General features: G+C 74.2%; 51 protein-coding genes and 3 tRNA genes (1 of these 54 only partly in view). 36 read left to right on the top strand and 18 right to left on the bottom strand.

Annotation, left to right across the window (positions count from 1 at the left end):
- The 7 genes from dnaA (at position 1) to ABDB74_RS00035 (ending at position 9446) form a co-directional block, all read left to right on the top strand.
- A complete protein-coding gene (gene dnaA / locus ABDB74_RS00005) occupies positions 1-1773 on the top strand; it encodes a chromosomal replication initiator protein DnaA (protein WP_346620816.1) in 1773 nt (590 codons plus the stop codon).
- A 1011-nt stretch (positions 1774-2784) separates the two neighbouring features.
- Positions 2785-3945 carry a DNA polymerase III subunit beta gene (dnaN, locus tag ABDB74_RS00010; protein WP_346620817.1) on the top strand — a complete coding sequence of 387 codons (1161 nt, stop codon included), beginning with the start codon at positions 2785-2787 and terminating at the stop codon, positions 3943-3945.
- Between the two features lie 76 nt (positions 3946-4021).
- Entirely contained in the window at positions 4022-4954 is a 933-nt protein-coding gene (gene gnd / locus ABDB74_RS00015) for a phosphogluconate dehydrogenase (NAD(+)-dependent, decarboxylating) (protein WP_346620819.1), read from the top strand.
- Positions 4955-4975: 21 nt separating this feature from the next.
- A complete protein-coding gene (recF, locus tag ABDB74_RS00020; protein WP_346620821.1) occupies positions 4976-6154 on the top strand; it encodes a DNA replication/repair protein RecF in 1179 nt (392 codons plus the stop codon).
- Positions 6151-6651 carry a DciA family protein gene (locus tag ABDB74_RS00025; protein ID WP_346620823.1) on the top strand — a complete coding sequence of 167 codons (501 nt, stop codon included), beginning with the start codon at positions 6151-6153 and terminating at the stop codon, positions 6649-6651. Before recF ends, ABDB74_RS00025 begins: the two co-directional genes overlap by 4 nt.
- A 43-nt stretch (positions 6652-6694) precedes the next feature.
- Positions 6695-7651, top strand: coding sequence for a hypothetical protein (locus ABDB74_RS00030; RefSeq protein WP_346620825.1), 957 nt, complete (start codon positions 6695-6697; stop codon positions 7649-7651).
- A 16-nt stretch (positions 7652-7667) separates the two neighbouring features.
- Positions 7668-9446 carry an ABC transporter ATP-binding protein gene (locus ABDB74_RS00035; protein WP_346620826.1) on the top strand — a complete coding sequence of 593 codons (1779 nt, stop codon included), beginning with the start codon at positions 7668-7670 and terminating at the stop codon, positions 9444-9446.
- Between the two features lie 114 nt (positions 9447-9560).
- Here the strand turns inward: ABDB74_RS00035 and ABDB74_RS00040 are convergent, their stop codons facing one another.
- Positions 9561-11102 carry an SDR family oxidoreductase gene (locus tag ABDB74_RS00040; protein WP_346620828.1) on the bottom strand — a complete coding sequence of 514 codons (1542 nt, stop codon included), beginning with the start codon at positions 11100-11102 and terminating at the stop codon, positions 9561-9563.
- Between the two features lie 281 nt (positions 11103-11383).
- On the opposite strand from ABDB74_RS00040, the gene gyrB reads away from it, so the two are divergent.
- From gyrB to ABDB74_RS00080, 8 genes are all read left to right on the top strand, one after another.
- The gene (gene gyrB, locus ABDB74_RS00045) at positions 11384-13417 is read left to right on the top strand and encodes a DNA topoisomerase (ATP-hydrolyzing) subunit B (protein WP_346620830.1); all 2034 of its coding nucleotides are present in this window, start codon (positions 11384-11386) and stop codon (positions 13415-13417) included.
- Between the two features lie 109 nt (positions 13418-13526).
- The gene (gene gyrA / locus ABDB74_RS00050) at positions 13527-15995 is read left to right on the top strand and encodes a DNA gyrase subunit A (RefSeq protein WP_346620831.1); all 2469 of its coding nucleotides are present in this window, start codon (positions 13527-13529) and stop codon (positions 15993-15995) included.
- Positions 15996-16102: 107 nt separating this feature from the next.
- On the top strand, positions 16103-16873 hold the full coding sequence (locus ABDB74_RS00055) for a DUF3566 domain-containing protein (RefSeq protein ID WP_346620832.1): 771 nt from the start codon (positions 16103-16105) through the stop codon (positions 16871-16873).
- A 322-nt stretch (positions 16874-17195) separates the two neighbouring features.
- Positions 17196-17269, top strand: a tRNA-Ile gene (locus ABDB74_RS00060).
- An 80-nt stretch (positions 17270-17349) separates the two neighbouring features.
- A complete protein-coding gene (locus ABDB74_RS00065; protein WP_346620833.1) occupies positions 17350-17490 on the top strand; it encodes a DLW-39 family protein in 141 nt (46 codons plus the stop codon).
- 25 nt (positions 17491-17515) lie between these two features.
- Positions 17516-17588 (top strand) — tRNA-Ala (locus ABDB74_RS00070).
- Positions 17589-17641: 53 nt separating this feature from the next.
- Positions 17642-18175 (top strand): peptidylprolyl isomerase, encoded by a 534-nt coding sequence (locus ABDB74_RS00075; protein WP_346620834.1) that lies wholly within the window; start codon positions 17642-17644, stop codon positions 18173-18175.
- Between the two features lie 251 nt (positions 18176-18426).
- Entirely contained in the window at positions 18427-19068 is a 642-nt protein-coding gene (locus ABDB74_RS00080; RefSeq protein ID WP_346620835.1) for a rhomboid family intramembrane serine protease, read from the top strand.
- On the opposite strand, the gene ABDB74_RS00085 is transcribed toward ABDB74_RS00080, so the two are convergent.
- Entirely contained in the window at positions 19065-19478 is a 414-nt protein-coding gene (locus ABDB74_RS00085) for a PH domain-containing protein (protein WP_346620837.1), read from the bottom strand. The two genes, ABDB74_RS00080 and ABDB74_RS00085, sit on opposite strands and share 4 nt — an antisense overlap.
- 92 nt (positions 19479-19570) lie before the next feature.
- Between ABDB74_RS00085 and ABDB74_RS00090 the strand changes: the two genes are divergently transcribed.
- Positions 19571-20731, top strand: coding sequence for a thiolase family protein (locus ABDB74_RS00090; protein WP_346620838.1), 1161 nt, complete (start codon positions 19571-19573; stop codon positions 20729-20731).
- A 616-nt stretch (positions 20732-21347) separates the two neighbouring features.
- Here ABDB74_RS00090 and ABDB74_RS00095 read toward each other — a convergent pair.
- Positions 21348-21620 carry a cell division protein CrgA gene (locus ABDB74_RS00095; RefSeq protein ID WP_346620840.1) on the bottom strand — a complete coding sequence of 91 codons (273 nt, stop codon included), beginning with the start codon at positions 21618-21620 and terminating at the stop codon, positions 21348-21350.
- 132 nt (positions 21621-21752) lie between these two features.
- Between ABDB74_RS00095 and ABDB74_RS00100 the strand changes: the two genes are divergently transcribed.
- Complete coding sequence (locus ABDB74_RS00100) at positions 21753-22502, top strand: DUF881 domain-containing protein (protein WP_346620841.1); 750 nt, start codon at positions 21753-21755, stop codon at positions 22500-22502.
- Between the two features lie 71 nt (positions 22503-22573).
- Entirely contained in the window at positions 22574-23233 is a 660-nt protein-coding gene (locus ABDB74_RS00105) for an aminodeoxychorismate/anthranilate synthase component II (RefSeq protein WP_346620842.1), read from the top strand.
- 64 nt (positions 23234-23297) lie between these two features.
- Here the strand turns inward: ABDB74_RS00105 and pknB are convergent, their stop codons facing one another.
- The 7 genes from pknB to ABDB74_RS00140 all read right to left on the bottom strand — a co-directional run bounded on the left by pknB (position 23298) and on the right by ABDB74_RS00140 (position 32793).
- Positions 23298-25223 carry a Stk1 family PASTA domain-containing Ser/Thr kinase gene (gene pknB, locus ABDB74_RS00110; RefSeq protein WP_346620843.1) on the bottom strand — a complete coding sequence of 642 codons (1926 nt, stop codon included), beginning with the start codon at positions 25221-25223 and terminating at the stop codon, positions 23298-23300.
- A 142-nt stretch (positions 25224-25365) separates the two neighbouring features.
- Positions 25366-27153, bottom strand: coding sequence for a protein kinase domain-containing protein (locus ABDB74_RS00115; protein WP_346620845.1), 1788 nt, complete (start codon positions 27151-27153; stop codon positions 25366-25368).
- Complete coding sequence (locus ABDB74_RS00120) at positions 27153-28598, bottom strand: penicillin-binding protein 2 (protein ID WP_346620846.1); 1446 nt, start codon at positions 28596-28598, stop codon at positions 27153-27155. Before ABDB74_RS00120 ends, ABDB74_RS00115 begins: the two co-directional genes overlap by 1 nt.
- A complete protein-coding gene (locus tag ABDB74_RS00125; RefSeq protein WP_346620847.1) occupies positions 28595-30001 on the bottom strand; it encodes an FtsW/RodA/SpoVE family cell cycle protein in 1407 nt (468 codons plus the stop codon). Before ABDB74_RS00125 ends, ABDB74_RS00120 begins: the two co-directional genes overlap by 4 nt.
- Positions 30001-31419, bottom strand: coding sequence for a protein phosphatase 2C domain-containing protein (locus ABDB74_RS00130; RefSeq protein WP_346620848.1), 1419 nt, complete (start codon positions 31417-31419; stop codon positions 30001-30003). The genes ABDB74_RS00125 and ABDB74_RS00130 overlap by 1 nt, the downstream gene beginning before the upstream one ends.
- Positions 31416-31874, bottom strand: coding sequence for an FHA domain-containing protein (locus ABDB74_RS00135; protein WP_346620850.1), 459 nt, complete (start codon positions 31872-31874; stop codon positions 31416-31418). Before ABDB74_RS00135 ends, ABDB74_RS00130 begins: the two co-directional genes overlap by 4 nt.
- Before the next feature lie 88 nt (positions 31875-31962).
- Complete coding sequence (locus ABDB74_RS00140; RefSeq protein ID WP_346620851.1) at positions 31963-32793, bottom strand: DUF3662 and FHA domain-containing protein; 831 nt, start codon at positions 32791-32793, stop codon at positions 31963-31965.
- A 180-nt stretch (positions 32794-32973) separates the two neighbouring features.
- Here ABDB74_RS00140 and ABDB74_RS00145 point away from each other — a divergent pair.
- Positions 32974-33059: transfer RNA gene (locus ABDB74_RS00145), tRNA-Leu, on the top strand.
- Positions 33060-33117: 58 nt separating this feature from the next.
- Here ABDB74_RS00145 and ABDB74_RS00150 read toward each other — a convergent pair.
- On the bottom strand, positions 33118-33603 hold the full coding sequence (locus tag ABDB74_RS00150; protein WP_346620852.1) for a DUF1707 domain-containing protein: 486 nt from the start codon (positions 33601-33603) through the stop codon (positions 33118-33120).
- Positions 33604-33730: 127 nt separating this feature from the next.
- Positions 33731-34894 (bottom strand): acyl-CoA dehydrogenase family protein, encoded by a 1164-nt coding sequence (locus tag ABDB74_RS00155; protein ID WP_346620853.1) that lies wholly within the window; start codon positions 34892-34894, stop codon positions 33731-33733.
- 113 nt (positions 34895-35007) lie between these two features.
- Between ABDB74_RS00155 and ABDB74_RS00160 the strand changes: the two genes are divergently transcribed.
- The 9 genes from ABDB74_RS00160 (at position 35008) to ABDB74_RS00200 (ending at position 41850) form a co-directional block, all read left to right on the top strand.
- Positions 35008-35586 carry a TetR/AcrR family transcriptional regulator gene (locus ABDB74_RS00160; protein WP_346620854.1) on the top strand — a complete coding sequence of 193 codons (579 nt, stop codon included), beginning with the start codon at positions 35008-35010 and terminating at the stop codon, positions 35584-35586.
- Positions 35583-36059 carry a GNAT family N-acetyltransferase gene (locus ABDB74_RS00165; RefSeq protein WP_346620855.1) on the top strand — a complete coding sequence of 159 codons (477 nt, stop codon included), beginning with the start codon at positions 35583-35585 and terminating at the stop codon, positions 36057-36059. Before ABDB74_RS00160 ends, ABDB74_RS00165 begins: the two co-directional genes overlap by 4 nt.
- 95 nt (positions 36060-36154) lie before the next feature.
- On the top strand, positions 36155-36805 hold the full coding sequence (locus tag ABDB74_RS00170; protein ID WP_346620856.1) for an RNA polymerase sigma factor: 651 nt from the start codon (positions 36155-36157) through the stop codon (positions 36803-36805).
- Positions 36802-37848 carry a hypothetical protein gene (locus ABDB74_RS00175; RefSeq protein ID WP_346620857.1) on the top strand — a complete coding sequence of 349 codons (1047 nt, stop codon included), beginning with the start codon at positions 36802-36804 and terminating at the stop codon, positions 37846-37848. Before ABDB74_RS00170 ends, ABDB74_RS00175 begins: the two co-directional genes overlap by 4 nt.
- A gap of 102 nt (positions 37849-37950) precedes the next feature.
- Entirely contained in the window at positions 37951-38868 is a 918-nt protein-coding gene (locus ABDB74_RS00180; RefSeq protein ID WP_346620859.1) for an aldose 1-epimerase family protein, read from the top strand.
- A gap of 1 nt (position 38869) precedes the next feature.
- Positions 38870-39601: an MOSC N-terminal beta barrel domain-containing protein gene (locus ABDB74_RS00185; RefSeq protein ID WP_346620860.1), complete on the top strand. Its 732-nt coding sequence runs from the start codon at positions 38870-38872 to the stop codon at positions 39599-39601.
- Between the two features lie 3 nt (positions 39602-39604).
- Positions 39605-39820 carry an RNA-binding S4 domain-containing protein gene (locus ABDB74_RS00190; protein WP_346620861.1) on the top strand — a complete coding sequence of 72 codons (216 nt, stop codon included), beginning with the start codon at positions 39605-39607 and terminating at the stop codon, positions 39818-39820.
- A gap of 66 nt (positions 39821-39886) precedes the next feature.
- Entirely contained in the window at positions 39887-41068 is a 1182-nt protein-coding gene (locus ABDB74_RS00195; protein ID WP_346620862.1) for a pyridoxal phosphate-dependent aminotransferase, read from the top strand.
- Complete coding sequence (locus ABDB74_RS00200) at positions 41065-41850, top strand: nitrilase-related carbon-nitrogen hydrolase (RefSeq protein WP_346620863.1); 786 nt, start codon at positions 41065-41067, stop codon at positions 41848-41850. Before ABDB74_RS00195 ends, ABDB74_RS00200 begins: the two co-directional genes overlap by 4 nt.
- A 65-nt stretch (positions 41851-41915) precedes the next feature.
- On the opposite strand, the gene ABDB74_RS00205 is transcribed toward ABDB74_RS00200, so the two are convergent.
- Positions 41916-42695 (bottom strand): PRC and DUF2382 domain-containing protein, encoded by a 780-nt coding sequence (locus ABDB74_RS00205; protein ID WP_346620864.1) that lies wholly within the window; start codon positions 42693-42695, stop codon positions 41916-41918.
- A gap of 89 nt (positions 42696-42784) precedes the next feature.
- On the bottom strand, positions 42785-43753 hold the full coding sequence (locus ABDB74_RS00210) for an endonuclease/exonuclease/phosphatase family protein (protein WP_346620866.1): 969 nt from the start codon (positions 43751-43753) through the stop codon (positions 42785-42787).
- A gap of 52 nt (positions 43754-43805) precedes the next feature.
- Here ABDB74_RS00210 and ABDB74_RS00215 point away from each other — a divergent pair, with 52 nt between their 5' ends.
- Entirely contained in the window at positions 43806-44438 is a 633-nt protein-coding gene (locus tag ABDB74_RS00215) for a CYTH domain-containing protein (RefSeq protein WP_346620868.1), read from the top strand.
- Positions 44439-44552: 114 nt separating this feature from the next.
- Positions 44553-45869: a metallophosphoesterase gene (locus tag ABDB74_RS00220; protein ID WP_346620870.1), complete on the top strand. Its 1317-nt coding sequence runs from the start codon at positions 44553-44555 to the stop codon at positions 45867-45869.
- Between the two features lie 9 nt (positions 45870-45878).
- Here the strand turns inward: ABDB74_RS00220 and ABDB74_RS00225 are convergent, their stop codons facing one another.
- The gene (locus ABDB74_RS00225) at positions 45879-46454 is read right to left on the bottom strand and encodes a helix-turn-helix domain-containing protein (RefSeq protein WP_346620871.1); all 576 of its coding nucleotides are present in this window, start codon (positions 46452-46454) and stop codon (positions 45879-45881) included.
- A 153-nt stretch (positions 46455-46607) separates the two neighbouring features.
- Between ABDB74_RS00225 and ABDB74_RS00230 the strand changes: the two genes are divergently transcribed.
- The 3 genes from ABDB74_RS00230 to ABDB74_RS00240 all read left to right on the top strand — a co-directional run bounded on the left by ABDB74_RS00230 (position 46608) and on the right by ABDB74_RS00240 (position 48230).
- Positions 46608-47348, top strand: coding sequence for a GntR family transcriptional regulator (locus tag ABDB74_RS00230; RefSeq protein ID WP_346620873.1), 741 nt, complete (start codon positions 46608-46610; stop codon positions 47346-47348).
- Positions 47338-47820, top strand: coding sequence for an SRPBCC family protein (locus ABDB74_RS00235; RefSeq protein ID WP_346620874.1), 483 nt, complete (start codon positions 47338-47340; stop codon positions 47818-47820). The genes ABDB74_RS00230 and ABDB74_RS00235 overlap by 11 nt, the downstream gene beginning before the upstream one ends.
- A 137-nt stretch (positions 47821-47957) precedes the next feature.
- Positions 47958-48230: a GlsB/YeaQ/YmgE family stress response membrane protein gene (locus ABDB74_RS00240; RefSeq protein ID WP_346620876.1), complete on the top strand. Its 273-nt coding sequence runs from the start codon at positions 47958-47960 to the stop codon at positions 48228-48230.
- Positions 48231-48255: 25 nt separating this feature from the next.
- On the opposite strand, the gene ABDB74_RS00245 is transcribed toward ABDB74_RS00240, so the two are convergent.
- On the bottom strand, positions 48256-48945 hold the full coding sequence (locus tag ABDB74_RS00245; RefSeq protein ID WP_346620878.1) for an MBL fold metallo-hydrolase: 690 nt from the start codon (positions 48943-48945) through the stop codon (positions 48256-48258).
- A 32-nt stretch (positions 48946-48977) separates the two neighbouring features.
- Between ABDB74_RS00245 and ABDB74_RS00250 the strand changes: the two genes are divergently transcribed.
- On the top strand, positions 48978-49238 hold the full coding sequence (locus ABDB74_RS00250; protein WP_346620879.1) for a hypothetical protein: 261 nt from the start codon (positions 48978-48980) through the stop codon (positions 49236-49238).
- Positions 49239-49317: 79 nt separating this feature from the next.
- Here ABDB74_RS00250 and ABDB74_RS00255 read toward each other — a convergent pair whose 3' ends face one another.
- Positions 49318-51933, bottom strand: a complete 2616-nt coding sequence (locus ABDB74_RS00255; protein WP_346620880.1) for a LuxR C-terminal-related transcriptional regulator — start codon at positions 51931-51933, stop codon at positions 49318-49320.
- Positions 51930-54032, bottom strand: coding sequence for an Hsp70 family protein (locus ABDB74_RS00260; RefSeq protein ID WP_346620881.1), 2103 nt, complete (start codon positions 54030-54032; stop codon positions 51930-51932). Before ABDB74_RS00260 ends, ABDB74_RS00255 begins: the two co-directional genes overlap by 4 nt.
- 235 nt (positions 54033-54267) lie before the next feature.
- Between ABDB74_RS00260 and ABDB74_RS00265 the strand changes: the two genes are divergently transcribed.
- The gene (locus tag ABDB74_RS00265) at positions 54268-55752 is read left to right on the top strand and encodes an IniB N-terminal domain-containing protein (RefSeq protein WP_346620883.1); all 1485 of its coding nucleotides are present in this window, start codon (positions 54268-54270) and stop codon (positions 55750-55752) included.
- Positions 55753-55929: 177 nt separating this feature from the next.
- On the top strand, positions 55930-57537 hold the 5' portion of the coding sequence (locus ABDB74_RS00270) for a dynamin family protein (protein ID WP_346620885.1). Its footprint extends 231 nt past the window's final position; only the first 1608 of its 1839 coding nucleotides appear in the window; the start codon lies at positions 55930-55932; its stop codon lies beyond the right edge, outside the window.

Raw genomic sequence — 57537 nt, forward strand, 5'->3', positions numbered from 1 at the left:
ATGGCCGATGCCACGCTGGACCTGGCGACGGTCTGGGACCAGATCCGCGAGCGACTGGCCACCAGCCTCTCCCCGCAGCAGAACGCGATGCTGAACCTCACCCGCCCGCTGGGGCTGGTCGAGGACACCGCCGTGCTCGCGGCGCCGAACGAGTTCACGCAGACGGTGCTCGAGTCACGCATGCGCCGGGTGCTCGCCGAGGCGCTGTCGGAGCAGTTCGGCCGCGACATCCGCGTCGCCGTCCAGCTCGAGGACGCGCCGCCCGCCCCGCCGGCCGACGCCCGCGACGAAGGGCCCACCCGGCGCCCGTGGTCGGCAGCCGAGGCGCACCGCGCCGAGGAGGACCGCGCCACCCGGGACCGCGCCGACGACGGGCGCAGCGCGTTCGGCGTCCGGACCGACGTCGTCGGCACCGCCGCCCCGTGGGACCGCGACGCGACGGCTGAACGGTCGGCACCGGCCGACTTCCCGGCGGTCCGGGAGCTGCACCCCGCCGACGGGCCGCAGCGCCCGCCGGTCGACCGCGGTGCACCGGAGGACTGGAGCACCACCACGTGGGGCGCCGGTTCGGCCGACCCCGCGTCCGGTGCCACGAAGCGGGACTGGGGCGGCAGCGACGACTCGCGCACCGCCGACGTCCTGCCCTTCGACGTCGACGCCGCGGACGGAGAGCCCCGCCGTGCCGGGGGCACAGGCGCCCGCACCCGCCGTCCGGAGACCGGCCGGCCCGCGGGCCTGGACCCGGGCCTGAACTCCAAGTACGTCTTCGACAGTTTCGTCATCGGCAACAGCAACCGGTTCGCCCACGCCGCCGCGGTCGCCGTCGCCGAGGCTCCGGCGCGGGCCTACAACCCGTTGTTCATCTACGGCGAGTCCGGCCTGGGCAAGACGCACCTGCTGCACGCCATCGGCCACTACGCCGCGCGGATGTTCCCCAACGTCCGGGTGCGGTACGTGAGCACCGAGGAGTTCACCAACGAGTTCATCAACCTCGTGCACTCCGGGCGGGCGGAGGACTTCCGCCGTCGCTACCGGGACATCGACTTCCTGCTCATCGACGACATCCAGTTCCTGGAGCGCGCCGAGCGGACGCAGGAGGAGTTCTTCCACACGTTCAACACGCTGCACAACGCCAGCAAGCAGATCGTGATCACCTCCGACCGTCCGCCGAAGAAGCTGACCACGCTGGAAGACCGGCTCCGCACCCGCTTCGAGTGGGGCCTGATCACCGACGTCCAGGCGCCGGACCTCGAGACCCGCATCGCCATCCTGCGGAAGAAGGCGTGGGGCGAGCGGCTGCAGGTGCCCGACGCCGTGCTGGAGTTCATCGCCAGCAAGGTGCAGACCAACATCCGGGAGCTCGAGGGGGCGCTGATCCGGGTGACCGCGTTCGCCAGCCTCAACAAGCAGCAGGTCGACCTGCCGCTGGCCGAGCTCGTGCTCAAGGACCTGATCAGCGACGAGCAGGGCCCGCAGATCACCGCCGCGATCATCATGGCCGCGACCGCCGAGTACTTCTCCGTGACGATGGAGGAGCTGCAGGGCACCAACCGCAGCCGGACCCTGGTCAACGCGCGGCAGATCGCGATGTACCTGTGCCGCGAGCTCACCGAGCTGTCCCTGCCGCGGATCGGTGCCTCCTTCGGCGGCAAGGACCACACCACGGTCATGCACGCGGTCAAGAAGATCACCAACCTGATGAGCGAGCGCCGGGCCACCTACACCCAGGTCACCGAGCTCACCGCACGGATCAAGAGCCGCGCCCGGCAATGACATCGCGGTCCTCCGGACCGCACCGCGGCCAGGTGCCGTCCTCGGCCTGAGCTGAGCGCGTTCGTCGCCCCTGCGCGGAACCCTCCGGGCTCCACTCGGCGCGACCCCTGCCTGGGCCGTCCCCGACTCGGCGTCCCCCGGTTCAGCCTGCCCGTGTGCACCGTGTTCCCGCGGCCGTCGGAGGTGCCGGCGGTACGGCTTCCGGTCACCGTCCGGACGGGTGTCGTCCACCGTTCCGCACCGGTCGACATGTCGTTGTCCACACCTGTGCGGATCCCTGGGGACGACGGAATCGCCGATTCTCCGCGCGATGACCCGCACGGCGACGGCGACCGGCGTCGACAGATCGAGAAGTTGTCCCCAGGGATGTGCACAGCTGGGGGAAACGTGACGCCCGGCGGGACGGCCCCTGTCGAGGTGCGCCGCCCGGTTCCGCTTCCACGCCGAGCGCCCAGGACCCCCGGCACGCTCCTGACCTGCACGGATCCCCGAGCACGCCGCGACGGGCCCCGGCCACGCGCCGCCGGCCTCCGCGACCCTCCGTCGGACCTGGGGACGGCACGGGGAGAGGCAGGGGACAGCAGGTGGACCGGCGGCGGTCACGGTGCACAACCGTCGATCTGTCCACGTGTCGACAACAGGAAGCCGCTGACCACCCACAGCGGGCCAACAGCCCCTTTCGGCCACTGACCAGCCGAAAGGGGTCCGATCCCCAGCTTCCACACCAGTGATGACGAGGATGAGGGAGTTATCTCGAGAAATTCTTGAACCACACTCTGGGTGGGGACGCTGCGCTGGAGGGGCCCCGAGCGCCTCGTCGAAGACGTACGCACAGGGAGCGGAGCCACCCGACGAGGGACCGGGGTTTCCCCACCGGGCACTGCAACAGGCACGATGAGCAGCGCACCGGAGTCCTCGCACTCCGCCGCACGACGAACGACGAGCTCCGTGCCCGCGCCGGTCGCCCCTCCCGGCGGCCGTGGGCCGGACCGAACATGGGTGGGTCGAGAGATGAAGTTCCGGGTGGCACGTGAGGTGCTCGCCGACGCCGTCGCCTGGACGGCGCGCAGCCTGCCGCCGCGGCCGTCCGTGCCGGTCCTGGCGGGGATCCTGCTCGAGGCCGACGGCAACCAGCTGTCGGTCTCCGGTTTCGACTACGAGGTGTCGGCGCGCGCCGAGGTCGACGTGCAGACCAGCGAGAACGGCCGGGTGCTGGTCCCCGGCCGGCTGCTCGCCGAGATCACCCGTGCGCTGCCGCCGCACCCGGTGGAGATCACCGCCGAGGGCCCGCGCCTGGCGATCACCTGCAGCAACGCGCGGTTCAGCCTCCCGACGCTGCCGGTCGAGGACTACCCCTCGCTGCCATCGATGCCGTCGGCGGCGGGGATCGTCGAGAGCGACGTCTTCGCCGAGGCGGTCGCGCAGGTCGCCGTGGCCGCCGGACGCGACGACACGCTGCCGATGCTCACCGGCGTCCGGCTGGAGATCGAGGACGACCTGATCACCCTGGCCGCCACCGACCGCTACCGCCTGGCGGTGCGCGAGTTCGCCTGGCGGCCGGAGACCTCCGGGCTGTCGGCCGCCGTGCTCGTGCCGGCCCGCACGCTCGCCGAGGCGGCGAAGACGCTGACCAGCGGACCGGAGATCACGCTGTCGCTGTCCTCGGGCAGTTCGGGCGAGGGCATCCTCGGCCTCTCCGGCAAGGACCGGCGGACGACGACGCGGCTCCTCGACGCCGAGTTCGTGAAGTACCGCGCGATCATGCCCAACGACTCGCTGGCCAACGCCACGCTCCCGGTCGGGCTGTTCACCGACGCCGCCAAGCGCGTGGCGCTGGTCGCCGAGCGCGGCACGCCGTTGCGCTGCGAGTTCACCCCCGGCCAGGTCACCCTGCGGGCCGGCGGCAGCGACGACGAGGGCCAGGCGGAGGAGCGCTGCGACGTCGACTTCGACGGCGAGCCGCTGACCATCGGCTTCAACCCGACGTTCCTGCTGGACGGGCTCGCCGCGGTGCACACGGACCGGGCGCGCATGGACTTCACCAGCCCGCTCAAGCCGGCCGTGCTCTCCGGCGTCGACGAGCCGTCCACCGACGGCGACGCCCCGGCCGCGCCGGCCGCCCCGCAGGGCAGCTACCGATACCTGATCATGCCGGTGCGACTGCCCGGCTGAGATCGAGGCCGGGGGGCGGGAGTCGCCCCGGTCGACAACGATGGGCACGACCACGACGGCGAGGAAGGGCGGGACCGTGCAACTGGGTCTGATCGGGCTGGGGAAGATGGGCGGCAACATGGCCGAGCGGCTGCGCCGCGCCGGTCACGAGGTCGTCGGCTACGACCGGGCTCCGGGCAAACGGGACGTCGACAGCCTCCCCGCGCTCGTGGAGGCGCTCGCCGCCCCCCGCGTCGTCTGGGTGATGGTGCCGGCGGGAGACCCGACGAAGGCGACCGTCAAGGAGCTGGCCGAGCTGCTCAGCCCGGGCGACGTCGTGATCGACGGCGGCAACTCGAAGTACACCGACGACCAGGTGCACGACGTCATGATGCGCGAGAAGGGCATCGGGTACATCGACGCCGGCGTCTCCGGTGGCGTCTGGGGCCTGGAGAACGGCTACGCGCTGATGGTCGGTGGCACCAAGGAGGACGTCGCCAAGGCGCAGCCGATCTTCGACGCGCTCAAGCCGCCGGCACCGCACGACGAGTCCGGGCAGGAGATGCCCGGCGCCGGGTTCGTGCACGCCGGCCCGGTGGGTGCCGGCCACTTCAGCAAGATGGTCCACAACGGCATCGAGTACGCGCTGATGCAGGCCTACGGCGAGGGCTACGAGCTGCTGGCCGCCGTCGACCTCGTCGAGGACGTCCCGGGGGTCATCGCCTCCTGGACCCAGGGCACCGTCATCCGCTCCTGGCTGCTGGACCTGCTGGTCCGCGCGCTGGACGAGGACCCGGAGCTGGATGCGATCAGTGGCTACGCCGAGGACTCCGGCGAAGGTCGCTGGACCGTCGAGCAGGCGATCGAGAACGCCGTCCCGGTGCCGACGATCGCGGCCTCGCTGTTCGCCCGCTTCTCCTCCCGGCAGGACGACTCGCCGACCATGAAGGCGGTCGCCGCGCTGCGCAACCAGTTCGGCGGGCACTCGGTGCGCGCCGTCCAGGCGCAGGAGGCCGAGCGGCCCGCGTGACCGAGTCGGGAACGGCCTGAGGTGTACCTGAGGCATCTGCAGGTCGGCGACTTCCGCAGCTGGGACCGGGTCGACCTGGCCCTGCCGCCGGGGCCGACGGTGTTCGTCGGCCGCAACGGCGAGGGGAAGACCAACCTGGTCGAGGCGGTCGGCTACCTCGCGACCATGAGCAGCCACCGGGTCTCCGGTGACGCACCGCTGGTGCGGCACGGGTCCGGGCAGGCGGTGGTCCGGGCCGCCCTGCGCCGGGGCGACCGGGAGCTGCTGGTCGAGATCGAGATCAACCCGGGCAGGGCCAACCGGGTGCGGGTCAACCGGGCGGCGCTGCCCCGCCCCCGGGAGCTGCTGGGCCTCGTGCGCACGGTGCTGTTCGCGCCCGAGGACCTCTCGCTCGTCCGCGGCGACCCGACCGAGCGCCGTCGCTTCCTCGACGAGTTGCTGGCCACCCGCACGCCCCGGCTGGCCGGCGTGCGCAGCGACTACGAGCGCGTCCTCAAGCAGCGCAACGCGTTGTTGAAGACGGCGCGGCTGGCGCGCGGGAAGGCGATGGAGACCCTGGACGTCTGGGACGGGCACCTGACCGACCTCGGCGGGCAGCTGCTGGCCGCCCGCCTGCGCCTGGTGGCCGACCTCGCACCGCACCTGGCCGAGGCCTACGCCGGCGTGGCCGGCGAGGGCGCCGCGGCAGCCGGGCTGGGGTACGCCTCCACCGTGCCGCTGGCCGGCGACGGCGCCGCGCTCCCCGCCGGGGCGGACCTGCCCACGGTGGCCGAGCTGACCGAGGCCATGCGCGCCCGGGTCGCCGAGCGCCGGGGCGACGAGCTCGACCGCGGCATGACCCTGGTCGGTCCGCACCGGGACGACGTGGTGATCCACCTCGGCCCCGCGCCCGCCAAGGGGTTCGCCAGCCACGGCGAGTCGTGGTCGCTGGCCCTGGGCCTGAAGCTCGCCACGTTCGCGCTCCTGAGGGCCGAGGGCGAGGACCCCATCCTGGTCCTCGACGACGTCTTCGCCACCCTCGACGCCGGACGGCGCACCGCGCTGACCGCGGTCGCCCGGTCGGCCGAGCAGACGCTCATCACCGCGGCGGTGATCGACGACGTGCCGCCGGAGCTGCGGTCGACCCGCGTCGAGGTGGGTGACGGCGTCGCCGTCGTCGTGAAGGACGCCGTGCCGGCCGGGACGGGGGAGACGCCGTGAGCGAGGACCGCCCCGCCCGGCCCAGCGACATCGCCCGGGCCGCGCTGGAGGCGGCGCGGGCCGCGTCGGCCGCCCGTCCCCGGCCCACCCGCCGGCGGATCGCCGGGCCGCGCCGGTCGTGGACCGGTCCGGGCCCCGGCGCCGACGACCCCCAGCCGCTCGGCCGGCTGGTCGACTCGCTGGTCAGCCAGCAGGACTGGTCGGAGCGGACCAGGGTCGGCTCGGTGTTCGGCCGCTGGTCGGTGCTCGTCGGCCCCGACATCGCCGCGCACTGCCGCCCCGAGACGCTCACCGACGGCGAGCTGCTGGTAGTCGCCGAGTCCACCGCCTGGGCCACGCAGCTGCGCCTGCTGGCGCCGTCGATCCTCGGGAAGCTCCACGCCCAGGTCGGCGGGGACGTCGTGACGAGGTTGCGCGTTGTCGGTCCGACGGCTCCCAGCTGGAAGAAGGGCCCGCGCTCGGTCCGCGGGCGAGGACCCCGCGACACCTACGGATGAGGTGCCTCCCCCCACGGGGCGGCGCCGGGAGGACGATGCAGGGATGAGCACCCCCCGCGACGGGAACCGGGACGGTTTCGACGACGGCGACGGCAACGGCTGGCGCGAGCCTCCGCACCTCGGCTCCGGCGCCGCCGGCGAGGACGAGGACCGGCCGAACTTCGCCGACCGCCGGAAGAAGCCCCGTGACGAGGAGCCGGTCGCCGGCCCGGGCTGGCAGCCACCGGGCTGGGACCTGCCCCCCGCCGAGGACCGGCCCGCCCCGCGGGCGGCCGACATCCCGCCGTCCCCGGACGCCCCGCCGCCGTCGGCGGACGCCCCGCCCCCGGCGCAGGCGTACCCGCCGCCGGCCCAGGCGCCGGGCCGTGGCGGTGGCCTGTTCGGTCGCCGCCGCCGCCAGCCGACGGCCGCCGAGCGGGTGTTCCGCTACGAGGGCGACCCCGTCGGGGCGCAGGGGTGGGCGGTGCAGCAAGGCTGGACGATCTCGGACGGCAGCGCGCCCGAGGACGCCGTCCTGGCCGACCTCATCGCGAGTGCGCCGGTGCGCGCCACCAAGGACCACCGCGCCGGCAACGTGCTGCGGGGCCGGGCCGGCCGGCTCGAGCTGGTCGCCTTCGACGTCGTCTACACCTCGGGCCGGTACGTCGTCCCCGAGTACGCCGTCACCGCCGCACCCATGCTGGGTGCCGTGCCCGGGTTCCGGCTGAGCCCCGCCCGGTTCTGGCGGCACCGCACCGGCGGGATGGTCCCGATGCCCAGCGGTGACCCGGCCTTCGACGCCCGGTGGCTGCTGCTGGCGACCGAGGAGTCCGCCCAGCTGCGCCGGCTGGTGCAGGACCCGGCCGTGCACGGGTTGCTGCTCGGCAGCGACGACGGCGACGAGTTCTGGTCGGCGGCCGGGCACGTGGCGGCCGTCCGGCCCGACGGGCACCGCCCCGAACTGCTCGAGCACCACGCCCGGCTGCTGACCGCCCTCGTCGGCGCCCTCGCCGCCGGCTAGTGACGGCGGTCGAGGGGTGAGCACCCCGGTCGCGCCGGAGGACGCCGCGTCCCCGGGCCCGGCCGGTCTGCGCGACCTGCTGCCGCTGCTGCGTCCGCACCGGCGTGCGCTCCTGCTGGCCGCCGGGCTGTCACTGGTCGCCGCGGCCGGTGCCCTGGCCCAGCCGGCGCTGGTCGCCCGGGTCATCGACGTGGTCGGGGCGGGGGAACCGCTGCTGCCCGCCGTCGGCCTGCTGGTCGTGGTCCTCCTGGCGGCGTCCGCGCTCGGGGCGCTCCAGCAGTTCGTCCTCCAGCGGACCGCCGAGGGGTTCGTCCTCACCACCCGGCTGATGCTGACCGACCGGCTGCTGCGCCTCCCGGTGGCCGAGTACGACCGCCGGCGCACCGGTGACCTGATGTCCCGGGTGGGTTCGGACACCACGCTGCTGCGGGCGACCGTGACCGCCGGCGTCGTGGAGGTCGCGGGGTCGGCGGTGGTGGGGGTCGGCGCCCTGGTGGCCATGGCCGTGGTCGACGTCTGGCTGCTGCTCCTCACGGTCCTGGCCGTCACGGTCGGCGCGGTGACCGCGGTCCTCGCCTCGCGCGGGGTGCGGCGGCTCTCCCAGCGCGCCCAGGAGGAGGTCGGCGCGATGACCGCGGCCGTGGAGCGGGCGCTGTCGGCGGTGCGCACGATCCGGGCCAGCGGTGCCACGGCGCGGGAGGTGGCCGCGGTCGGTGCGAGCGCGCACCGCGCCTACTCCGCCGGCGTTCAGGTGGCGCGGCTGGAGGCGCTGGTCTCCCCGGCCGGCTCGATCGCCGTCCAGGGCGCCTTCCTGGCCGTGCTCGGTGTCGGGGGCTACCGGGTGGCGAGCGGTTCGATCACCGTGGCCGAGCTGATCGCGTTCATCCTCTACCTGTTCCTGCTGGTCATGCCCCTGGGCCAGGCGATCGGCGCCTGGACCCAGTTGCAGACCGGCCTCGGCGCCCTCACCAGGATCCAGGAGGTGCTCGGCCTCGACCCCGAGGACGACGAGCGCCCCGAGCGGGCGGCGGCCGTCGCCGTCCCGGCGCGCACCGTGCCGGGCACGGCGCCGCTGCTGGAGCTCGACGACGTCTCGTTCGCCTATCCCGACGGGACCCCGGTGCTGCACGGGGTGTCGCTCCGGGTGGCCGCGGGCAGCCGCGTGGCCCTCGTCGGGCCGTCGGGCGCGGGCAAGTCGACGGTGCTCGCGCTGATCGAGGGCTTCTACCCGCTGTCCGGTGGCGCCATCCGGTGGGCCGGCACCGACGCCCGCGAGCTGCCCCGCGCCGCGCTGCGTGCCCGGCTGGGCTACGTCGAGCAGGAGGCCCCCGTGCTCGCCGGGACGGTGCGCGACAACCTGCTGCTCACCCGCCCCGACGCCACCGACCCCGAGCTCTGGGCGGTGCTCGCCGACGTCGGCCTGACCGAGGTCGTCCGCCGGTCCCCGCGCGGGCTCGACGTCCTGGTCGGCGACGAGGGGGTGCTGCTCTCGGGCGGCGAGCGGCAGCGGCTGGCCATCGCCCGGTCGCTGCTCGCGCAGCCCCAGCTGCTGCTGCTCGACGAGCCGACGGCCAGCCTCGACGCGCGCAACGAGGGCCTGCTGCGCCACACCCTGGCGGCGGCGTCGGCCGGCCGGGCCCTCCTGGTCGTCGCCCACCGGCTGTCCACGGTCCTGGACAGCGACCAGATCGTGGTGCTCGACCAGGGCCGGGTCGTCGCCAGTGGGACGCACTCCGAGCTCGTGGACAGCAGCCCGCTCTACCGCGAGCTCGCCTCGGCCCAGCTCCTCGTGTGAGCCCGGCCGGGATCAGGTGACCTGATCATCGAGCGTCCTCCCCCACGGTCGGCGGCGAGGGAGGACGCTCGGCGGCGAGGGAGGACGCCGGACGGTGCGGGACGAGGGCTGCCGTCAGGCGGCGGGGGTCTCCTCGGCGGTGGCCCTGGCCCGCCGCTCGGCCGCCCGGGCGATGCCGCGCAGCATGCCGCCGAAGACGAACCCGTGGAACGCCGCGACGGCCCACCAGTAGAGGTGCCCGGACAGGCCACGGGGGGCGAAGGTGGCCCGCTGGCACAGGGTCGAGCCGCCACTGCCGGGGTCGTGTTCCACGTGGAACTCGAGCCAGGCCAGGCCGGGGAGCCGCATCTCCGCCCGCAGCCGCAGCAGCCGGCCGGGCCGGCGTTCCTCCACCCGCCAGAAGTCCAGGGCGTCGCCGACGTACAGCTGGTCGGGATCCCGCCGGCCCCGGCGGAGGCCGACCCCGCCGACCGCCCGGTCCAGCCAGCCCCGCACCTCCCAGGCGAGGGGCCAGGAGTACCAGCCGCGCTCGCCGCCGATCCCCTCGATCACCCGCCACACCGCCTCGGCCGGTGCGTCGGCCACCCGGACGCGCTCGTCGACGTAGAGGCTGCCACCGGCCCAGTCCGGATCGGTGGGCATCGGGTCGGACGGGGCGCCGGGCACCGACGCCGAGGCCCAGCGCGTGGAGACCGCCGAGTCCCGGACCCGCTGGACGGCCAGCCGCACGGCGTCGTCGAAACCGAGCAGCCCCTCCGGCGGGTCGGGCACGTACGTCGCGATGTCGTGCTCCGAGCAGACGACGGTGTTGCGCAGCGACTCGACCAGCGGGCGGGCGATGCCGGCGGGGACGGGCGTGATCAGCCCGATCCAGTGGCTCGACAGCGACGGCGTGACGATCGGCACCGGCAGGATCCGGCGCCGCGGGAGCTCGGCGACGCGGGCGTACCGCTGCATCATCTCCGCGTAGTGCATGACGTCGGGGCCGCCGATGTCGAAGCGGCGGTGCACGTCCGCCGGCAGCCGGGCGCAGGCCACGAGGTAGCGCAGCACGTCGCGGATCGCGATCGGCTGGATCCGGCTGTGCACCCATCGCGGGGTGACCATCACCGGCAGCCGTTCGGTCAGGTACCGCAGCATCTCGAACGACGCCGACCCCGACCCCAGGACGACGGCGGCGCGGAGGACCACGGTCGGGACCCCGGACCCCAGCAGGATCGCGGCGACCTCCGCCCGCGAGCGCAGGTGGGGTGAGAGCTCCTCGTTCCCGGGTTCCAGCCCGCCGAGGTGGACCAGCCGGCCGACGCCGGCGTCGCGGACCGCACCGGCCATCACGTGGGCGCTGTGCCGGTCGGTCTTCTCGAAGCCCGGCCCGGCGCCCAGGGCGTGGATCAGGTAGTAGGCGACGTCGACTCCGGCACAGGCCCGCGCCACCGCGTCGGGGTCCCCGGCGTCGGCCCGGACGACCTCGACGTCGCCGGCCCAGGGGTGGTCGCGCAGCCGCTCCGGCGACCGGGTCATCACCCGCACCCGGTGGCCGGCCGCGAGCAGCTCGGGCACCAGCCGGCCGCCCACGTACCCCGTTGCCCCCGTGACCAGGCAGGTGAGCGCGGGGCCGGTGGGAGGCGTGTGCCGCGGGCGCTCCGGTGATGCCATGACCCGAGTCTGCGACTCCCCAGGAGGCGGCGCCCGACGCCGTGCGCCCCCACGGAGCCGGTGACGGCGTGTCGGCGGCAGGGGCAACACCGGTGGTGGCCGACGTGCCGCGAGAGGCGCAGACACGACCTCAGGGCGTGGACGACGCTGTTCTTGTCGTACCTCGCGGTATCGTGACAGCTGAAAACCGTCAGCAACCGGCTCAGTGCCGTTCTGCGCCGTTCTGCCCGCTGCCCCGTGCGGGGCGGGAGGTCGCCGGTTGCTCGAGAGGAAGGCCCCACGTGGTCGCAGCACCCCAGACCGACAGCACCTACTCCGGTAGCTCCATCACCGTCCTGGAGGGGCTCGAGGCGGTGCGCAAGCGCCCCGGCATGTACATCGGCTCCACCGGTGAGCGTGGCCTGCACCACATGGTGTGGGAGGTCGTCGACAACGCCGTCGACGAGGCGCTGGCCGGGTACTGCGACACGGTCCGGGTGACCCTGCTGGCCGACGGCGGCGTGCGGGTCGAGGACAACGGCCGCGGCATCCCGGTGGACATCCACCCCGTGGAGAAGCGGCCCACCGTCGAGGTGATCATGACGACCCTCCACGCGGGCGGGAAGTTCGACGGGAAGAGCTACGGGGTCTCCGGCGGTCTGCACGGGGTCGGCGTCACCGTCGTCAACGCCCTCTCCACCCGGCTGGACGTCCAGGTCTGGTCCCACGGGACCGAGTGGCAGCAGAGCTACGCGTACGCCAAGCCCGGTCCGCTGGAGGAGGTCGGCCCGACGAAGAAGCGCGGCACCGCGATCACCTTCTGGGCCGACGGCGAGATCTTCGAGACCACGGACTACGCGTTCGACACGATCAACCGCCGCCTGCAGGAGATGGCCTTCCTCAACAAGGGCCTGACCATCGTCCTGCGCGACGAGCGGCCCGGGCAGAGCAAGGCCGAGACGGGCATGTCCGAGGAGGTCTCCCTCGCCGAGGCCGCCACGGAGGCCGGCCACGAGGTCGAGGCCTTCGAGCCCACCGAGATCACCTACCGCTACGACGCCGGCCTGGTCGACTACGTCGCGCACATCAACCGGCGCCGGACCGCGATCCACAAGTCGGTGATCAGCTTCTCCGCCGAGGGCACCGGCAAGAACGACACCGCGATGTCGCTCGAGGTCGCGATGCAGTGGTCCGACGCCTACTCGGAGTCGGTGCACACCTTCGCGAACATCATCAACACGCACGAGGGCGGCACGCACGAGGAGGGTTTCCGCGCGGCGCTGACCTCCATCGTCAACCGGTACGCCGTCGAGAAGAAGCTGCTCAAGGAGAAGGACGAGAAGCTCACCGGCGACGACATCCGCGAGGGTCTGGCCGCGATCGTCTCGGTGAAGCTCGGCGACCCGCAGTTCGAGGGCCAGACGAAGACCAAGCTCGGCAACACCGAGGTCAAGGGCTTCGTGCAGCGCGTCTGCAACGAGCAGATCGGCCACTGGTTCGAGGCCAACCCGACCGAGGCGAAGACGATCATCACCAAGGCCGCCTCGGCCGCCCGTGCCCGCCGCGCTGCGCAGGATGCGCGCAAGCTGGCCCGCAAGAGCCTGCTCACCGTCAGCGGCCTGCCGGGCAAGCTCGCCGACTGCCGCTCGACGGACCCGCGCAACTCCGAGGTCTACATCGTCGAGGGCGACTCGGCCGGCGGCTCGGCGAAGTCCGGCCGCGACTCGATGTACCAGGCGATCCTGCCCATCCGCGGCAAGATCATCAACGTCGAGAAGGCGCGCATCGACCGGGTGCTCAAGAACACCGAGGTCCAGTCGATGATCACCGCCTTCGGTACCGGCATCCACGACGAGTTCGACATCTCGAAGCTCCGGTACCACAAGATCGTGCTGATGGCCGACGCCGACGTCGACGGCCAGCACATCAGCACGCTGCTGCTGACCCTGCTGTTCCGCTTCATGCGCCCGCTGGTCGAGGGCCAGTACGTGTACCTGGCCAAGCCGCCGCTCTACAAGATCAAGTGGGGTGGCAAGGTCGGTGACGAGTACGCATACAGCGACAAGGAGCGCGACGCGGTCGTGAAGGCCGGCGTCGAGGGTGGCCGCAAGATCAAGGACGAGATGATCCAGCGGTTCAAGGGGCTCGGCGAGATGAACGCCAGCGAGCTGTGGGAGACCACGATGAACCCCGAGACCCGGATCCTCCGGCAGGTCACCCTCGAGGACGCCGCCGCGGCCGACGAGATCTTCAGCATCCTCATGGGCGAGGACGTCGAGGCCCGGCGCAGCTTCATCACCCGCAACGCCAAGGACGTCCGCTTCCTCGACGTCTGACCGGCGGGCCGGGCGGCGGCCGGGTGAACACCTCCCCGCCGCCGTCCGGCGCCCCGGTCGACCAGCCGCTTTGTCCACCTCTGTGCACCGACCTGTGGAGACCTGAACCGTGACGGAGACCCCACCCCGCGACCGCGTCGAAGCGGTCGACCTCCAGCAGGAGATGCAGCGCAGCTACATCGACTACGCCATGAGCGTGATCGTCGGGCGTGCGCTGCCCGAGGTGCGTGACGGCCTCAAGCCGGTGCACCGGCGCGTGCTGTTCGCGATGTACGACCAGGGCTTCCGCCCCGACCGCGGGTACGTGAAGTGCGCGCGCCCGGTGGCCGAGGTCATGGGTAACTACCACCCCCACGGTGACTCGGCGATCTACGACGCCCTCGTGCGGCTGGCCCAGCCCTGGTCGATGCGTTACCCGCTGATCGACGGCCAGGGCAACTTCGGCTCCCCGGGCAACGACCCCGCGGCCGCCATGCGGTACACCGAGTGCCGGCTGACGCCGCTGGCCATGGAGATGCTGGCCGGCATCGACGAGGAGACCGTCGACTTCCAGGGCAACTACGACGGCCGCACCGAGGAGCCCGTCGTCCTGCCCGCGCGCATCCCGAACCTGCTGATCAACGGCTCGGCCGGGATCGCGGTCGGCATGGCCACCAACATGCCGCCGCACAACCTGCGCGAGGTCGCCGCCGCCGTCTTCTGGATGCTCGACCACCCCGAGGCGGAGGCCGAGGAGGCCCTCACCGCGTGCATGGAGCGGATCAAGGGCCCGGACTTCCCGACCCACGGCCTGATCGTCGGCCGGGAGGGCATCGAGGACGCCTACCGCACCGGTCGCGGCTCGGTGCGGATGCGCGCCGTCGTCACGGTCGAGGAGGACAGCCGGGGACGGGTGCAGCTGGTCGTCACCGAGCTGCCCTACCAGGTCAACCCGGACAACCTGGCCGAGGCGATCGCCGAGGGGGTCCGCGAGGGCCGCCTGCAGGGCATCAGCGAGATCGCCGACGAGTCCAGCGACCGGGTCGGCCGCCGGCTGGTCATCACGCTGCGCCGCGACGCCGTCGCCAAGGTCGTGCTGAACAACCTCTACAAGCACACCCAGCTGCAGACCTCCTTCGGCTGCAACATGCTCTCGATCGTCGACGGCGTCCCACGGACGCTGCGCCTGGACGAGCTGGTGCGGAACTGGGTGCTGCACCAGATCGAGGTCATCCAGCGGCGCACCCGCTACCGGCTGCGCAAGGCCGAGGAGCGCGCGCACATCCTGCGCGGTTACGCCAAGGCGCTCGACCAGCTGGACGCGGTCATCGCCCTCATCCGGAGCAGCGAGTCGGCGGACGCCGCGCGCACCGGCCTGATGGAGCTGCTGGACGTCGACGAGATCCAGGCCGTCTCGATCCTGGACCTGCAGCTGCGCCGGCTGGCCGCGCTGGAGCGTCAGCGGATCCTCGACGAGCTGGCCGAGATCGAGGCCCGGATCGCCGACCTGCAGGCGATCCTCGCCTCGCCCGAGCGGCAGCGGCAGATCGTCCGCGACGAGCTCGCCGAGATCGTGGAGAAGTACGGCGACGACCGGCGCACCCAGTTCGTCGCCAACGAGGGCGACGTCTCCATGGAGGACCTCATCGCCGAGGAGGAGGTCGTCGTCACCATCACCCGCACCGGGTACGCGAAGCGGACGAAGAGCGACCTCTACCGGTCGCAGCGCCGGGGCGGCAAGGGCGTCATGGGTGCCCAGCTGAAGCAGGACGACATCGTCGACCACTTCTTCGTGGGCTCCACGCACGACTGGATCCTGTTCTTCACGAACAAGGGCCGGGTGTACCGGGCCAAGGCCTACGAGCTGCCGGAGGCCAACCGCACCGCCCGCGGCGCGCACGTGGCGAACATCCTGGCCTTCCAGCCGGACGAGAAGATCGCCCAGGTCATGCAGATCAAGGACTACAACGTCGCGCCGTACCTGGTCCTCTCCACCGCCAAGGGTCAGGTGAAGAAGACCCGGCTGACCGACTTCGACTCCCCGCGCCAGGGCGGTGTCATCGCCATCAACCTGCGCGACGGCGACGAGCTGGTGGGCGCCGCGCTGATCCACGACGGGTCCGACCTGCTGCTGGTCACCCGCCGCGCCATGTCGATCCGGTTCAAGGCCGACGACACGGCGCTCCGGCCGATGGGCCGGGCCACCGAGGGCGTGCGCGGCATCTCCCTGGCCGACGACGACCGGCTGCTGTCGATGATCGTCGTCCAGGAGGGCGTCGACGTCCTGGTCGCGACCGAGCGCGGCTTCGCCAAGCGCACCGGGATCGAGAACTACCCGAACCAGGGCCGGGGCGGCAAGGGCGTGCTCACCGCCGACCCGAAGGCCCGCAAGGGCGCTCTGGTCGGGGCCCTCGCCGTGACCCTCGGCGACGAGCTGTACGCGATCACCTCGGGGGGCGGGGTCATCCGCACGCCCGTCAACGGTGTGCGGCACAACAAGGACCGTGCCACGATGGGTGTCAAGCTCATGAACTTGCCCGAAGACGTGACGATCGTGGCGATCGCGCGTACGACGGACAACGACGAGCCCGCGGCCTAGGGTGAGTAGTTAGTCGGAGCAGCAATCGTGGCTCCGTGGCGGCCTCGCGCCGCCACGGAGCCGCGTACAGAGGACGCGGCGCAGCCGCTGGGGAACGGGAGACTGGCATGAGCGACCGGACGCACGGTTCGGTGCGCACCGACTCCCGGGCCGGGGAGGGCGCCCCCTCCGGTCCCCCCACCGGTGACGCCAAGACCACCCAGGCGATCCCCACCACGGGCACCCAGCGGGCCCAGAAGCCGGCCACCGGCGCCGTGCCGGTGGTCCCGCAGCCGCTCGGCAGCGAGGGAGCCGCCTCCCCGGAGACCGGCTCCTCGCCGGCGACCTCCGGCGCGGCGCCCGCGGGTTCGGCGCCCGCGGGTTCCACGCCTGCGGGCGCATCGCCCGCTTCCTCCGCGTCCGAGGACGATGCACGGCCGGACGACTCCTCGCGGTCCGGCGACGGTGCCGGCGGGCAGTCGGCCGCGCCGGCCGGCGCTCCGACGGGCGTCCGTGGCCGGATGTCCGGACGCGGGCCGCGGCGGGCCCGCCTGCAGCTCCGGCACATCGACACCTGGTCCGCCCTGAAGATCTCGCTGGTGCTGTCCATCGCGCTGTTCTTCATCTGGATGGTCGCCGTCGGCCTGCTCTACCTGGTGCTGGGTGGTCTCGGCGTCTTCGATGCGGTCAACGATCTCTTCGGCCAGATCGGCAGCGCCTCCGGCAACGACAACACCGGCGAGGTGCTGACCCCCGGCGTCATCTTCTGGGGCGCGGCCCTCATCGGCGCGATCAACGTCGTCCTGCTCACCGCGCTGTGCACCGTCGGCACCTTCATCTACAACCTGTGCTCCGACCTGGTCGGCGGCCTGGAGGTCACCCTCTCCGAGCGGGACTGAGTGATCTGCCGTCCTCCGGACGGCGGATCGAGGTGCGGCTCCCCGTGGCGCCGGGCGCGTCGGTCGCGCCTGCGGGAGCCCTCCGGGCCCACTCGGGGACGACCACGTTCGCCGCGGGCTGGGACATGGCGGTCCGCCGCGGTCAGATGCCGTGCACCGGTCCCGCCCACGGGGACATCCGGGTCAAGGGGGCCTCGCGGGGCCCGGCCTCCCCGGAGTGGGGCTGCGGGGAGCGCATGTCGACCGGCCGGCAGCGAGCCGCAGGACCGGGGACCCCCCGCGGGACGGGATCGGGGTGTCAGGTACGCTTTTCGAGGTTCACGGGCCTGTAGCTCAGGCGGTTAGAGCGCATCCCTGATAAGGATGAGGCCGGAGGTTCAAGTCCTCCCAGGCCCACCCGTGTACCGGAACTCCGGTTCCGCGTCTCCCCGGTCGTCGCCTCCGCGGCGGGCGAAGCGCTCGAGGAGGTTCTCCGCGTGCTGAAGAAGCTGGCGCTCGCCGCCGTCGCCGCTGGTGCACTGGCCGCCGTCCGGAAGCGGTCGACGGGCAGGAACGAGGCCGATCTCTGGCACGAGGCCACGAGCGGCCCAGGATCGGTCAGCACGCCCACCCGCTGAGACCGCCGGCCCTCCGGGGCCGCCCGGGGACGTAGCTCAATTGGCAGAGCACCGCCTTTGCAAGGCGGGGGTTAGGGGTTCGATTCCCCTCGTCTCCACCGCCACCGGACCATCCGCGTCGCCGTCCGGCCAGGGGTGGGAGAGTGGAGCCGTGACTGAATCGACTCCCGCCCGCCGCGCGGTCCTGCACACCAACCACGGCGACATCACCGTGGACCTCTTCCCCGACCACGCGCCGAAGACGGTCGCCAACTTCGCCGACCTCGCCGAGGGCCGCCGCGAGTGGACCCACCCCGCGACCCGCCAGAAGACGACGGACAAGCTCTACGACGGCACGGTGTTCCACCGGATCATCGAGGGCTTCATGATCCAGGGCGGCGACCCGCTCGGTCAGGGCATCGGTGGCCCCGGGTACCAGTTCGGCGACGAGATCCACCCCGACCTGGCCTTCACCAAGCCGTACCTGTTCGCGATGGCCAACGCCGGCCCCGGCACCAACGGCTCCCAGTTCTTCATCACCGTCGCGCCGACGACCTGGCTGACCGGCAAGCACACGATCTTCGGTGAGGTCGCCGACCAGCCCAGCCGCGACGTCGTCGACCGGATCGCCGCCGTTCCCACCGGCCGCAACGACCGCCCCGCCGAGGACGTGGTGATCGAGTCCGTCGAGGTGCAGCGCAGCTGAGCACCGGACCTGCGAGCGGGGGCGCCGGCGACCAGCCGGCGTCCCCGGCACCGGGCTGCTACCGGCACCCGGACCGCCCCACGGGGATCGCCTGCGCGCGGTGCGGCCGGCCGATCTGCCCGGAGGACATGATCCCGGCCTCGGTCGGCTTCCAGTGCCCGGAGTGCGTACGCGCCGGTGCCGCCTCCGTCCGTGCCCCGCGCCGGACGAGCGCGGTCCGGGGCGCCGCCTCCCGCTGGGGGACGGTCACGATGACGCTGATCACGGTCAACGTCGTCATGTTCGTCGTGACGGCGGTGTCGGCGGCGCTCGAGGGCTTCCCGCCGCTGCAGAACTACCGGTCGCCGGTCTTCGTCGACCTGTCCCAGTTCCCGCTGGCGGTCGAGCTCGGCGAGCCCTGGCGGCTGCTCACCGCCGCGTTCCTGCACATCGGGTTGCTCCACCTGGGCCTCAACATGCTGGCGCTGCTGGTCTTCGGCTCGGAACTGGAACGGCAGCTCGGCCGGTGGCGGTACCTGGCGCTCTACGTCGTCTCGGCGCTCGGCGGCTCCACGGCGATCCAGCTGTTCGGTGAGCCCCTCCGCCCCGTCGCGGGCGCCTCGACGGCGATCTACGGCCTCCTCGGCGCCCTGGGCGTGCTCATGGTGCTCCGCCGGCAGGACGTCCGCGGCATCCTCGTGCTGCTCGGCATCAACGTGTTCATCAGCTTCCTGCCGGGGGTCTCCCTGCTCGGGCACCTCGGCGGCCTGGTGACCGGTGCCGCCGTCGCCGGCCTGCTGGTGCTCACCCGCCGCCGGCCCGCGGGCGTGCAGGTGGCCGCCCTCGCCGTCGTCTGCGTGGCGCTGCTCGTGCTCGCCCTGGGGGTCTCCACCCTGGTCGTGGTCGACCTCTAGGCCGAGCCGGGCCGCTCCGCGTCCAGCGCACGGGCCACGGCCTCCGGATCGGCCCCGAGGTCCCACCGGCCCAGCACGACCAGCACGCCGTCGTCGGAGGGGCCGGACGACGTGTCCAGCTCCAGGGTGCGGACCGTGGTCCCCCACCGCCGGGCGGTGCGCACCCGCACGCGCAGCAGCCCCCACGGCAGGAGTCGGCGCCCGCTCAGCGTGGCGACCTCCACGCCCTCCGGCCCGGCGGCCAGGCGCGGCCGCAGGAACGCCTCCCGTCCGGCCAGCGCGAGGAGCAGCAGCGCGGCCGCCCCGACCAGGATCCGGCCGGGGGCGTCGAGCAGCAGGGTGACCGCGCCCAGCGCCACGCCGGCGCCCGCGAGCGCGGCCGGCACGAACGCCGGTGGGGACCACTGCACCGCCACAGCCTGCCAGGGGTGACACGCGACATACGATCGCCCCGGGGTGGCCGTCCGGCCGCGCCGGGCCGTCATCGACGAGGAGTGGGTCCATGCGTGATGCCGTCATCTGTGCCGCCGTCCGTACACCGGTGGGCAAGCGCGGGGGAGGGCTGTCCGGCGTGCACGCCGTCGACCTCTCCGCGCACGTCCTGAATGCCCTCGCCGAGCGTTCGGGCATCGACCCGGCCGTCGTCGAGGACGTCTTCTGGGGCTGCGTCAGCCAGGTCGGCGAGCAGACCTTCAACATCGGCCGCAACGCGCCGCTGGCGGCCGGATGGCCCGAGTCGGTGCCCGGCACCACGATCGACCGGCAGTGCGGCTCCTCGCAGCAGGCGGTCGCCTTCGCCGCGGCCACGGTCGTCAGCGGCCAGGCCGACGTCGTCGTGGCCGGCGGGGTGGAGTCGATGAGCCGGGTGCCGATGGGATCCGCGCGGGCCGACGGCGTGGCCGGCAAGCCGCTGGGCCCGCGGTTCCTCGAGCGCTACGACGGGGTGTGGCCCAACCAGGGCATCGGCGCGGAGATGATCGCCGAGCGCTGGGGCTTCTCCCGCACCCAGCTCGACGAGTTCGCGCTCGCCTCGCACGAGAAGGCCGCCAAGGCGCAGGCCGACGGTGCCTTCGACGAGGAGATCGCCCCGGTGACCCTCGACGACGGCACGGTGGTCAGCGCCGACGAGGGCATCCGCACCGGCGGCACCCTGGAGAAGCTGGCTTCGCTGAAGACGCCGTTCAAGGAAGGCGGCGTGATCAGCGCGGGCAACGCCAGCCAGATCTCCGACGGCTCGGCCGCGGTGCTCGTGACCACCAGCGAGAAGGCGCGCGAGCTCGGCCTGCGCCCGATCGTGCGCATCCACACCACCGTCATGGCCGGGGACGACCCGATCATCATGCTCACCGCGCCGATCCCGGCGACGCAGAAGGTGCTGGCCCGGTCGGGGCTGTCCATCGACGACATCGGCGTCTTCGAGGTCAACGAGGCGTTCGCGCCGGTGCCCCTGGCGTGGGCCGCCGACATCGGGGGCGACACCGGCCGGCTCAACCCGCTGGGCGGTGCCATCGCCCTGGGCCACCCGCTCGGCGGCTCGGGTGCCCGCATCATGACGACGCTGGTGCACCACATGCAGGCCACCGGCACCCGCTACGGGCTGCAGACCATGTGCGAGGGCGGCGGCACGGCCAACGCCACGATCCTGGAGCTGCTCGACGCCTGACCGCGGCGGCGTCAGCCACCGCAACGCACAGCCACCGCAACGCACAGCCACCGCAACGCACAGCCACCGCAACGCACAGCCCCCGGCCGGACCCCGGCCGGGGGCTGTCGGCGTCCCGGGGCCGGGTCGCTGTCCGAGCTGTGGACCGCGATACCGCTCCGTCACGACTCCGATGTGTTGCGTGACCGGACGGGTCCGTCCACATCCACGCCCCGGCGGAGGCGTATCCGCAGGTCAGCGGGGTATCGAACGGCTGCGGTCAGTTCCTCGCCGGCACGGACATGTCGACTCGTCCACAGCTGGGTACACAGCTGGGGACAGACTCACACTGCTGTAGTTACGCCGATGGACGCCCTGTCACACGCGCACCATCGTGCGCGAAACCGCAGGTCAGCACCCGATGCCCGCGTTCTCGCCCTCCACACTCGGTGGACAACCCTGGGGGTGGAGCGCCATGTCGACCTGTGGACGACGCCGACCGCTGTGCACAGTGTCCCCAGCCCCCGGGGAGGGGCCGACGAACGGCCCCGGGGATGCACCGAGGCCCCCGTCCCACAGCGGGACGAGGGCCTCGGTGGTGCCATCGCGAACGGCCGGCACGCGGGCCGGCGGCGGTTCAGCGCCAGCGCATCGACATGATCAGCCCGGCCACCATGGCGCCGAACCCGACCAGGAAGTTCCGCGCGCCCAGCGATGCCATGAAGGGGATCTGCTCGCCGGCGACGTAGTAGACGACGATCCAGAGCAGACCGAGCAGCATCAGGGTCACCATCACCGGTGCCCACCAGCGGGGGCTCGGCTGCAGCGCCTTCGGCTGTGACCCCCGCGAACGCAGCGCGTCCTCCGGCGGCGTGTAGCCCGACTTCTTGCGCACCTTGGACTTGGGCACGACGTACTCCCTCCCGGGGGCCGGGCTCGGTACACCCCGCCCGGATCTGTCACCCAGACTAAACTTCGGGACCTCGACCCCGTGGCACGTCGACCGATCGTGCCGCGGCCGTCCCCGTCGGAGGAGGTGGCCGTGCCCCGCTCGTCCCCGTCCGGCCGGCGCCCGTCCGCCTGGGGTGCGCTGGTCCCGGTCGTCGCGCTGGCGGCCGGCCTGCTGTTCGCCACGTCCGGGCGGACGGCGCAGGGCAGCGATCTCCGCGCGGGCGAGGTCACCGAGCTGTCGGAGCTGATCGAGGAGCGCGACTCCGCCGTCGCCCGGCAGGAGCGGCAGGTCGCCGAGCTGCAGGAGCGCGTCCAGCTGCTCACCGAGGAGGTCGCGACGCGGGACGACGCCGTCGCCGCCGCCCAGGCCGTCGGTGCCGCGAGCGCCCCCGGTGCGGGCCTCACCCCCGTCTCGGGCTCCGGAGTGGTCATCACCCTCGACGACGCCCCCCAGCGGTCCGACGGCAGCCTGCCCGGGAACGCCCGGCCGGACGACCTCGTCATCCACCAGAGCGACGTCCAGGCGGTCGTGAACGCCGTCTGGGCGGCCGGCGCCGACGGCGTCGCGATCATGGACCAGCGGCTCATCTCCACGAGCGCGGTCCGCTGCGTGGGGAACACGCTCCTGCTGCAGGGGCGCACCTACTCCCCGCCGTTCGTGGTGACGGCGGTCGCCGACGCGGACGCGGTCGAGGCCGCGCTCGCCGCCTCCCCCCAGGTCGCGGTGTTCCAGCAGGCGGTGGACGCCTTCGGTCTCACGTTCGAGGTACGCGAGCGGCCCGCGGTGACCCTCCCGGCCTACGATGGCGGCCTGACCCTGCAGTACGCCTCCGCGGGCTGAGCGTCCGGACGGGCGCCCGGTGCGGGGCCCTGCGACCGCCAGCACCCTGCAGCGAGGAGCGACCGACCGCGATGACCGCCGCCGACCGTCCGGTCCTCGTCGTCGACAACTTCGACAGCTTCGTCTACAACCTCGTCCAGTACCTGGGACAGCTGGGTGTCCGCTGCGTCGTGCGGCGCAACGACGCCGTCACCGTCGACGAACTGCCCGATCTCGATGTCGCGGGTGTCCTGCTCTCCCCCGGCCCCGGTACGCCCGCCGGGGCGGGGGTCACCGTGCCGATGGTGCGGGCCGCCGCCGACCACGACATCCCGGTGCTCGGTGTCTGCCTGGGCCACCAGGCCATCGCCGAGGCCTTCGGGGCCGAGGTGGTCCGGGCCCCGGAGCTGCTGCACGGGAAGACCAGCCAGGTGGTCCACGAGGGCCACGGGGTGCTCGCCGGCCTGCCGTCGCCGTTCACCGCGACCCGCTACCACTCCCTCGCCGTCGACCCGGCCACCGTGCCCGACGAGCTGGAGGTCACCGGCCACACGCCCTCCGGGCTGGTCATGGCGCTACGCCACCGCGAGCTGCCCCTGGAGGGCGTGCAGTTCCACCCCGAGTCGGTGCTCACCGAGGGTGGGCACCGGATGCTGGCCACCTGGCTCGCCGCCTGCGGTCTCGCCCCCGACGAGTCGGTCGTGGCCGCGGCCACCGCGGCGGCGGAACGGCTGTCCTCCGCGACCGCCTGACCGGCCCGCACGACGACGAAGGGCTCCTCCCGGATCGGGAGGAGCCCTTCGTCGTCGTGCGTCGTCAGTCGGACTCGTCCTCGATCTCTGTGCCGGGTCCGGGGTTCAGCAGGACGGTGATCTGGGTGTCCGGCGACTGGGCGGTCCCGGCCTGGGGCTCCGTGCCGATCACCTGGTTGGGTCCCACGCCCGGGTCGGGGACGTCGCTGTCCACGAACTGGACGCTCGAGAAGCCGGCGGACCGGAGGTTGGCCTCCGCGGCGGCGGGCGACTGCCCCCGGACGTTCGGCACGGTGATCTGACCGACCCCGCCGGAGACCTGCAGGACGATGCGCGTGCCGGTCGAGGCGGAGCTGCCCGGGCCCGGGGTCGTGCCGATGACCGTGCCGGCCGGCTCCGCGGAGTCGACCTCCTCGACGGTGATCTGGGCCTCGGTGAAGCCGGCGTCGGTCAGCGCCGCCACGGCCTCGGCCTGCGTCCGGCCGGTGACGTCGGGCAGGTCGACCGTCCCCGTCGACAGGCCCAGGGTGACCGTCCCGTCGGGCGACACCGTCTCGCCCACCGCCGGCTCGACGGAGGCGACGCTGCCCTCGTCCTCGAGGGAGTCCACCTGCTCGGTGTCGACGCTGCCGGTGAACCCGGCCCGCTGCAGGGCCTCCCGGGCCTGCTGCTCGGTGAACCCGATGAGGCTGGGCACGGTGATGCTGTCCGGCGCGACACCCACCACGAGGTCGACCTGGGTGCCCTCCTCGACCTGGGCCCCACCGCCGGGCGTGGTCTCGAGCACCGTTCCCTGCTGGGCCGGGTCCGCGGTCTCGCGGTCCCCGACGGTGCCGACCTCGAGGCCGGCCTCGGTGATCGCCTGACGGGCCTGCTCCACCGGCTGGCCGACCACCGGCGGTACCGCGACCTCCTGGACCACCGGAGGGGCGTCCTCCCCGCCGTTCAGCGCGATCGCGGCGGCGATGGCACCACCGAGCAGCAGGACGGCGACGACGGCGACGATCGCGATGATCCGGCGCTTGCGGCGCCGGGCCTGGTCCTCGTCGTCCCAGTCGTCGTCACCGTAGCCGCTGGCGTAGCCCCCCACGGGAGCGCCGATGACGGCGGTCTTCTCCGCGTCGCCCATGACCGGCGTCGCCTCGACCCGCTGCCCGGCCAGGGCCCGCAGCAGGTCGTTGCGCATCTCGGCGGCCGACTGGTAGCGGTTGGCGGGGTTCTTGCTCATCGCCTTGAGCAGGATGGCGTCGAGCTCCGGGGGCACGTCGGGGTTGATCGACGACGGCAGCCGCGGGTCCTCCCGCACGTGCTGGTAGGCCACCGACACCGGCGAGTCACCGGTGAACGGCGGTGCGCCGGTGACCAGCTCGTAGAGCAGGCAGCCCAGCGAGTAGACGTCGGAGCGGGCGTCCACGCCCTCGCCGCGCGCCTGCTCGGGGGAGAGGTACTGGGCGGTCCCTATCACCGCCGCCGTGGAGGTCATCGTGGCCGCCGAGTCCGACACCGCCCGGGCGATGCCGAAGTCCATGACCTTGACTGTGCCCTGCGGCGTAATCATCACGTTCCCGGGCTTCACGTCCCGGTGCACGATGCCGTTGCGGTGGCTGAAGTCCAGCGCGCCGCTGATGTCCGCGGCCAGGCTCATGGCCCGCTCGATCGGCAGCCGGCCCTCCCGGCGCAGGACGTCGCGCAGGGTCTCGCCCTCGACGTACTCCATGACGATGTACGGGGTGGCGCCGGTGGGGGTGCGGTCCTCGCCGGTGTCGTAGACGGCGACGATCGCCGGGTGGTTGAGGGAGGCCGAGGCCTGGGCCTCGCGGCGGAAGCGCACCTGGAAGGACGGGTCACGGGCCAGGTCGTGCCGGAGCACCTTGACCGCGACCTCGCGGCCGAGCCGTAGATCGCGGCCGTGGTGGACCTCGGCCATGCCGCCGCGGCCCAGCACACCGCCGATCTCGTACCGCTCACCGAGCACCTGCGGCGTGGTCATCGACGGTCCTCTCGGGCGGTTCGGTACAGCCTCCGCGGGCCAGTGGTGCGGAGTCCTCTGGCGGCGGTCGCCGCGCGCAGGGAGCCGCAGGCGAGCCTAACCGCAGGCGCTGCGGGAGAGCGGGAAGCGGGGACCTTCCGCCTCACTGGGCGTCACCTTGCGCTCCCGCTGCGTTGGCGGCCCCACCGGTCCCACCGGCCCCGCCGCCGCCGCCGCCGCCGCCGCCGCCGCCGTCGCCGGCCCCGCCGGGCGAGGGCGCCGCAGACGTCGGTGTCGACGTCGCCGTCGGGGTGGAACCGGTCGGCGTGGGGGCAGGCTGACCGGGGAGGTCGGCGTCGGGCTCGTCGTCGTCCTCCTGCTCGCCACCGCCCTCGCCGACCGGCGGCGGCGCCGACCCGGTCGGGGTGGACGTCGGCGTGCGCGAGGGCGTGGGCGAGGTCTCGGGCGCCGGCTCGGTGGTCGGCACCGGCTCCTCGTCCTCCTCCTCCTCAGGCGTCCAGCCCTCGTCGGCGACGGTCAGGGTGACCAGGGTGCCCGGGGACAGCGGGCCCTCGGGGGAGACCGCGGCGACGGCCCCCTCGTCGAGCTCGCGTCCGAGCGCCGCGAGGACGCTCTCCGCGGCCGGCCGCTGCTGCACGGTCAGGCCGTCGGCCTCGAGCTCGTCCGCGACCTCGTCGGCGTCACGGCCGATGAGGTCGGCGGCGACGACGGTGACCGCGGCCGGGGAGGCGCTGGTCGTCGTGGATGTGGTGGTCGGCTCGGCGGTGGTGCCGTCCCCGTCGCCCCGGTTCCCGGAGGACACCAGATAGGTGGTGCCGGCGAGCAGCACGAGCAGCACGACGGCGGCGGCCAGCCACGCCCACCGGCGGTTCCGGCCACCGGGCGGCGGCTCGTCACCGGGGCGCCAGTCGTCGTCGGCGTCCGGGGCCGCGTGCAGCGGAGGCATGGGGCGCCCACCGGTGCGGGGCGAGACCGTGGGCATACCGGCGGCCGGGGTGGCGAAGACCTGGGTGTGCCCGTCGGCCGACGCCCCGCCATCGACGACCCGGGTGGGGGCCGTGACGGGTGCGGCGGCGGCAGCCGCTGCGAGGGTCCCGCCGTCAGCGACCCGCCGGACCGCCTCGGCGAACGCCCGGCCGTCGGGGAACCGGTCGGCGGGGTCCTTGGCGAGGGCGCGCTCCACCAGCAGCCGCACCGCGGGCGGGATGTCGCCGGGCAGCGGCGGCGGCGGACGGTTGATGTGCGCGAGCGCGATGGCCACCTGCGAGGCGCCGTCGAAGGGCCGCGTCCCCGCGAGGCACTCGTAGCCCACCACGCCGAGCGAGTACACGTCGGAGGCCGCGTTCACCTCCATGCCCTGGGCCTGTTCCGGGGAGAGGTACTGCGCCGTCCCGACGACCATCCCGGTGCGGGTGAGCGGGGCGGCGTCACGGGCCTGGGCGATGCCGAAGTCGGTCAGCTTCACCACGCCGTCGGGCCGCACGATCAGGTTGCCGGGCTTGATGTCCCGGTGCACCACGCCCGCCCGGTGGGCGGCGGAGAGGCCGTCGGCGGACTGGCTGAGCACGTGCAGCGTCCAGTCGACCGGGAGCCGGCCCTCCTCGTGCAGGATCGTGACCAGGGGCTGGCCCTCGACGAACTCCATGACCAGGAACGCCAGGGTCTGCACGCCGCTGTCGTCGGTGGTCTCGCCGTAGTCGTAGACCGAGGCGATGTTCGGGTGGGAGAGCGCCGCGGTGTGCCGCGCCTCGTTGCGGAAGCGCGCCAGGAAGCTCGGGTCGTTGGTGTACTCGGTCTTGAGCACCTTGGCGGCGACGATGCGGTCCAGCACCCGGTCGCGGGCCTTCCAGACCTCCCCCATCCCGCCGGTCGCGATCGGGGCGGTGATCTCGTAGCGCCCGGCCAGCATGCTTCCGATACCGAGCGCCATCAGCCGCCCTGCCCCTCGAAGTAGGCCGCCATGACGTCGCCGGCGATGGGGGCGGAGAGGTCGCCACCGGTGCTGCCGCCGTTGGCGATGAAGACGGCGACGGCGATCTGCGGGTCGTCGGCCGGCGCGAAGCCCATGAACCAGTTGTGGTCGGGGACGTCGGGCCGGACCTGCGCGGTGCCGGTCTTGCCGGCGACCTCCATGCCGGGGAGGCGGGCGGCGCGACCGGACCCGCGCGCCACCACGCTGACCATCATCTCGGTGAGCTGGTCGGCCACCTCGGCCGAGATCGGCTCGCGCAGCACCTCGGGGTCGGTCTCGTCGAGCACCGAGAGGTCCGGCGCGCGCAGCTCGTCGACCAGGTAGGGCGTCATCTGGACGCCGTCGTTCGCGACCGTCGCGGCCACGAGCGCGGCCTGCAGCACCGTCATCCGGACGTCCCGCTGGCCGATGGAGGTCTGGGCGAGGGCGGCGTCGTCGATGATGTCGCCGACGGTGCTCCGGGCCACGTCGAGCGGGATGTCGAGCCCTTCGTCGTCGAGGCCGAAGGCCTCGGCCATGTCGCGGACCGCCTCCTCGCCCAGGTCGATGCCGAGCTGGGCGAAGGCGGTGTTGCAGGAGATGGTCAGGGCGTCGATCAGCGACTGCTCACCGCTGGGGCTGCACGCCGAGCCACCGAAGTTGGGGATCACCCGGCTGCTGTTGGGGAGGGGCAGCTCGCGGGGGGCCGGCACGACGGTCTCCGGCGTCAGCCCGTCCTCCAGGGCGGCGGCCGCGACGATCACCTTGAACAGCGAGCCGACCTGGTAGTTGTCCTCGATCGCGCGGTTCACCCGCGGGTCCGGGTCCTGGGCCGTGATCGCCTCCATCGCGGTCCGGATCGCCTCGGGGTCGTGGCTGGCGAGCAGGCCGGGGTCGTAGGTGGGCGTGCTGGCCATGCCCAGGATCGCGCCGGTGTCCGGGTCGAGGGCGACGACCGCGCCGGTGCGGCCCTCCAGGCCGGCCATCGCCGCCGCCTGGACCGCCGGGTCGAGGGTCAGGACGACGTCGCCGCCGGCCGGGTCGCGCCCGGTGAACAGGTCGGCGATGCGGCGGACGAACAACCGGTCGTCCTCGCCGGAGAGGACGTCGTCCATGGCGTCCTCGAGCTTGGTGTTGCCGTAGATCAGCGAGTGGTACCCGGTGACCGGCGCGTAGAGCGGCCCCTGCGGATAGGTGCGCAGGTAGGTCAGCCGCCCGTCGGTGGGCACCGACATCGCGACCTCGGTCCCGTCGACGATGATCGAGCCGCGCTCCCGGTCGTAGGTCTCGGCCAGCACCCGGGTGTTGCGGTCGTTCTGGCGCAGCGACTCGGAGCGCACGACCTGGATGATGTTCACGTTGATGATCAGCAGCGTGAACAGGACGAGCACGCTGATGGCGACCCGGCGCAGGGGGGCGTTCACGGCCGCACCACCTCCGTGGGAGCGTCGCCGAGCCGCTGCGGCGTGGCGTGCGGCGTCGCCGGCCGGCGGGCCGCGTCGCTGATCCGCATCAGCAGCGCGACCAGCACGAAGTTGGCGACCAGCGACGATCCCCCGTAGGCCAGGAACGGGGTGGTCAGCCCGGTCAGTGGCAGCAGGCCGGTCACGCCGCCCAGGACGACGAACACCTGCCAGGCGACGGCGAACGCCAGCCCGGCGGCCAGGAGCTTGCCGAACGCGTCGCGCACGACCAGCGAGCTGCGCAGCCCGCGCTCGACCAGGATCAGGTAGACCACGATCACGGCCACCAGGCCGAACAGGCCGAGCTCCTCGCCGACGGCGGCGGCGATGAAGTCGCTCTTGGCGATGGGCACCTGGTCGGGGCGGCCGCCGCCGAGCCCGGCGCCGAACAGGCCGCCGGTGCCGAGGCCGAACAACGACTGCACCAGCTGGTAGCCCGCGCCGTCGATGTAGGCGAACGGGTCCAGCCAGGTGTCCACGCGGGCGCGGACGTGGCCGAAGATCTGGTAGGAGATCAGCGCGCCGCCGGCGAACAGCGTGAGGCCGATGAACAGCCAGCTCGCCCGCTCGGTGGCCACGTAGAGCATCACCACGAAGATCCCGAACAGCAGCAGCGAGCTGCCCAGGTCGCGCTCGAAGACGAGCACCAGGATGGACAGCACCCAGGCCAGCAGCACCGGCCCAAGGTCGCGGCCCCGCGGCAGCTCCAGGCCGGCGACCTTCTTGCTGGCCAGCGCCAGGACGTCGCGCTTGTCGACCAGGTAGGCGGCGAAGAAGACGACCAGGCAGATCTTGGCGAACTCCCCGGGCTGGATGGAGAAGCCGGCGACGCGGATCCAGATCTTGGCGCCGTTGACCTCCGAGATCGAGGCGGGGAGGAAGGCCGGCAGCGCGAGCAGGACGATGCCCAGCAGCGCCAGGGTGTACGCGAAGCGGGAGAGCGTGCGGTGGTCGCGGACCACGACGAGGACCGCGACGAACAGGGCCACCCCTAGCGTGGCCCAGATCAGCTGGACCGGGGCGTCCTCACGGGTGACCGTGCTGCCGACCTGCCCGGCGGCCAGGTCGAGCCGGTGGATGACCGCCAGACCCAGGCCGACCAGGAGGGCGACCGCGGGCAGCAGCAGCGGGTCGGCGTAGGACGCCCACTTCCGGACGACGAGGTGTGCGACCACCCACAGCGCGGTGATCCAGACGCTGAACCCGGCCATCTCCGGGCGCAGCGCGCCGGTGACGGTGAGGTCGACGATCATCTGCGCGACGACGGTGATCAGGACGGCGAACGCGAGCAGCGCGGCCTCGGTGCCCCGCCGGGTGGGGGTGTCGGCCGCGGCGGCGCGGGGATCGACGACGGGGGCGGCCATCAGCCGGCCTCCCGGCAGTTCACCCCCGGCACGGACGACGAGGTCGTCCGGGCCGACGCCGCGTCCGTCGTCTCCTCGGTCAGCGGGGCCTCGGGGAGGGCCGGCTCGCCGGGGACGGCGTCCTGCGCGGTGGTGGGCGTCGCCGGTGGCGTGGACACCGCCGGGTCGGCGGTGTCGGGGGCGGTGGTGTCCGCGTCGATGCTGCGGCACAGGGGCAGCCGCTGGTCGCGCAGCGCCGCGAGGATCCGGTCGGCGTGACCGGAGTCGTCGGCGGTGATGCTGTCCTGCACCCGGCTGCGGGCCGCCGGGGTCAGGTCGGAGACCGCGAGGTCGGTGCCGCGGTCGAGCCGGTAGAAGTCCAGGCCGAGGACGGAAGCGTCCAACCCCCGGAAGACGGCGACCTGCTGGTCGTCACCGCTGCCGTTGACGCCCACGAACCAGTGGTCGAGCGCCCACACGTACGTACCGATCGCCCCCGCCACCAGCACGGTGAGAAGGGCCCCCGCCACCAGGAGGACTCGTAGCGGGCGGCGGCGGGCGGAGGGGCCGCCGCCCGTCGGCAGTGTGGGTGGCGGCGGGGGAGGAGGACCGGGATCGGCGAGCGCGGCCCGGCCGGCGGCGGACCGCGGGTCGACCTGGCGCTGCCCGACGTTGTCACCGGCAGCGCCGTCGACGACCGGATCGAAGCGCCCGTTGCCACCGGTGTCCTCGAGGACGTCGGCGACGATCACGGTGATGTTGTCCGGGCCGCCGCTGCGCAGGGCCAGCTCGATCAGCCGGTCGGCGGTGGCCTCCGGGTCGGGGTCCTTGAGGGCGTCGGCCAGGGTCTCCTCGCTGACGACGCCGGACAGCCCGTCGGAGCACAGCAGGTACCGGTCGCCGGCGCGTGCCTCGCGCATCGAGAGGTCCGGCTCGACGTCCTGGCCGTTGAGCGCGCGCAGCAGGAGCGACCGCTGCGGGTGGTGGTTGGCCTCCTCGGGCGTGATCCGGCCGTCGTCGATCAGCGTCTGCACGAAGGTGTCGTCGTGGGTGATCTGGGAGAACTCGCCGTCGCGCAGCAGGTAGGCGCGGGAGTCGCCGACGTGGCACAGCGCCAGCCGGCCACCGGCGAACAGGATGGCGGTGAGCGTGGTGCCCATGCCCTCCAGCTGGGGCGATTCGCGGATCACCTCGCGCAGGTGCTCGCTGCCCTCGTGCACCGCGGCGCGCAGCGCCTGCAGCATGTCGCCGGACGGCGCGTCGTCGTCGAGGTGCTCGAGCGCGGCGATCACGACCTTGCTCGCCACGTCACCGGCGGCGTGGCCGCCCATGCCGTCGGCCACGGCCAGCAGCCGGGGCCCGGCGTAGACCGAGTCCTGGTTGTTGCCGCGGATGAGGCCGCGGTCGGAGCGCGCGGCGTAGCGGAGAACCAGGGTCACGAACGAAGCTCCAGTGCGGTCTGGCCGATGCGGATCGGCTGGCCGGGGCCCACCAGCAGCGGGCCCTGCACGCGCTGCTGGTCGAGGTAGGTGCCATTGGTGGATCCGAGGTCCTCGACGTACCACTGGCCGCCGCGGTTGGTGAGGCGGGCGTGCCGGGAACTGGCGAAGTCGTCGGTGAGGACCAGGGTCGAGTCGTCGGCGCGGCCGATGAGGATCGGCTGGTCACCGAGGGTGATCTTGGTGCCGCTGAGCGGCCCGGCGGTGACGACCAGCGACTTGGGGCCGCGGTTGCCGCGCTTCTTGGGGGCCGACGAACGCGGCGGCACCGACGCCACGCGCCCGGGGCGGCCGCCGAACAGGTCGGCGCGCACCACGCGGAACGCGGCGAAGATGAACAGCCACAGCAGCAGGAGGAAGCCGAAGCGGAAGATCTGCAGCACCAGCTCGCTCACGGCGCCACCGCCCGCGCAGCGCTCCGGCCGGCACCGAGGCCGGGGCCCTGCTGCCGGATCCCGTTCAGCTGCGACCGCGGAGATCCGGTCACGCCCCGTCCTGCCGGTAGACCAGGACCGAGTGGCCGATGCGGATGACGTCGCCGTCGCTGAGCGGCTGCCGGGTGACGCGCCGGCCGTTGACCAGCGTGCCGTTGGTCGACCCGAGGTCCTCGACGGTGGCGACGTCCCCGTCGAGGACGACGTCGACGTGCTTGCGGCTGACCCCGGTGTCGGGGAGGCGGATGTCGGCCTCCGTGCCGCGGCCGATGACGTTGCGCCCGGTGGAGAGCTCGTGCCGCGTGCCGGGCCCGTCGACGACGAGCACGTGCGTGGTCGTCGCGCGCGAGCCGGCCCGGCCGATGACCGAGGGGTCCTGCTTGCCGGTGTCGGTGGCCATGCGGCCGCGCAACGGGGGCAGCGGGGGCAGCGGGGGCAGCGGCGGGAGCGGGGGGTGGCCGCCGACGGGGGCCGACGCCAGCGGCGGGAGGTCGGAGCGGGCGGCGGGACGGGCCGGGTCGGCGACCCGGGAGCTGACCTCGAACACGCCGGTGGTCAGCTCGTCGTCGCGCTCCAGCTCGACCGTGACCTTGTCGAAGACCTGGTAGCCCTCGTCCTCGATGTGCTCGGTGACCATGTCGGCCAGCTCGCCGGCGAGCTGGTCGGACCACTGGCCCAGGTGCTCGAAGTCGGTCTCGCCGAGGCGCACGACGTAGACGTTGGGCGCCAGCACCCGGCCCTCGCCCAGGATGGAGCGCTGTTCGTCGGCCTCGCGCTGGAGGGCCTTCGCGATCTCGGCCGGGTGCACCTTGCCCTTGAAGAGCCGGGCGAACGCCAGGCCGACCATGCCTTCGAGCCGGCGCTCGAAGCGCTGCAGCACACCCACAGTCGCTCCTCTGCGCTCGCCGGACGTCCCATTCTGCCACCCGTGATCGTAGCCGGGTCGAGCGCGCCTGACCGCCCAGCAACTCGCGACGCCCCGCACGGTGTCCTCGGCCGGCTCCGGCCCACCCCCTGCCCCGGCCCCGTGGCCGGCGACTGCTATCGTCTTCCCTCGCCAGGGCAAGTGGCGGAATGGCAGACGCGCACGGTTCAGGTCCGTGTGTCCGAAAGGACGTGGGGGTTCAACTCCCCCCTTGCCCACCAGACGCAGAGGAGCGCCGGTCCCCCACGGGGGCCGGCGCTCCGTCGTTCCCGGGCGGGCTCAGCCGGTGAGCTGCCCGTCGTCGCGCCGGCCACGGGCACCGAGACTTCCCATCAGGAGCATCGCGCCCCACGGGACGATGACCCAGAACGGCCAGAAGTAGAGGAACTGCGCGGCGACGACCGACGTGACGGCCCAGATGACCAGCACGATCAGCGCCGTGCTCGCCCACGAGCCCCAGGCCTGGCGGCCGCCGGCGTGCCCGCCCCAGGCTCCCGCCGGCCCGCGCCAGGCTCCGGCGCAGGCGGGGTGGGTGGCGTTCCGGGGTGTGGCGGGGGCAGCCGACCGGGACGTGGTCGCGCCGGAGGTGCGGGGCAGGTCGGCGGTCAGCTCGGCCAGCTCGCCGAAGGTGCGCGCGCTGTAGGCACCCGCCAGCCGCTCGTCGTACTCGGCGACGGTGAGCCGCCCCTCGGACATCGCCTGGCCGAGGAGGGCGGCGACGGCGGCGCGGTCGGTGTCGGCGGCGCGCAGGTGGGGCTCGGGCATGGCGTGCTCCTCGGGCGGGGAGTCCAGTCTGTTCCGCGGGACCGCGCCCGGTCCACTGACACCTGTCACCGGTTCCACGTGGAACTGTTCCTCGCGCGCTCGGCGTCGGTTCCGCCGACGGGAGGGCTCAGCCGGCGGCCGGCGCGACCGCGGAGGTGAGGTGGCGCCCGATGACCATCCGCTGGATCTGGTTGGTGCCCTCGAAGATCTGCATGACCTTCGCCTCGCGCATGTAGCGCTCCGCCGGGTGGTCGCGCGTGTAGCCGGCGCCACCGAGCACCTGGACGGCGTCGGTGGTCACCTTCATCGCGGCGTCGGTGGCCACGAGCTTGGCGATGCTGGCCTGCCGGGAGAACGGCTTGCCGGCGTCCTTGCGGCGGGCGGCGACCAGGTAGGTGGCCCGGGCGGACTCCACGGCGGCGGCCATGTCGGCGAGCAGGAAGGACACGCCCTGGTGCTCGGCGATGGGGCGGCCGAACGCCTCGCGCTCCACGGCGTAGCCGACGGCGACGTCCAGGGCGGACTGCGCCAGCCCGACGGCGACGGCGCTGATCCCCAGCCGGCCGGAGTCCAGGGCGCCGAGGGCGATCGCCATGCCGCGGCCGGGCTCGCCGACCAGGCGGTCGGCCGGGATCGGCACGTCGTCCAGGTGGAGCGCCGACGTCGTGGAGCCGGTGAGGCCCATCTTCTCCTCGGGCCTCGCCGCGCTCAACCCGGGCAGGTCCGGGGTGAGGTGGAAGCAGGAGATCGCGCGTTCGCCGTCGGCCGGCGTGCGGAGGAACGTCGAGTAGAAGTCGGCGTGCCCGCCGTGGGTGACCCAGGCCTTCTCGCCCCGGGCGGTCCAGCCGTCGTCGGCAGGCGTGGCGCTGGCGCGCATGGCCGCGACGTCGGAGCCCGCGTGCGCCTCGGACAGGGAGTAGGCGCCCAGGAGGGTGCCGCCGACCATCTCCGGCAGCAGGTCGCGGCGCTGCGCCTCGGTGCCGAAGTTGGCGACGGGGGAGCAGGCGAGGGTGTGCACGCTGATGCCGAGCGCGACGCTCGCCCACCGCGCGGCCAGCTCCTCGACCACCTGCAGGTAGACCTCGTACGGCTGCCCGCCCCCACCGACGTCCTCGGCGAAGGGCAGCCCCATCAGCCCGGCGTCGCCGAGCAGCCGGAAGACCTCGCGGGGGAAGCGTTCCTCGCGCTCGTACTCCGCCGCCTTCGGCGCGAGCTCGGCGTCGGCGATGTCGCGGACGAGGCCGATCAGGTCGGCGGCCTCGGGGGTGGGCAGTTCGCGCTCGACGGCCACGGTTCTCCTCCGCAGTGGCGGCCCCGCGTCCGGGAGCGGGAGACAGTACTGGCGACGGTACCGCAGTACTGTTCTGCGGTCAGGTCCATGCCGTCCGGCCGGGAGGAGGTGCCATGGAGAGCGCCGAGGGGCGGTTGACGCGCCGGCAGGCCGAGCTGCTCGACCAGCTCGAGGCGCTGTTCCTGGCCCAGGGGTTCGCCGGCTTCACCCTCGAGGACCTCGCCGTCCGGCTGCGCTGCTCGAAGAGCACGCTCTACGCGCTGGCGGGGAGCAAGGAGCAGCTGTCGCTGCGGGTGATCCGGCACTTCTTCCGCAAGGCGACGGCGGCCGTCGAGGCGCAGACCGTCACCGAGGCCGACCCCGCCCGGCGGGTGACCGCCTACCTGACCGCCGTGGCGCGCGCGCTCGCCCCCGCCGGACCGGCCTTCCTCCGCGACCTGGACGCCTTCCCGCCGGGGCGGGAGATCTACGAGCGGAACACCGCCCTGGCCGCCGGGCGGGTGCGTGAGCTGATCGCCGACGGCGTCGCGCAGGGCCGCTTCCGCGAGGTGCACCCCGCGCTGATCGCCGACACGGTCACCACGCTGATGCTCCGCATCGGCCGCGGCGACACCGGGCGCGCGACCGGGCTGGACGACGCGACCGCCTACCGGGAGCTGGCCGCCCTGCTGCTGCGCGGGATCGCCCTGTGAGGATCTCCGCCGTGATCATCGATGCGGCCGCCTGGGACGACCCCGACGTGCAGCGGCTGACCAGCGACCAGCAGGCCGAGATCCGCGCCCGGTACGGCGGCAAGGAGGAGCCGGGCCGGCCGCCGTCGGCCGCCGACGTCAGCGTCGTCCTGGTGGCCCGGGACGACGACGGCGCGGCGCTCGGCTGCGGCGCGCTGCGCGACCTCGGGAAGGGCGTCGCCGAGGTCAAGCGGATGTACGTCCCCCCGGCCGCGCGGGGGCGGGGGGTGTCGAAGGCGGTCCTCGCCGGGCTGGAGGCTGCAGCCCGGTCCCGGGGCTGGCGCACGCTGCGGCTGGAGACCGGGCCGCTGCAGCCCGAGGCGATCGGGCTGTACTCCGGCGCCGGATACCGGCCGATCGACGCCTTCGGCGCCTACACGGGGGACCCGGACGCCGTCGACTCGCTGTTCTTCGAGAAGGCCCTCGGCGACTGACCCGGGCAACGGGGGAGTTCCGTGAACCGGATCCGCCGCTCCGGACATCAAGGGGTGTGACGACTTCACCGATCGCGGCCGGATCATCACCTGCCGTGACCCCGACAGCGGTGCACCGCTCGGCCGGCCCACCGCCCGAGCCCCCACGGCTGCGCGCCCTGCCCGACGCCCTGCCCAGTGACGCGGAGCTGATCGCGCGGTCGGTCGACGACCCCGCGGAGTTCGCCCCGCTGTTCGACCGGCACGCCGCCACGGTGCACCGCTACCTGGGCCGCCGCGTCGGCGAACTGGCCGACGACCTGCTCAGCGAGACCTTCCTCATCGCCTTCCGCCGCCGGGAGGCCTACCGGCCCGACCACGTCGAGGTGCGGCCCTGGCTGCTGGGCATCGCGACCAACGTCGTGCACGGGCACGTGCGCACCGAGCAGCGCCGTTACAAGACCCTGGCGCGCGCGGCCGCCGAGCCCGAGCGGCCCGGCGACGACCCCGGGGACGCCGCCGGCCGGCTCGACGCCCAGGCGTTGCGGGGTCCGCTGGCCGCCGCGCTCGCCGCGTTGAAGCCGCGCGACCGCGACGCCCTGCTGCTGCTCGCGTGGGGGCAGCTCGGCTACGAGGAGATCGCCGCCGTCCTCGACGTCCCCGTCGGCACGGTGCGCTCCCGGCTGCACCGCGCCCGCCGCCAGACCCGCGCCGTGCTCGGCGACGTCTCCCCGTTCGACCCTGTCTCCGAGGAGGAGGACCGATGAACGACCTCACGCTGCTCCGCGAAGCGGGCCCCGAGGCGCCGCCGCTGTCCCCCGCCGCTCGCTCGGCCGCCCGTGCCGCGCTGCTGGCCGAGATCGAGGGCCCGGCTCCCCGGCGGTCCCGGACCCCCCGCCGGAAGGTCGCGCTGCGCATCGGGCTGGCCGCCGTCACCGCGGCGGCGGCCTGGGCCGCCGCCGTCGTCATCGCCGCCCCCGACGGCCCCGGGACGCCGGCGGAGAGCGTCACCCTCGTCGACTTCCGGATGCCGACGTTCCCGCTGTCGCTCGATCCCGAGCCGGAGGGGATGCGGCCGGCGTTCACCGGCGACGGCGAGTCGGCCGGCTTCGCGGAGTTCGACGCGGCGGACGGGGTCGACCGGTTCACCGTGGGCGTCCACGAGGAGGCGCCCGACTGGTGGTTCGAGGGCTCCGCCGAACGCGTCGACGTCACCGAGCGCCTGGAGGTCAGCGTCGAGGGCAGGGACGCCGACGTCGTCCGCGGGGCACGGGACGTCTACTGCGAGGACGGCCTGACCGTCTGCGAGCGCATGCTGTTCGCCGAACTCGTCTGGGAACGCAAGGACGACCAGTGGGTGACGATGAGCGGTGAGGGCCGGTACAGCCGGACGTCGGAGCTGGTCGCCGTCGCTGAGTCGCTGGTCGACCGGCCGCAGCGAGCCACGCTCACCGCGGAGCTCGCCCCGGCCGGCTGGTCGGTGCAGTTCTACAAGATGGGCCGGGTCCTCACCCTGGTCAACGACGCCTACGAGCAGCAGACGATCACGGTGCACGTGCCGCTGCCCGAGGACGTCATGCCCCCGGACCAGCTGCTCGACCAGCTGATGGGGCCCGTGGGGCCGGTCGTCCCCGTGACCGTCCACGGCCGGCCCGCACAGTTGGTCCCCGTCGACAACGGACCCGGGACGGCGGGGTGGTTCCTCCAGGGGCAGTTCGAGGACGGGACGACCTTCACCCTCCAGGTGCCGGACGCCTTCACCCAGGACCAGGTGCTGGAGTTCGCCGAGCAGGTGACCTACCACCCCTGACGACGAGCGAGACCTGCGAACTCGTGGCCATCGCGCGCTGATGGCCACGAGTTCGCAGGTCTCGTCGGGGCTCCCGTGGGCGAGGTGTGGTGAGCTGGGCGCATGCCCGACACCTGGCCCCCCAGCGACCGCACCGAGGTGCAGCTCAGCGCCGGCGACGCCCGCCTCGCCGTCGATCTCCGGGGCGGCACGCTGTGCCGGCTCGCGGTCGGGGACTGGGAGCTGCTCGACGGCTATGCGCCCGGTGCCGTCGCCCCCGGCTGGCGCGGCGCGGTGCTGGTCCCCTGGCCCAACCGCCTCCGGCACGGCCGGTGGACGTGGCAGGAGGAGGAGCTGCAGCTCGACGTCCGGTCGCCGGACGAGCCGCACGCGATCCACGGGCTCGTCGCCTGGCAGCCGTGGACGGTGCTGGCAGAGGCGGACGGGTCCGTCACGGTCGGGACGACGGTCGAGCCGCACCCCGGCTACCCGTTCCGGCTGGCCGTCGCCGTCGACCACGAGCTGACCGCCGAGCGGCTGACCTGCCGGCTCCGCGTGCGGAACCTCGGCGCCGAGCCGGCGCCCTTCGGTGCCGGGTTCCACCCCTACCTCTCCGTCGGGGCGACGGCGGACGGCGGCATCGGCGAGGCCGAGCTGACCGTTCCGGCGCGCACCGAGCTGGTCCTGGACGGCGGGCTGCCCACGGGGGAGCGGCGCCCCTACGACGGCGCGATCGGCCGGATCGGCGACCGTGCGCTGGACACCCCGCTCACCGACCTCGACCGGGACGCCGACGGCTGGACGCACGTGCGGCTGCGGGGCGGCGCCGGGGAGCTCACGCTCTCGGCCGACGATTCCTGGCCGTGGCTGCAGGTCTACAGCGGCGACACCCTGCCCGAGGGCCAGTGGCGGCGCAGCCTCGCCGTCGAGCCGATGACCTGCCCGCCCAACGCGCTGGCCGACGACGTCGACCTGCACGTGCTCGGGCCGGACGAGGAGTGGGCCGGCACGTGGGCGCTCGCCTGGACGCCGGCGACCTGAGATGCGCGTCGCGGAGCTCTGGCGCTACCCGGTGAAGTCGCTGCAGGGGGAGCGGCTGGCCGAGGCGGAGGTCGGGACGCTGGGCATCGCCGGTGACCGGCGCTGGGCCCTGTTCGACCGGGACACCGGGCTCGGCCTCACCGCCCGGCGGGTGCCCGAGCTGCTGTTCGGCGCCGCCCGCCTGCGGGGCGACGGAGGAGTGGAGGTCGTCCTGCCCGACGGCACGGTCACCGCCGCCGACGACGTCCTCTCGGACTGGCTGGGCCGCCGGGTGGAGCTCCGGGCCGCCACCGAGCGGGAGGGCGTGGCGCCCACCTACGAGGCTCCGGTCGACGAGGACGTGCCCGACCCCGCGGAGTGGCTGCAGTGGGAGGGTGCGCCCGGCCCCTTCCACGACAGCCCGCGGATCCGGCTGTCGCTGGTCTCCACCGGCACGACCGGCACGTGGGACCGCCGCCGGTTCCGGGCCAACGTCGTCCTGGACGGCGAGGGCGAGGAGGGTCTCCGCGGCCGGGAGGCGTCCCTCGGGTCGGTGCGGCTGCTCGTCGGCACCGGCATCCCGCGGTGCGTCATGACCACCCGCCCGCAGCCGGGCGGGATCGCCCGGGACACGTCCGTGCTCAAGACGATCCACCGGGAGCGGGACGGGCTGCTGGCCGTGCGCGCCGCCGTGCTGCAGCCCGGCGCGGTGCGGGTCGGCGACGCGCTGGTCCCGGACGGCGGGGGAGACTGAGGCGTGCGCACCATCGATCTGCGTCCCGGCGAGGACAGCATCCGGCTCGGGCAGCTGCTCAAGCTCGTCGACGCCGTGCCGACCGGCGCCCAGGTGAAGGACGTCCTGCTCTCCGGGGTGGTCACGGTCAACGGGGAGCCCGAGGAGCGGCGCGGCCGCCAGCTGCGCTCGGGCGACGTGGTGGCGATCGAGGGGGCCGAGGACGTCCGGATCGGGTAGCCCGAGGAGCTCGCGACCCGGCCAGCGCGCGGTTCCACGTGGAACCCGCCGGCGGGAAGGAACCGCATGACCACGCCAGTCGCGTCCCGCCTGCACGGATTCGGGACGACGATCTTCGCGGAGATGAGCGCGCTCGCGGTCGCGACCGGCTCGATCAACCTCGGTCAGGGGTTCCCCGACTACCCCGGCCCGCCCGAGGTGCTCGACGTCGCCCGGGCGGCGATCGGCACCGACGCCGACCAGTACCCGCCCGGGCCCGGCATCCCGGAGCTGCGCGCCGCCGTCGCCGAGCACCAGCAGCGGTTCCGGGGCCTGGCCTACGACCCGGACACCGAGGTGCTGGTCACTGCCGGCGCCACGGAGGCCCTGGCCGCCACCATGCTCGGGCTGCTCGAGCCGGGCGACGAGGTGGTGCTCTTCGAGCCGGTCTACGACAGCTACAGCGCGTCGGTCGCCATGGCCGGCGGCGTGGTCCGCCCCGTTCCGCTGCACCCGCCCGCGGACGGCCAGGGCGCGTGGACCTTCGACGAGGCGGAGCTGCGGGCCGCGGTCACCCCGCGCACCCGGCTGCTGCTGGTCAACTCGCCGCACAACCCGACCGGCACGGTCCTCACCGACGCCGAGCTCGGCGTCCTGGCCGAGCTGGCGACCGGCCACGACCTCGTGGTCGTCACCGACGAGGTGTACGAGCACCTGGTGTTCGCCGGGGCCCGGCACGTCTCCCTCGCCACGCTGCCGGGCATGCGCGACCGCACCCTCGTCGTCTCGAGCGCGGGCAAGACCTTCAACGTCACCGGGTGGAAGGTCGGCTGGGTCTGCGGTCCGGCGGCACTGGTCGCCGCCGTCCGCACCGCGAAGCAGTTCCTCACCTACGTCAACGCCGGCCCGTTCCAGCCGGCCGTCGCCGCCGGGCTGCGCCTGCCCGACGCCTACTTCGACGGGGTCGCCCGGGACCTCGAGTACCGGCGCGACCTGCTGGTGGACGCGCTGCGGGCGGCCGGCCTGCCGGTGATCAGCCCGCGGGCCACCTACTTCGCCACCGTCGACGTCCGCGGGGTGCGCCCGGACGGGGACGGGCTGGCCTTCTGCCGGGAGCTGCCGGCGCGCGTGGGTGTCGTGGCCGTCCCGACCGTGGTCTTCTACACCCCTGCGCACGCCTCCCTGGGGCGGCACCTGGTGCGGTTCGCGTTCTGCAAGAGTGATGCGCTGCTCGCCGAGGCGGTCGAGCGGCTGGGGAGGCTGGCATGAGGATCGCGGCGGTGCAGCACGACATCGTCTGGGAGGACCGGGAGGCCAACTTCGCCCGGCTCGCCCGGCAGGTGGGCCGGGCCGCGGCGGCCGGCGCGGAGCTGGTGCTGCTCACCGAGACCTTCTCCACCGGCTTCTCGATGACGCCGGGCATCGGCGAGGCCGAGGGCGGCCCGTCGGCGCGGTTCCTCGCCGCCCAGGCGGCCGAGCACGGCGTGTGGGTCGGGGGCAGCTGCCCCGAGATCGCCGATGACGCCGGCGGGGCGGGAGCGGGAGAGGCAGCGCTGCCGTACAACTCGTTCGTCCTCGCCGGGCCCGACGGGACGACGCACCGCTACCGCAAGCTGCACCCGTTCACCCACGGCGGCGAGCACGAGCGCTTCCGGGCGGGCGACGGACCGGTCACCGTGGCGATCGGCGGCCTCCGGATCACGCCGTTCATCTGCTACGACCTGCGCTTCGCCGACGTGTTCTGGCACGCCGCCCCCACCACCGACGTGTACGTGGTCGTGGCGAACTGGCCCGCCGCCCGGCGGCACCACTGGCAGACCCTGCTGCAGGCCCGCGCCATCGAGAACCAGGCGTACGTCGTCGGGGTCAACCGGGTCGGGACCGCCGGCGACGGCACCGAGCACGCCGGCGACAGCCGGATCGTCAGCCCGATGGGGGAGCTGCTGGCCACGGCCGCGGGCGCCGAGACCCTCGTGCTGGCCGACGTCGACGCGGCGGAGGTCGCGGCCACCCGCGACCGGCTGCGCTTCCTCGCCGACCGCCGCGGCTGACCCGGCCGACCGGCCCGGCGCGACCGGCCCGCCGCGGCCGGGCCCGCCGCGACCGGGTCGGGCAATCAGTCGCGCGCCGCGCCGTCCTCGTCCACGACGATCTGCTCGCGCTGCACCTGCTCGGTGACCGTCTCCTGCCCCTGCACGAACTCGCTGCGCAGCCGGACCCGCTCGACGGGCACGACCTCGACGCTGACGACGGGGCGCTCGGTGTGCAGGATGATCTCGTCCGGCATGCCTGCCGCAGCGGAGGGCGCGGTGTCCCCGGTGACCAGCGACTCGCCGGTGACCGAGCCGGTGCCCTCGTCGGCGTCGTCCATCGGCACCTCCTCCAGGCGGATCTCCTCCCGCCGGATCGGCACGGTCATCGTCACCTCCTCGGTGACCACGTACTTGACCAGCCGTACCCGCCGGGCGGCCACCTGCTCCGTGCTGATCCGCAGCCGCTCCTCGCTGCGGATCATCGTCCCGTCGGTGCCGGCGTCGGCCGCCGTCGGCGGGGCCGTGTCGGCCGCGCCGGTCCTCGCGGTGTCCGTGGACTCCAGGCCGTAGTGCCGGCGGAGCTCCGCCTCCTCGCCGGGATCCAGGTGGTTGCCGTCCATGGGCGGTGCGGTCTTGACCGCGTCGATGCTGACCGGCAGGCGCAGCGTCCCGTCGGCCCAGGTCGCCTCCCGCGCCGGCGCCACCGAGTGCCGGGTGCCGAACAGGCCGGTCGTCACGGCGACCCACGTGGGCTCACCGGTCCGGTCGTCGACGAAGAAGTGGTCGACGGTGCCCAGCTTGTCGCCGTCGGCACCGTAGGCGGTGGCGCCGATCGCGTCGGACACCTCGCGCTCGCTCAACATGGTCGGCTCCCCTCCGTGCGGCGCGCTCAGGTGCGTGCCGCCCCAGGAGCCTTCCCACCCGGCGCCGCTGGTGAACATGGGTGTCGCGGTCAGCGCGCCGGAACCGCCAGATCGACGACGAGGGCGCGGTGGTCGCTGCCCCGCACCGGCAGGAAGGCGCAGTCGCGGACGCCCAGCCGGGGGTCCACCAGCACGTGGTCGAGGACCAGCCGGGGGAAGCGCAGCCGCAGCGGGCGCCAGGTCCAGGTCAGGCCCCGGCCGGTGGCCTGCGCGGCGTCGACGTACCCGCGGCGCAGCACCGCGCGGAGGGCGGCGTGGTCGTACGTGGCGTTGAAGTCACCGGCCAGCACCCGGAGGACGTCCGGGGCGGGACCGGGCAGCGCCGCGAGGTCGGCCGTCCAGTTCCGCACCGAGGCCGGCGACGTGGCCGGCGGGGTGGTGTGCACCGCGGTGACCTCGACGTCGGCGCCGCCGTCGACCCGCAGGCGCACCGTCGGCTGCTCGAAGCACCCGGGCACCGCGCCGCGGCCGGTGACGGGCGTGCGGCTCCACACGGCTCCGGAGCCGGACACCACGCTGCCCGGCCGGGCGGGGACGACGTGGGCGTGCGGCAGCAGCCGGAGCAGCCCCGCCTCCTGCAGGTGCCGCTCGGCGTCCGGGGTCAGCTCCTGCACCGCCAGGACGTCGACGTCGTGCGACCGCACGAGCTCGACGACCGGCTCGGCCGGGACCAGGCCCAGCCGCAGGCTGACGCTGGCGATCCGGAGGTGGGTGCCGCCCGGGGGGACCGGGCCGGCGGGGCGGTGCCGCCGGGCGGTGACCGCGGCGCCGAGCGAGGTACCCGCGGCGGCGGCGAGCAGGGCACCGCTGCGGGACCGGGTCCGCAGGGCGGCGGCCAGGGGGAGGACGGCGGTGGCGGCGGCGTACGGGGTGAACGACAGCGCCGGCACCAGCGGGAAGCCGCGCTCGGCGCCGGTGCCGCGCAGCAGCGCCCACGCCGCCCACGGCAGGGCGGCCGCCGCGGCCCACCGGCGGGGATCGGGGCGCTGAGGAGGCATGGCGGTCCACGGTAGTCAGCGCACGGACCGACCGCTGCCCTACGGTCGGGTCGTGGTCACCGAGCAGCTCGAGGTCGAGCGGAAGTTCGACGTCGACGAGGGCTTCGTCCTGCCCGGCCTCGCCGGCGTCCCCGGCGTGGCCGCCGTCGACCCTCCGGTGACGCACCACCTCGAGGCGGTCTACCACGACACCGCCGACCTGCGGCTGGTCCGCGGCCGGGTGACGTTGCGCCGGCGCACCGGTGGGCCCGACGAGGGCTGGCACCTGAAGCTGCCGGCGGGTGCGGCGCGCCGTGAGCTGCACCTGCCGCTGGACCGGGGCACCGACGCGGCTCCCGCCGAGCTGCTGGACGTGGTCACCGGGCTCCTGGGCGGCGCGGCCACCGGTCCGGTGGTGACGATGCGGACCCGGCGGGTGGTCACCGAGCTGCGCGACGCGGCGGGCCGGGTGCTCGCCGAGCTGGCCGACGACGCGGTGACGGCGACGGTGCCGGCCGGCGCGCCGGGCGTGCGTCCGGAGGTCCGCCGCTGGCGGGAGGTCGAGATCGAGCTGGTCGGCGGCGGCGAGCCGCTGCTGACGGCGGTGGGCGAGGCGCTGGTGGCCGCGGGTGCCCGCCCCTCGCCCCGGGCGTCCAAGCTGGCCTCCGCCCTCTCGTCCCGGCTGGGCGGCGGCACCCCGGGCTGACCGCCGCGGGACCCCGCGGGCGCGACCCGTCGTCGGACCCGGTGGCGACGGCGGGCACCATGGTCCGCGCTCGCCCCTCGACGCCTCCGGAGGCCCGCCCTGTCGCTCATCGGTGTGCTGGGCTTCGGCACCGTCGTCCTGCTGGCCGTGGGGCTGCTGCACGGGTACCTCTGGTTCCGCCTGGTGCGGGGCACCACCACGGCCGGCCTGCTGCGGCACCGGCTGACGGTGCTCACCGTGGTACTGGCGCTGCTGCCGGTGCTGGCCGTTCTGCTGCGCGGGGTGCTCCCCTCCGGCGCCCTCACGCCGCTGAGCTGGATCGGCTTCGTCTGGCTCGGCGTCGCGCTGTACGCCGTCCTCGCCCTGCTCGCCCTCGAGCCGGTCCGCTGGGTCGGCAACCGGTGGATCACGAGGCAGGGCCGGGAGGACGGCGATGTGCACGGCGACGATCCGGCTCTGCTCGAGGTGGGGGCCGCGGCCGGTCGCGGTGCCGTCCGGGAGGACGGGGGTGCGCAGGGCGAACCGGCTCCCGGCGACGGGGGGACGGCACCTGGCCCCGGTGCCGTCCGGCAGGACGGCGACGTCATGGCCCGGCGGCGGTTCCTCGCCCGCGGGCTGGCGGTCACCGCGGGGGCGGTCGCACTGGGCACCGCGGGCACCGGGGCGTACTTCGCGAACGCGGCGCCGGTCGTCCGGCGGGTCCCGGTGACGCTCCGCGGCCTGGACCCGGCGCTGGAGGGCCTGCGCATCGTCACCTTCTCCGACGGCCACCTCTCCGCCACCTACGGGGGGCGGCGGTTCGAACGGCTGGTCGAGATCGTCAACGAGCAGCGGCCCGACGTGGTGGCCATCGTCGGTGACCTGGTCGACGGCAGCGTCGCGGAGCTGCGCGAGGACGTCGCCCCGCTGGCCGACCTGGTCAGCGAGCAGGGCGTCTACTTCGTCACCGGCAACCACGAGTACTTCGTCGACACCGGCGCCTGGATGCGGCACCTGCCGACCCTGGGCGTGGACGTGCTGCGCAACGAGCGGGTGGCCATCCGCCGTGGGGGAGCGTCGTTCGATCTCGCGGGCATCGACGACCGGATCGCCGCGGCCTCCGGGGTGCCCGGGCACGGCGCGGACCTCGACGCCGCCCTGGACGGCCGGGACGACGGGACGCCGGTCGTCCTGCTCGCCCACCAGCCGGTGATGGTCGAGCAGGCCGCCGCCGCGGGGGTGGACCTGCAGCTGTCCGGCCACACCCACGGCGGTCAGCTGTGGCCCTTCGACCACATGGTGGCGCTGGACCAGCCGGTGGTCGAGGGCTTCGCGCGGTACGGGGACACCCAGCTGTACGTGACCACCGGTGCGGGCTACTGGGGCCCGCCGATGCGGATAGGGGCGCGGCCCGAGGTCACCGTCGTCGAACTGCGCGCGCCGACCGGCTGACCGCCCGGCTCACGTGTGGTGCAGGGCGTCGAAGGCCTCCTGGACGCACTCCTCGGGCGGGCGCCTGCCCTCGCCGTCGGCCCAGGTCAGCATGCCGGTGGTGAGCGCGGAGAGGTAGGCGCCGGCGACCACCGTGTCGGCCGGCCGCACCGGCCGCCCCGGCCCGGCCAGGGCCTCCAGCACCATCGCCGCGGCCGTGCGCTCGAACTCGGCGGGACGGTGGCGGAGGGTGGGCGTGGTGGCGATGATCCGCCAGCGGGCGTACATCTCCGACCGGTCCTCGGCGCCCGTGCCGGTGAGCGCGCCGAGGATCGCTCGCCGGATCCGCTGTCCCAGCGGCAGGTCGTCGGGCTGCCCGGAGAGCAGTGCGGCGGTCGCCTCCGCGTCCGGGAGCCGCATGAGGACGTGCTCCTTGCTCGGGTAGTGCGCGTAGAAGGTCGGCACCGAGACTCCGGCGGCCTGGGCGACCTGTGCGACGCTCACCCGTTCGTACCCGTGCTGCTGGAACAGCTCGAGCGCGGCCTCCAGGATCCGCCGATGGGTGGCCTCCCACCTGCGCGTTCGCCAGTCCGGCGCGTCGGTCACGGGTCGATCCTCTGTCCCCGGAGCCGACCGGGCCAGCCGCCGCTCCGAAAAGCCGCGTTCGGGAGGTGCGGCGACCCCCCGGCCCACCCCTTCGGATGTGACGTCCCATACGACATGACGACCAGACGTCTGCTCTGGCAGTACCTTCGTGGGGTGACCAGCCCTGTTGCCGGACCGAAGTACCTGTCGGTCCGGGAGCACCTGCGCCGCCGCGTGGCGTCGTTGCCCGAGCACACCCTCCTCCCGCCGGAGCCGATGCTCTGCGCCGAGTACGGCGTCAGCCGGATCACGCTGCGCCGCGCGGTCGACGGCCTGGTGGCCGACGGGCACCTCGTCCGCGAGCAGGGCCGGGGCACGTACGTGACCCGGCCGGCCATCCGGCACGAGTACCGCGAGAGCTTCGTGCACCGGATCGCCGGCTTCAACTCGGTGATGACCGAGCAGGGTGCCCAGGTCGGCACGACGGTCCTCACCCAGCGGATCGTCCCGGCACCGGCGTCGGTCGCCGTCGAGCTCAAGCTGGACGGCGCCGCCGACGTGGTGCAGCTGGTCCGGCTGCGCAGCGTCGACGGGACGCCCAACCACGTGGCGCACAGCTTCCTGCCCGCGGTGCTCTACCCCCGGGTCGCGGAGGCGGACTTCGGTGAGGGCTCGCTCTACGAGTTCCTGCGCCGTGACTACGGCGCCGATCTCGCCCACGCCCGCATCGTCGTCGACGTCGGTACCGCCGCCCCCGAGGAGGCCGACCTGCTCCGGGTGGTGGCCGGGTCGCCGCTGCTGGTCGTGCGGACCACGGTCCGCGACAGCGACGGGCGACCGCTGGTGCACAGCTTCTCCCGGTTGCGGCCGGACGTCAGCCAGGTGGAGTTCGAGGTGTCGGTCGGTGGGCGCTGAGACGACGACCGCGACCGGTGTGCGGGAGGTGCCGCAGGCCCGCACCGACGTGTGGCGGGCGCTCGCGGTCCTGGAGCCGTACTGCGCCGTCTGCGACGTCTCCTACGTCATCCAGCCGGGAGCCGGCGGTCCGGGCGTGGGGACGACGTTCGTCTGCGCCTCCGGGCGGCTCGACGGCCGGGTCCCCGGGTCCGGTGCCCCGCGCGGGGAGATCCTCGCCTGGGACGAGCCTCGGCTGGTCGTCAGCCGGCTGGAGCTGACCCCGGAGACCTGGACGACCCGGATCGAGCTCGCCGGCACCCCGTCCGGGGGGACCCGCGTCTCGATCACCCTCACCCACGAGCCCGTCGGCGGCAGCCGGGTCGCCCGCCGGCTGCAGCGATGGGGCATGCACCGGCTGGTGCAGCGGACCGTCGACGCCGAGCTGGAGAAGGTGCCCGCCCATGTGGCGCGCGTCACCAATACCTCCTGATCGGCGTGATCGCCACCTCGATCGGGCGAATGGCGCATCACCGTAACGATCACGGGTACGTGCTCTCGTCGTGCACCGGCGTGGTGCGACCGGCCTCCTGCCGGTATCGCAGCGCCGGCAGAACGAAGGAGAACGCTGTGGAAATCATCGGTCTGATCATCGCCGGCATCATCATCGGCCTGCTGGGGAAGTTCGTCGCCCCCGGCACGCGCGACAACACGCCCCTCTGGCTCACCCTGCTGTGCGGTATCGGCGGTGTGCTCCTCGGGTACTGGGTGAGCGGCCTGCTGGGCGTGGAGAACACCGCCGGCATCGACTGGCTGCGGTGGATCATCTCCATCATCCTGGCGGCGGTGCTGGTGGTCGCGGCCTCCACGCTCACCGGCCGCAACGACCGCGCCGTCCGCTGAGCCCCGCCCGGGGAGACGGCCGGGCTCAGATCTCGACCGTCTCCCCGGGGGACAGCCGGCTGCAGGGAGTGGGGGTCCCCGGGCCCCGCTCCCCCAGCAGCCCGCCGACGACGCCGAGCCCCGCGTCGTTGAGCAGGCCGTCGTGCACGGCGTACGCCTGGTCGGCGTGGACCGCCCGGACGTAGTCGATGACGTCGGCCGTCCGGGACCACGGCGCCTGGAGGGGGAGCAGCAGGGTCGCCACCGGCGTCTCCGGCACCGTGAAGGCGTCGCCCGGGTGGAAGACCCGGCCGTCGACCAGGAACCCCACGTTGGCCACCCGGGGGATCTCCGGGTGGATCTCGGCGTGCAGTTCCCCGTGCACCGCGACCTCGAACCCGGCGGCGGTCACCACGTCGCCGTGCCCGACGACGTGCACCCGGCTCCCGGCCCCCTCGAGCTGGGCCGCCACCGCGCGGTTGGTCCACACCTCCAGGCCGGGGGACGCCTCCAGCGCGGCCCGGAGCCGGTCGGCGACGAAGTGGTCGGCGTGCTCGTGCGTGACCAGGACCGCCGTGGCGCCGTCCAGCGCCGCCGGATCGGTGAAGGCACCCGGGTCGATGACCAGCCGCCGCTCGCCGTCGGAGAGGACGACGCAGGCGTGTCCGTGCTTGGTGAGCTCCATGACCGCATCCTGCACCCGGCGACCGTTCCGCGCGCCGGGTCCTCCGGTCATCCGCCTCACCCTTCGGGGGGAGACGAGCCACCGTGCCCGTTACCCCCGCCGGTGCGGTTGCCGACCTCCTCCGCATGATGCTCGCGACGACCGTCTTCGCCGCCGCCCGCAGCCGGGCCCACGGCCCCACCGCTGCCCTGTGGCACGCCGTGGAGCTGCACCGGCCCGTGGCCGAGGTGGACGGCGCCTGCGAGCTCACCGTCTGCGGCACGCTGGCCCGGGTGGTGCCCGAGGCGCAGTGGCCGGTCGCCGCCGCCGACGTCTGCCCCTCCTGCGTCCCGCTGGCGCACTGAGGCCACCCTCGCACGCCCTGCTGTCGGGACGGACCCGCCCGCCCGGCGGCAGGTGCACTCGTCCGGCCGGGGAGAGCCCTCAGCTCTCCTCGGCCAGCTCCGCCCGCAGGCGCGCCAGCAGATCGGACCGGTTGCTGGCCCCCAGCCGCTGCCGCATCCGTGAGACGTGGTGCTCGACGGTCTTCGCCGAGATGTACAGCCGGCCGCCGATCTCCCGGTAGGTCAGCCCCTCGACGACGCGGGCGGCGATCTCCCGTTCGCGGGGGCTCAGCACCCCGGTCGGTCCGGCCGGCGCCCGGCCGGCGTCGTCCGCCTGGCCCGACGGCGGCGACCCCGGCTCCTCCCCGGACAGCGCCCGGGCGCACTGGAGCAGGCACGCCCGGTCGGCGGACCGCACCGCGCGGGCGGCGGCCTGGCCGGCCAGTCGAGAGCCGTCCCAGGTCAGCCCGATCCCCGCCAGCCGCTCGGCGGCGGAGAGCACCGCCGAGGCGTCGACGTCGCCCGTGAGCACCCGCAGCCAGCTGCGCCCGGCGTCGGCGAGCACCGCGGCGTAGAAGCTCGTGCGCGCCGCCCCGACCAGCGCGGCGGCGTGCGGCTGCAGCATGGCCGGGTCACCCATGACGATCGCCGCCTGGGCGCCGCTCCAGTGCAGCGAGGTCGACCACAGCGGTGGATCGCCCAGCCGGCCGAGCAGGGCCCCGGCCTCGGCCAGGTGGGGGGCCAGCCGCGCGGTCTCCCCCAGGCGCGCGGCGGCCACGACCAGCTCGCCCAGCGGGAGCAGCGCGAACAGGTCGACGGGGTGGCGGACGACCGCTTCGCGGGCCCGGCCCCAGGCGCGCAGCAGGGCGGGCAGATCGCTCGCCCGGCGGGCCAGCCCCACCTCGAGGGCGCGCAGGAACAGCTCGTCGCGCGGCTCGAGCGGGCCGCGCCCCGCCTGCGCCTCGGCCAGCTGCCCGGCCGCGGTGGCCATCCGCCCGCGCAGCATCGCCGTCCAGGCCAGCAGCAGCAGGTGGCGCGGCCGGGCCGGCGGGCCACCGACGTCGGCGGCGAGCGCGCGTTCGAGGACCGACTGGGCGCTCCCCAGCTCACCGGTGTGCAGGGCCACCAGCGCGGCGAGCGCGGCCGGGGTGTCCATCAGCAGCGCCGTCCGGCCGACCGGTTCGAGCAGCGCGGCGGCGCGGGTGAGCGTGGACAGCGCGGTCGTCGCCGCCTCGGCGGTGCTGGGCCCCGGGCGGATCGACTCCAGCACGCCGCGGGCCATGAGGGATTCACAGCCGGAGACGATGTTCGGGGCGCGGCCCCGGGTGGCGCCCTGGGCCGCGGCGAGCTCGGCCTCGGCCTCGTCGCGGGCGCCGGTGGCCAGCAGCGCGAGGGCCGCGGAGCCGGCCCGGTGCGGCCCGGCGAGGCGGTAGAGGTCGGCGGTGCTGCCGAGCAGCCCCCGGTGGGCCAGCACGGCCGCGGTCACGCCGGCGGCCGGCCGGTGGTCGGGGGCCGATTCGTCGCGCAACGCGGGATCGGCCCACTGCAGGGCGGCGTCGAGGTCACCGACCAGCGCGGCGGCGAGGGCGCGCCGCACGGCCAGCGACGCGGCGGGGGCGCCGACGTCGGCGGCGTCGGACAGCAGCGCGCCGGCCAGGACGGGGCTCTCCCGGAGCGCGGCATCGGCGTGCTCGACGAGCAGCCGCGCGGCCCGTGGCTCGCGGATGCGGTCCGCCGCCAGCGTGCGGGCGAGCTCGACCGGTTCCTCCCCGCGCTCGAGCAGGAGGACGAACAACCGGCGGCGCAAGGCCCGGGTGACGTCGTTGGGCGTGCTCCGCAGCAGTGCCTCGCGGATGGCCGGCACGACCTCGCCGGTGGGGAGCAGCGCCCCGGTCGCCTGCGCGCGCTGGACGAGGTCCGCCCCCTCGCTGGGGACGGCCAGCAGGTCGGCCAGCAGGTCGGCGTCCAGCGGCGCCCCCGCCGCGAGCGCGTGGAGCACCGACCGGGTGCACTCGTCGAGGTCGGCCAGGTCGGCGAGGATCCGCTCGCCCAGCGGGCCGGGCGTCCCGGTGGTGCCGGTGCCCGTGCCGTGGCGGAGCTGGCCTGCGTCGGGCCTCGCACCTCCGCCCGCGGCGAGCCCCCGGAGCATCGGTTCCACCAGCGCGGGCAGGCCGCCGGTCTGACGCAGCACGGTGTCGACGACGGCCGAGGGCACCGCCGGCCCGAGGTGCTGCTCGGCACAGGCCCGGACGGCGTCGCGGTGGAGCGGGCCGAGCACCACGAGCCGCCGGTCACCGGCCATCGCCTCGACCAGTTCCTGCAGCGCCGGCGGTCGCGGCCAGGCGCGGTAGGCCACCACCACGCGCACCAGCGGGTGGGACAGCAGCCCGCGCAGCCGGCCGAGCGAGCCGGCGGGCAGCCGGTGCGCGTCGTCGGCCAGGACCACGAGCGGCGCGGTCACCGCCTCCGGTCCCGGGGCGTTCTGCGCGTCGACGACGGTGACCCCCACCGCCCGGTAGGCCGTGGCGAGCTCGGCGAGGGCGGCGCTCTTGCCCGTTCCCCCAGCCCCCAGGACGGTGACGTGGGTGGCTCCGTCACCGCCGTCCTGCTCGCCGACCACCTGCCGGGCGAGGGTGCGGAGCGCGCCGGACCCCGACGGTCGCTCCTCCGGCACGCGGGACGGGGTGCGGGACGGGGTGCGGACGTCGACGCTCATCCTCCGGCGCCCTCCGTCGCAGTCGCGTCGCCCCCGGCGCTTCCGGTCGGCGGCTCCGTCGCCTGCCCGGCACCGGCATCCGGCGCACCGCCGCCGTCCGTCACCGGGGGGTCCTGGGTCGCGCTCGGAGCGTCCGTCGTCGGCGTGGTGGTCGGCGGTGGCGTCGAGCTCGGCGGCGGTGGCGGCGGGGAACTGGGCGGCGGCGCGCTGCTGCTGGACGGAGGGGGTGCGGACGCCGGGGGTGCGGACGGCGGGGGTGCGGACGGCGGGGGTGCGGACGGCGGATCGACGGGGGCCGGCGTGCTCGGCGGGGGCGTGCTCCCCGTCGGTGCGGACCCCGGGGCCGGCGTCCCCCGCGTGCCGGCGCTGCCGCTCGGGGCGCTGGTGCCGGTGCCGGCGGCGTCCGAGGTGCGGGGGGCCGCGCTGGGGGACGCCTCACCGGTGCGTCCGTCGGTGGCCGTCGCGACCGGTTCCCCGTCCGGCTCGTCGTCGCGGACCTCGTCGGCAGCGCGGCCGGCCGCCACGAGCGACATCCCGCTCCCGGAGCTCCCGCCGGCGCCGGTGGCCGGGTCGGGGTCGTCGGCCGGTGCCTCGGTGTCCCTCGCGCGCGAGGCGCCGATCCACGACCCCGCCCACCCGGAGAGATCACCGAAGCCGGCCGCGGCGGGTGCCGCCGAGGGGTCGGGCCCGTCCTGGCCCTCCGGGGCGCCCAGCGCCGCCGGTACGAGCATCAGGGCGATCAGTGCGGCCGCGACCACCGCGGCCCGGGCGCCGCTCTGCCGGCCGCCGGGCGCGGTGGGGGAGCGCCGGGTGGCCGGCGGCCGGGCCGCCGGTGCCCGGCGCGCGGACGCACGGGTGCGACCGGCAGCGGTGGCCGTGGTCGCCCCGGGGTCGCCGGCGGCCTCGGCGTCGGCCGTGGTCTCGTGAACCGTGGTCGCGCCGTCGGCCGTGCCCTCCGACCCTCCGGCCACGGGGGTGCCTTCGAGGAGGTCGCCGGCCAGCTGGGCCGCGCCGAGCGCGGCAGCCGGCGCCGGATCCCCGGGCACCAGCAGGGGGCGGCCGAGGGTGGCCGAGAGCAGCTCGGCGACCAGGGGCATCCGCCCGGCCCCACCCACGAGCACGACCCCGTCGAGGTCCGCACCCCGCAGCCCGGCGGCCTCGACGGCGTGACCCACGGTGGCCACCGCGTGCTGCACGGCGTCGCCCACGAGCTCCTCGAGGTCCTCCCGGACGATCCGGAGCACCGCCGCCCCCGCGGGCAGGTCGAGGTCGAGGCGGACGTCGGTGTCGGTGGAGAGGGCTTCCTTGGCCGCGACGCAGCGCGCCCGGAGGCCGGTCAGGGCCGCGGCCGCGCCGGCTCCCCCGGTGGACCCGGCGGAGTCCGGGCCGAGGGCGGCCAGGACGAGCCCGAGGAGGGCGTCGTCGACGTCGCGGCCGCCCCACGGCAGCGGGGCGGGGGGAGGGGCGACGTGCTCCGCGCCCGCGGGCCCGACCCGGACCACCGCCGTGTCCAGCGTGCTCGCGCCGAGGTCGCAGACGGCGAAGGTGCCGCCGTCGGCACCGGCCTGACCACGGACCGCTGCGACGGCGGCGGAGACCAGGGCGACGGGGCCGACCGCCGCGGCGGCCAGCGCCTCCTCGAGGACGGCACGCCGGTGCGCGCCCCAGGACGGCGGAACGGTGAGGACCGTCCAGGACGGCCGCCGCCCCTCCTGCTCCTGCGCCAGCGACTGCACGACCGACACGACCGCAGCCACCAGGTCCTCGGCCCGGACCGGCCGGCCGGCCACCAGGAGGGGGACCGGGACACCCACGCGGGACATGAGGTGCCGGGCGACCGGCTCCCCCGGTCCCGGGAGCGAGGTGTCGGCCAGGGCGACCGCGCCGTCAGGGAGCACGCGCACCGCGGCGGGGGCGAGGAACGCACCGCCGAGCGGGAGGACGGTCGCCGGGCGGCCCGGACGGCAGACGGCGGCGGCGATCGTCTCGTCACCGATGTCGATGCCGACCCCGTACGCATGCCCGGGCGGGAGATCCTCTGGGGCCTGATCGCTCCCCGGGACCGCCGCACGCGTGAGACTCCGCTGGCCACGATGCACCGGGCGAAGGTAACTGTGGGCGACCCGCTTGTGAGGTGGTTGAGGTGCATTGGGGTGCGCGGGGCCGACGTGAGCGGCGACACCCCGATGCCCCTAACGCTGTGTCAGCGCCCGAGCCCCCCAGGGGGTTCTCGGAGGGGGGGCCGTTCCCCGATGAGGGGTCGGCGCGTCCGCCCCTTGACTGCATCCGGCAGCCGGCCACGGCGGACGGCTCGGACCTCCAGGAGAAGCAGCCATGTCTGACCTCTACACGTCCCTCCTCGACTTCATCCTCAACCTGCTGCGCGACCCGGAAGCGGCCGAGCGGTTCGAGGAGGACCCGGCCGGTGAGCTCCAGGCCGCGGGCCTCGAGGACCTGACGGCCGCCGACGTGGACGCGATCATGCCGATGGTGGCCGACTTCGCGCCCGTGGCCGTCGGTGCGGGCGCCGGCGGCGGTGGCGGCTGGGGCGGCGGCCACCACCCGGCGAAGCCCGACCGCGACGACGACGAGAAGCCGGTCGAGAAGCCGGTGCATTGCGACAAGGACGACTACGACAAGGACAAGGACGGGGACGACAAGCACGAGAAGCCCGCGCACGGCGGCGAGGAGAAGCCGGCCGAGCACGGCGGGGGCCACGAGCCGGCCGCGATCGAGCACCTCAAGTACATCTCCAACCACTACACGCACTACGAGATCGACGCCTCGCACAACGTCTGGGGCGACTCGTACAAGGTCTTCGGCGAGGACGTCGTGCTGGCCACGAACGGCAGCGTGGCGGTCGGTGGGGACGTCGAGGACTCGACCGTCACGAACAGCGTCGACAACAGCGAGCACGACGTCGACGTCGACGTGGACATCACCGACTCGCTCAACGGCTCCTTCAACGACAAGTCGGACAGCTCCACGACCGTCGGCACCATCGTGGGCGGCAGCAACAACCACGCCTACGTCGACAACAGCCAGCAGTACAAGCTCGAGATCGACGACGTGTTCATCGGCGACGGCACGACCGTCATCGAGGACTCCGCGAACGTCGGCAACACCTACACCGACAAGTCGGACAACTCGGTCGACATCCGCGACTCGTTCCAGGACAACTCCGTGGACGTCGACGCCCACATCGAGGACTCGTTCAACACGGACAAGTCGGACCACTCGGTGAAGGACTCGTACAACGACCACTCGGACCACTCGGACCACTCGGTGAACGACTCGTACGACGACCACTCGCAGGACAACGACGGCATCGACGCCGATCACTCGAAGGTCGACGCCTCCGACGACGACGGGATCGATGACTCGATCGTCACGAAGGACTCGTTCAACACCGACGAGTCGGTGCACGTCGAGGACGTCGAGGTCGACGTGGACAAGTCGGTGGACAACTCGGTGACCGACAACTCCACCCACCACACGGACAACTCGGTGACCGACAACTCCACCGACGTCGAGATCGAGGACTCGTTCCAGGACAACTCGGTCGAGATCGAGGACTCGTTCCAGGACAACTCGGTCGAGATCGAGGACTCGTTCCAGGACAACTCGGACAACTCCACCGAGGTGGACATCGAGGACTCGTTCCAGGACAACTCCACCGAGGTCGAGATCGAGGACTCGTTCCAGGACAAGTCGACCGACGTCGACGTCGAGGTCGAGGACTCCTTCCAGGACAACGACCTGGTGGACGACTCCGGGAACCACAACACCCTGACCGCCGTCGAGGCCGGCGCCGCCTGACGGCCCCGTCGTCCGACCGGGACCACCCGGTGGCGGTGGCGGACCGCGCGCCGCCACCGGGTGACCGTCGCAGCCCGGCCCCCCTCGCCCGACCCGGCGGGGATCGGGGCCGGGCTCGGGCCTCTGCGGGGGCCGATTTCCTGATGTGATGTCGGCAGGCACGTCGGAGGGGGCACCGTGGCTACGCCGCTCGAGCTGATCGACCGCGCACGCACTCTCGCGGAGGCCGCCGGGCGGTCCGACCTGCACCGGCGGCTGACCCTCGCCCGGGACCGCGTCCAGGCGCCGAGCGTCCGGGTGCTGGTCGTCGGGGAGCCGAAGCAGGGCAAGAGCCAGCTCGTCAACGCCCTGGTGGGCGCGCCGGTGTGCCCGGTGGCCGACGACGTCGCGACCGTCGTCCCCACCGTGATCCGGGAGGGGGACTCCCCGCGGGCCGCGCTGGTGCACGCCGCCGCCGGGCCCGACGGCAGGGCCCCGTCACCGGCCGAGGCGACGCTCGAGCGGACCCCCGTGCCGATCGAGTCGCTCACGGCCCGCACGACACGTGGCGCGGCCGACGGCGACGACGGCCGGCAGCTGGTCCGCGCCGAGGTCGAGCTGCCCCGCCGGTTCCTGTCCGGCGGCCTGGAGCTGGTCGACACGGCGGGGGTCGGCGGCATCGGGACGGGGCACTCGCTGCAGACGGTGGAGCTGCTGCCCAGCGCCCACGCGGTGATCGTGGTGTCCGACGCCTCGCAGGAGTACACCGGCCCGGAGATGGCCTTCATCCGCCAGGCCGTGGCGCTGTGCCCCACCGTCGTCTTCGCGGTGACCAAGACCGACGTCTGCCCGTCCTGGCGGTCGATCGTCGAGCTGGACCGGGGACACCTCCAGCGGGAGAGGATCGAGGCGCCGCTGTTCCCGGTCTCGGCCTCGCTCGGGGTCCTCGCGGTGCAGCACAAGGACGCCGAGCTGCACGCGGAGTCGGGGCTGGCGCCGCTGGCCGACCACCTGCGCCGGGAGGTGCTGGAACGCGCCGGGGCGCTGCGGCAGCGGGCGACGGTCCACGACCTCACCTCGGTGACCGAGCAGCTGACCCTGTCGCTGCGCGCCGAGCTGACGGCGCTGGAGGATCCCGCGGGCAACGCCGCCCTCGTGGCGGAGCTCGACCAGGCGCGCACCCGCGTGGAGGAGCTGCGTCGCCGGTCGTCGCGCTGGCAGCAGATGCTCAGCGACGGGGTCACCGATCTGATGGCCGACATCGACTACGACCTCCGGGACCGATCGCGGGTGATCATCCGGGAGGCCGAGGAGGCGATCGACGCCCGGGACCCGGGCCCGATCTGGGCGGAGTTCACCGAGTGGCTCGACGAGCGGCTCGCCGCGGCCGTGACCGACAGCTACGTGTGGGCCGGTCAGCGGTCCGAGTACCTGGCCGAGTGCGTGGTCGAGCAGTTCGCCCGGGACGGCGGCGTCGCCGCGCCCGACCTGGACATCGGCACCGCGAGGGAGGCGCTGGGCGCGCTCGTCGACGTCGGCGGGATCGACGACGGCTACCTGCCGGTGCGCGAGCGACTGCTGATCGGCCTGCGCGGCTCGTACACCGGCGTGCTGATGACCGGCCTGGTCACCAGCCTGGCCGGGCTGGCCGTCATCAACCCGCTCTCCCTGGCCGTCGGCGTCGTCCTCGGCCGGAAGGCCTACCAGGACGACAAGGCGGCCCGGCGGCAGCGGCGGCAGAGCGAGGCCAAGGTGATCGTCCGGCGGCACCTCGACGAGGTCGTCTTCCAGATCGGCAAGCAGCTC

This window comes from Blastococcus sp. HT6-4 (assembly GCF_039679125.1).
Lineage (GTDB): Bacteria > Actinomycetota > Actinomycetes > Mycobacteriales > Geodermatophilaceae > Blastococcus > Blastococcus montanus.

Coding starts and splice junctions, on each gene's coding strand:
- ABDB74_RS00040 (WP_346620828.1), bottom strand. CDS start 11,102: ATGGCATCACCGGAGCGCCCGCGGCACACGCCTCCCACCGGCCCCGCG.
- ABDB74_RS00265 (WP_346620883.1), top strand. CDS start 54,268: ATGTCTGACCTCTACACGTCCCTCCTCGACTTCATCCTCAACCTGCTG.
- ABDB74_RS00105 (WP_346620842.1), top strand. CDS start 22,574: ATGACCGCCGCCGACCGTCCGGTCCTCGTCGTCGACAACTTCGACAGC.
- ABDB74_RS00030 (WP_346620825.1), top strand. CDS start 6,695: ATGAGCACCCCCCGCGACGGGAACCGGGACGGTTTCGACGACGGCGAC.
- ABDB74_RS00245 (WP_346620878.1), bottom strand. CDS start 48,945: ATGACCGGAGGACCCGGCGCGCGGAACGGTCGCCGGGTGCAGGATGCG.
- ABDB74_RS00080 (WP_346620835.1), top strand. CDS start 18,427: ATGACGCTGATCACGGTCAACGTCGTCATGTTCGTCGTGACGGCGGTG.
- ABDB74_RS00175 (WP_346620857.1), top strand. CDS start 36,802: ATGAACGACCTCACGCTGCTCCGCGAAGCGGGCCCCGAGGCGCCGCCG.
- dnaN (WP_346620817.1), top strand. CDS start 2,785: ATGAAGTTCCGGGTGGCACGTGAGGTGCTCGCCGACGCCGTCGCCTGG.
- ABDB74_RS00210 (WP_346620866.1), bottom strand. CDS start 43,753: ATGCCTCCTCAGCGCCCCGATCCCCGCCGGTGGGCCGCGGCGGCCGCC.
- ABDB74_RS00195 (WP_346620862.1), top strand. CDS start 39,887: ATGACCACGCCAGTCGCGTCCCGCCTGCACGGATTCGGGACGACGATC.
- ABDB74_RS00090 (WP_346620838.1), top strand. CDS start 19,571: ATGCGTGATGCCGTCATCTGTGCCGCCGTCCGTACACCGGTGGGCAAG.
- ABDB74_RS00160 (WP_346620854.1), top strand. CDS start 35,008: ATGGAGAGCGCCGAGGGGCGGTTGACGCGCCGGCAGGCCGAGCTGCTC.
- ABDB74_RS00255 (WP_346620880.1), bottom strand. CDS start 51,933: ATGAGCGTCGACGTCCGCACCCCGTCCCGCACCCCGTCCCGCGTGCCG.
- pknB (WP_346620843.1), bottom strand. CDS start 25,223: ATGACCACGCCGCAGGTGCTCGGTGAGCGGTACGAGATCGGCGGTGTG.
- dnaA (WP_346620816.1), top strand. CDS start 1: ATGGCCGATGCCACGCTGGACCTGGCGACGGTCTGGGACCAGATCCGC.
- ABDB74_RS00185 (WP_346620860.1), top strand. CDS start 38,870: ATGCGCGTCGCGGAGCTCTGGCGCTACCCGGTGAAGTCGCTGCAGGGG.
- ABDB74_RS00115 (WP_346620845.1), bottom strand. CDS start 27,153: ATGGCGCTCGGTATCGGAAGCATGCTGGCCGGGCGCTACGAGATCACC.
- ABDB74_RS00200 (WP_346620863.1), top strand. CDS start 41,065: ATGAGGATCGCGGCGGTGCAGCACGACATCGTCTGGGAGGACCGGGAG.
- ABDB74_RS00055 (WP_346620832.1), top strand. CDS start 16,103: ATGAGCGACCGGACGCACGGTTCGGTGCGCACCGACTCCCGGGCCGGG.
- ABDB74_RS00205 (WP_346620864.1), bottom strand. CDS start 42,695: ATGTTGAGCGAGCGCGAGGTGTCCGACGCGATCGGCGCCACCGCCTAC.
- ABDB74_RS00180 (WP_346620859.1), top strand. CDS start 37,951: ATGCCCGACACCTGGCCCCCCAGCGACCGCACCGAGGTGCAGCTCAGC.
- ABDB74_RS00125 (WP_346620847.1), bottom strand. CDS start 30,001: ATGGCCGCCCCCGTCGTCGATCCCCGCGCCGCCGCGGCCGACACCCCC.
- ABDB74_RS00150 (WP_346620852.1), bottom strand. CDS start 33,603: ATGCCCGAGCCCCACCTGCGCGCCGCCGACACCGACCGCGCCGCCGTC.